At 69.9% G+C, this 56,491-nt stretch carries 61 protein-coding genes (1 of these 61 cut by a window edge); 51 read left to right on the plus strand and 10 right to left on the minus strand.

Annotated elements, in window-relative coordinates; translation table 11 throughout:
- From ACWEN6_RS31050 to truA, 40 genes are all read left to right on the plus strand, one after another.
- Window positions 1-740, plus strand: a 740-nt coding sequence (locus ACWEN6_RS31050; protein WP_452575208.1) for a DNA-directed RNA polymerase subunit beta, incomplete at its 5' end; no start/stop codon positions are given.
- A gap of 22 nt (window positions 741-762) precedes the next feature.
- Window positions 763-4,638, plus strand: coding sequence for a DNA-directed RNA polymerase subunit beta' (locus ACWEN6_RS31055; RefSeq protein ID WP_452575210.1), 3,876 nt, complete (start codon window positions 763-765; stop codon window positions 4,636-4,638).
- A 539-nt stretch (window positions 4,639-5,177) separates the two neighbouring features.
- A complete protein-coding gene (rpsL, locus tag ACWEN6_RS31060) occupies window positions 5,178-5,552 on the plus strand; it encodes a 30S ribosomal protein S12 (RefSeq protein WP_061253213.1) in 375 nt (124 codons plus the stop codon).
- A gap of 1 nt (window position 5,553) precedes the next feature.
- Window positions 5,554-6,024, plus strand: coding sequence for a 30S ribosomal protein S7 (rpsG, locus tag ACWEN6_RS31065; RefSeq protein WP_248964948.1), 471 nt, complete (start codon window positions 5,554-5,556; stop codon window positions 6,022-6,024).
- Window positions 6,025-6,114: 90 nt separating this feature from the next.
- Window positions 6,115-8,163, plus strand: a complete 2,049-nt coding sequence (gene fusA / locus ACWEN6_RS31070) for an elongation factor G (RefSeq protein WP_452575343.1) — start codon at window positions 6,115-6,117, stop codon at window positions 8,161-8,163.
- A 177-nt stretch (window positions 8,164-8,340) separates the two neighbouring features.
- On the plus strand, window positions 8,341-9,534 hold the full coding sequence (gene tuf / locus ACWEN6_RS31075) for an elongation factor Tu (protein WP_354837590.1): 1,194 nt from the start codon (window positions 8,341-8,343) through the stop codon (window positions 9,532-9,534).
- 268 nt (window positions 9,535-9,802) lie between these two features.
- Window positions 9,803-10,111: a 30S ribosomal protein S10 gene (gene rpsJ / locus ACWEN6_RS31080; RefSeq protein ID WP_012887830.1), complete on the plus strand. Its 309-nt coding sequence runs from the start codon at window positions 9,803-9,805 to the stop codon at window positions 10,109-10,111.
- A 14-nt stretch (window positions 10,112-10,125) separates the two neighbouring features.
- A complete protein-coding gene (gene rplC / locus ACWEN6_RS31085) occupies window positions 10,126-10,779 on the plus strand; it encodes a 50S ribosomal protein L3 (protein ID WP_354837587.1) in 654 nt (217 codons plus the stop codon).
- A complete protein-coding gene (gene rplD, locus ACWEN6_RS31090; RefSeq protein ID WP_452575212.1) occupies window positions 10,776-11,426 on the plus strand; it encodes a 50S ribosomal protein L4 in 651 nt (216 codons plus the stop codon). The genes rplC and rplD overlap by 4 nt, the downstream gene beginning before the upstream one ends.
- The gene (gene rplW / locus ACWEN6_RS31095; RefSeq protein ID WP_248964952.1) at window positions 11,426-11,728 is read left to right on the plus strand and encodes a 50S ribosomal protein L23; all 303 of its coding nucleotides are present in this window, start codon (window positions 11,426-11,428) and stop codon (window positions 11,726-11,728) included. The genes rplD and rplW overlap by 1 nt, the downstream gene beginning before the upstream one ends.
- 50 nt (window positions 11,729-11,778) lie before the next feature.
- Entirely contained in the window at window positions 11,779-12,615 is an 837-nt protein-coding gene (gene rplB / locus ACWEN6_RS31100) for a 50S ribosomal protein L2 (RefSeq protein WP_214414915.1), read from the plus strand.
- Between the two features lie 11 nt (window positions 12,616-12,626).
- Window positions 12,627-12,905 carry a 30S ribosomal protein S19 gene (gene rpsS / locus ACWEN6_RS31105; RefSeq protein ID WP_262849229.1) on the plus strand — a complete coding sequence of 93 codons (279 nt, stop codon included), beginning with the start codon at window positions 12,627-12,629 and terminating at the stop codon, window positions 12,903-12,905.
- A 26-nt stretch (window positions 12,906-12,931) separates the two neighbouring features.
- Window positions 12,932-13,300, plus strand: a complete 369-nt coding sequence (rplV, locus tag ACWEN6_RS31110) for a 50S ribosomal protein L22 (protein WP_189162760.1) — start codon at window positions 12,932-12,934, stop codon at window positions 13,298-13,300.
- A complete protein-coding gene (rpsC, locus tag ACWEN6_RS31115; protein WP_452575214.1) occupies window positions 13,300-14,154 on the plus strand; it encodes a 30S ribosomal protein S3 in 855 nt (284 codons plus the stop codon). The genes rplV and rpsC overlap by 1 nt, the downstream gene beginning before the upstream one ends.
- Before the next feature lie 2 nt (window positions 14,155-14,156).
- Window positions 14,157-14,576 (plus strand): 50S ribosomal protein L16, encoded by a 420-nt coding sequence (gene rplP / locus ACWEN6_RS31120; RefSeq protein ID WP_184608221.1) that lies wholly within the window; start codon window positions 14,157-14,159, stop codon window positions 14,574-14,576.
- Window positions 14,576-14,812: a 50S ribosomal protein L29 gene (gene rpmC / locus ACWEN6_RS31125; RefSeq protein ID WP_354837577.1), complete on the plus strand. Its 237-nt coding sequence runs from the start codon at window positions 14,576-14,578 to the stop codon at window positions 14,810-14,812. The genes rplP and rpmC overlap by 1 nt, the downstream gene beginning before the upstream one ends.
- Complete coding sequence (gene rpsQ, locus ACWEN6_RS31130) at window positions 14,805-15,089, plus strand: 30S ribosomal protein S17 (protein ID WP_354837575.1); 285 nt, start codon at window positions 14,805-14,807, stop codon at window positions 15,087-15,089. Before rpmC ends, rpsQ begins: the two co-directional genes overlap by 8 nt.
- Before the next feature lie 149 nt (window positions 15,090-15,238).
- Window positions 15,239-15,607, plus strand: coding sequence for a 50S ribosomal protein L14 (gene rplN / locus ACWEN6_RS31135; RefSeq protein WP_189162756.1), 369 nt, complete (start codon window positions 15,239-15,241; stop codon window positions 15,605-15,607).
- Window positions 15,608-15,616: 9 nt separating this feature from the next.
- Complete coding sequence (gene rplX / locus ACWEN6_RS31140; protein WP_354837627.1) at window positions 15,617-15,916, plus strand: 50S ribosomal protein L24; 300 nt, start codon at window positions 15,617-15,619, stop codon at window positions 15,914-15,916.
- A complete protein-coding gene (gene rplE, locus ACWEN6_RS31145; protein ID WP_354837572.1) occupies window positions 15,916-16,491 on the plus strand; it encodes a 50S ribosomal protein L5 in 576 nt (191 codons plus the stop codon). The genes rplX and rplE overlap by 1 nt, the downstream gene beginning before the upstream one ends.
- Window positions 16,491-16,676: a type Z 30S ribosomal protein S14 gene (locus ACWEN6_RS31150; protein ID WP_114032742.1), complete on the plus strand. Its 186-nt coding sequence runs from the start codon at window positions 16,491-16,493 to the stop codon at window positions 16,674-16,676. The genes rplE and ACWEN6_RS31150 overlap by 1 nt, the downstream gene beginning before the upstream one ends.
- A gap of 170 nt (window positions 16,677-16,846) precedes the next feature.
- Window positions 16,847-17,245, plus strand: a complete 399-nt coding sequence (rpsH, locus tag ACWEN6_RS31155) for a 30S ribosomal protein S8 (protein ID WP_354837570.1) — start codon at window positions 16,847-16,849, stop codon at window positions 17,243-17,245.
- Window positions 17,246-17,262: 17 nt separating this feature from the next.
- Window positions 17,263-17,805, plus strand: a complete 543-nt coding sequence (gene rplF / locus ACWEN6_RS31160) for a 50S ribosomal protein L6 (protein ID WP_354837569.1) — start codon at window positions 17,263-17,265, stop codon at window positions 17,803-17,805.
- 2 nt (window positions 17,806-17,807) lie between these two features.
- Window positions 17,808-18,188: a 50S ribosomal protein L18 gene (gene rplR / locus ACWEN6_RS31165; RefSeq protein ID WP_354837567.1), complete on the plus strand. Its 381-nt coding sequence runs from the start codon at window positions 17,808-17,810 to the stop codon at window positions 18,186-18,188.
- Window positions 18,189-18,258: 70 nt separating this feature from the next.
- Window positions 18,259-18,891 (plus strand): 30S ribosomal protein S5, encoded by a 633-nt coding sequence (gene rpsE / locus ACWEN6_RS31170; protein WP_347632437.1) that lies wholly within the window; start codon window positions 18,259-18,261, stop codon window positions 18,889-18,891.
- 3 nt (window positions 18,892-18,894) lie between these two features.
- Window positions 18,895-19,077 (plus strand): 50S ribosomal protein L30, encoded by a 183-nt coding sequence (gene rpmD, locus ACWEN6_RS31175; RefSeq protein ID WP_030451484.1) that lies wholly within the window; start codon window positions 18,895-18,897, stop codon window positions 19,075-19,077.
- A 2-nt stretch (window positions 19,078-19,079) separates the two neighbouring features.
- On the plus strand, window positions 19,080-19,553 hold the full coding sequence (gene rplO / locus ACWEN6_RS31180) for a 50S ribosomal protein L15 (protein WP_354837564.1): 474 nt from the start codon (window positions 19,080-19,082) through the stop codon (window positions 19,551-19,553).
- 166 nt (window positions 19,554-19,719) lie between these two features.
- Window positions 19,720-21,027, plus strand: a complete 1,308-nt coding sequence (gene secY, locus ACWEN6_RS31185; RefSeq protein WP_354837562.1) for a preprotein translocase subunit SecY — start codon at window positions 19,720-19,722, stop codon at window positions 21,025-21,027.
- Window positions 21,027-21,680, plus strand: coding sequence for an adenylate kinase (locus ACWEN6_RS31190; RefSeq protein ID WP_354837560.1), 654 nt, complete (start codon window positions 21,027-21,029; stop codon window positions 21,678-21,680). Before secY ends, ACWEN6_RS31190 begins: the two co-directional genes overlap by 1 nt.
- A gap of 138 nt (window positions 21,681-21,818) precedes the next feature.
- Window positions 21,819-22,658, plus strand: coding sequence for a type I methionyl aminopeptidase (map, locus tag ACWEN6_RS31195; protein ID WP_380825943.1), 840 nt, complete (start codon window positions 21,819-21,821; stop codon window positions 22,656-22,658).
- Window positions 22,659-22,722: 64 nt separating this feature from the next.
- Window positions 22,723-23,181 (plus strand): DUF1707 SHOCT-like domain-containing protein, encoded by a 459-nt coding sequence (locus ACWEN6_RS31200; RefSeq protein WP_452575216.1) that lies wholly within the window; start codon window positions 22,723-22,725, stop codon window positions 23,179-23,181.
- A 184-nt stretch (window positions 23,182-23,365) separates the two neighbouring features.
- Entirely contained in the window at window positions 23,366-23,824 is a 459-nt protein-coding gene (locus ACWEN6_RS31205; RefSeq protein ID WP_452575218.1) for a hypothetical protein, read from the plus strand.
- 617 nt (window positions 23,825-24,441) lie between these two features.
- The gene (infA, locus tag ACWEN6_RS31210) at window positions 24,442-24,663 is read left to right on the plus strand and encodes a translation initiation factor IF-1 (RefSeq protein ID WP_012887858.1); all 222 of its coding nucleotides are present in this window, start codon (window positions 24,442-24,444) and stop codon (window positions 24,661-24,663) included.
- Window positions 24,664-24,775: 112 nt separating this feature from the next.
- Window positions 24,776-24,889: a 50S ribosomal protein L36 gene (gene rpmJ, locus ACWEN6_RS31215; protein WP_003956441.1), complete on the plus strand. Its 114-nt coding sequence runs from the start codon at window positions 24,776-24,778 to the stop codon at window positions 24,887-24,889.
- A gap of 201 nt (window positions 24,890-25,090) precedes the next feature.
- Window positions 25,091-25,471, plus strand: coding sequence for a 30S ribosomal protein S13 (rpsM, locus tag ACWEN6_RS31220; protein WP_354837548.1), 381 nt, complete (start codon window positions 25,091-25,093; stop codon window positions 25,469-25,471).
- A 93-nt stretch (window positions 25,472-25,564) separates the two neighbouring features.
- The gene (gene rpsK, locus ACWEN6_RS31225) at window positions 25,565-25,969 is read left to right on the plus strand and encodes a 30S ribosomal protein S11 (RefSeq protein ID WP_012887860.1); all 405 of its coding nucleotides are present in this window, start codon (window positions 25,565-25,567) and stop codon (window positions 25,967-25,969) included.
- A gap of 20 nt (window positions 25,970-25,989) precedes the next feature.
- Window positions 25,990-26,616 carry a 30S ribosomal protein S4 gene (rpsD, locus tag ACWEN6_RS31230; protein WP_354837545.1) on the plus strand — a complete coding sequence of 209 codons (627 nt, stop codon included), beginning with the start codon at window positions 25,990-25,992 and terminating at the stop codon, window positions 26,614-26,616.
- A 120-nt stretch (window positions 26,617-26,736) separates the two neighbouring features.
- A complete protein-coding gene (locus ACWEN6_RS31235; protein ID WP_354837543.1) occupies window positions 26,737-27,753 on the plus strand; it encodes a DNA-directed RNA polymerase subunit alpha in 1,017 nt (338 codons plus the stop codon).
- 156 nt (window positions 27,754-27,909) lie between these two features.
- The gene (rplQ, locus tag ACWEN6_RS31240; RefSeq protein ID WP_354924604.1) at window positions 27,910-28,455 is read left to right on the plus strand and encodes a 50S ribosomal protein L17; all 546 of its coding nucleotides are present in this window, start codon (window positions 27,910-27,912) and stop codon (window positions 28,453-28,455) included.
- Window positions 28,456-28,767: 312 nt separating this feature from the next.
- A complete protein-coding gene (gene truA / locus ACWEN6_RS31245) occupies window positions 28,768-29,628 on the plus strand; it encodes a tRNA pseudouridine(38-40) synthase TruA (protein ID WP_452575220.1) in 861 nt (286 codons plus the stop codon).
- A gap of 370 nt (window positions 29,629-29,998) precedes the next feature.
- Here the strand turns inward: truA and ACWEN6_RS31250 are convergent, their stop codons facing one another.
- The 3 genes from ACWEN6_RS31250 to ACWEN6_RS31260 form a co-directional block, all read right to left on the minus strand.
- Entirely contained in the window at window positions 29,999-30,931 is a 933-nt protein-coding gene (locus tag ACWEN6_RS31250; RefSeq protein WP_452575222.1) for a hypothetical protein, read from the minus strand.
- Window positions 30,932-34,677: 3,746 nt separating this feature from the next.
- Window positions 34,678-36,495, minus strand: coding sequence for a hypothetical protein (locus tag ACWEN6_RS31255; RefSeq protein WP_452575224.1), 1,818 nt, complete (start codon window positions 36,493-36,495; stop codon window positions 34,678-34,680).
- Window positions 36,496-36,530: 35 nt separating this feature from the next.
- Window positions 36,531-37,274: a CAP domain-containing protein gene (locus ACWEN6_RS31260; protein ID WP_452575226.1), complete on the minus strand. Its 744-nt coding sequence runs from the start codon at window positions 37,272-37,274 to the stop codon at window positions 36,531-36,533.
- A gap of 378 nt (window positions 37,275-37,652) precedes the next feature.
- On the opposite strand from ACWEN6_RS31260, the gene rplM reads away from it, so the two are divergent.
- From rplM to glmM, 3 genes are read left to right on the plus strand one after another with little or no spacing between them, the layout of a single operon-like run.
- Window positions 37,653-38,096 carry a 50S ribosomal protein L13 gene (rplM, locus tag ACWEN6_RS31265; RefSeq protein ID WP_452575228.1) on the plus strand — a complete coding sequence of 148 codons (444 nt, stop codon included), beginning with the start codon at window positions 37,653-37,655 and terminating at the stop codon, window positions 38,094-38,096.
- Between the two features lie 53 nt (window positions 38,097-38,149).
- A complete protein-coding gene (gene rpsI, locus ACWEN6_RS31270; protein WP_354837527.1) occupies window positions 38,150-38,674 on the plus strand; it encodes a 30S ribosomal protein S9 in 525 nt (174 codons plus the stop codon).
- Complete coding sequence (gene glmM / locus ACWEN6_RS31275) at window positions 38,671-40,032, plus strand: phosphoglucosamine mutase (protein WP_452575230.1); 1,362 nt, start codon at window positions 38,671-38,673, stop codon at window positions 40,030-40,032. The genes rpsI and glmM overlap by 4 nt, the downstream gene beginning before the upstream one ends.
- A gap of 189 nt (window positions 40,033-40,221) precedes the next feature.
- Here the strand turns inward: glmM and ACWEN6_RS31280 are convergent, their stop codons facing one another.
- Entirely contained in the window at window positions 40,222-40,770 is a 549-nt protein-coding gene (locus tag ACWEN6_RS31280; RefSeq protein ID WP_354837523.1) for a hypothetical protein, read from the minus strand.
- 131 nt (window positions 40,771-40,901) lie between these two features.
- On the opposite strand from ACWEN6_RS31280, the gene ACWEN6_RS31285 reads away from it, so the two are divergent.
- Together ACWEN6_RS31285 and ACWEN6_RS31290 are read left to right on the plus strand one after the other, a co-directional pair.
- Window positions 40,902-41,276 carry a hypothetical protein gene (locus ACWEN6_RS31285; RefSeq protein WP_452575232.1) on the plus strand — a complete coding sequence of 125 codons (375 nt, stop codon included), beginning with the start codon at window positions 40,902-40,904 and terminating at the stop codon, window positions 41,274-41,276.
- A gap of 425 nt (window positions 41,277-41,701) precedes the next feature.
- Window positions 41,702-45,169: an NACHT domain-containing protein gene (locus tag ACWEN6_RS31290; protein WP_452575234.1), complete on the plus strand. Its 3,468-nt coding sequence runs from the start codon at window positions 41,702-41,704 to the stop codon at window positions 45,167-45,169.
- A gap of 10 nt (window positions 45,170-45,179) precedes the next feature.
- Here the strand turns inward: ACWEN6_RS31290 and ACWEN6_RS31295 are convergent, their stop codons facing one another.
- The 6 genes from ACWEN6_RS31295 to coaA all read right to left on the minus strand — a co-directional run bounded on the left by ACWEN6_RS31295 (window position 45,180) and on the right by coaA (window position 50,765).
- The gene (locus ACWEN6_RS31295) at window positions 45,180-45,896 is read right to left on the minus strand and encodes an ABC transporter permease subunit (RefSeq protein WP_354837517.1); all 717 of its coding nucleotides are present in this window, start codon (window positions 45,894-45,896) and stop codon (window positions 45,180-45,182) included.
- A 118-nt stretch (window positions 45,897-46,014) separates the two neighbouring features.
- Window positions 46,015-46,932, minus strand: coding sequence for an ABC transporter ATP-binding protein (locus tag ACWEN6_RS31300; protein ID WP_354837515.1), 918 nt, complete (start codon window positions 46,930-46,932; stop codon window positions 46,015-46,017).
- Window positions 46,929-47,828, minus strand: coding sequence for an ABC transporter permease (locus ACWEN6_RS31305; RefSeq protein WP_452575236.1), 900 nt, complete (start codon window positions 47,826-47,828; stop codon window positions 46,929-46,931). The genes ACWEN6_RS31300 and ACWEN6_RS31305 overlap by 4 nt, the downstream gene beginning before the upstream one ends.
- On the minus strand, window positions 47,821-48,729 hold the full coding sequence (locus ACWEN6_RS31310; protein WP_380825919.1) for an ABC transporter ATP-binding protein: 909 nt from the start codon (window positions 48,727-48,729) through the stop codon (window positions 47,821-47,823). The genes ACWEN6_RS31305 and ACWEN6_RS31310 overlap by 8 nt, the downstream gene beginning before the upstream one ends.
- 152 nt (window positions 48,730-48,881) lie before the next feature.
- Window positions 48,882-49,853, minus strand: a complete 972-nt coding sequence (locus ACWEN6_RS31315) for a DUF389 domain-containing protein (RefSeq protein WP_452575238.1) — start codon at window positions 49,851-49,853, stop codon at window positions 48,882-48,884.
- A gap of 9 nt (window positions 49,854-49,862) precedes the next feature.
- Window positions 49,863-50,765, minus strand: coding sequence for a type I pantothenate kinase (gene coaA, locus ACWEN6_RS31320; protein WP_452575345.1), 903 nt, complete (start codon window positions 50,763-50,765; stop codon window positions 49,863-49,865).
- An 88-nt stretch (window positions 50,766-50,853) separates the two neighbouring features.
- Here coaA and ACWEN6_RS31325 point away from each other — a divergent pair, with 88 nt between their 5' ends.
- From ACWEN6_RS31325 to ACWEN6_RS31350, 6 genes are all read left to right on the plus strand, one after another.
- Window positions 50,854-51,204, plus strand: coding sequence for a holo-ACP synthase (locus ACWEN6_RS31325; protein WP_452575240.1), 351 nt, complete (start codon window positions 50,854-50,856; stop codon window positions 51,202-51,204).
- Window positions 51,205-51,328: 124 nt separating this feature from the next.
- Window positions 51,329-52,831, plus strand: a complete 1,503-nt coding sequence (locus ACWEN6_RS31330) for an NAD(P)H-hydrate dehydratase (RefSeq protein WP_452575242.1) — start codon at window positions 51,329-51,331, stop codon at window positions 52,829-52,831.
- A 182-nt stretch (window positions 52,832-53,013) separates the two neighbouring features.
- A complete protein-coding gene (alr, locus tag ACWEN6_RS31335; RefSeq protein WP_452575244.1) occupies window positions 53,014-54,144 on the plus strand; it encodes an alanine racemase in 1,131 nt (376 codons plus the stop codon).
- Window positions 54,145-54,157: 13 nt separating this feature from the next.
- Window positions 54,158-55,330 carry an alpha/beta fold hydrolase gene (locus ACWEN6_RS31340; RefSeq protein ID WP_452575246.1) on the plus strand — a complete coding sequence of 391 codons (1,173 nt, stop codon included), beginning with the start codon at window positions 54,158-54,160 and terminating at the stop codon, window positions 55,328-55,330.
- A gap of 76 nt (window positions 55,331-55,406) precedes the next feature.
- On the plus strand, window positions 55,407-55,862 hold the full coding sequence (tsaE, locus tag ACWEN6_RS31345) for a tRNA (adenosine(37)-N6)-threonylcarbamoyltransferase complex ATPase subunit type 1 TsaE (RefSeq protein WP_452575248.1): 456 nt from the start codon (window positions 55,407-55,409) through the stop codon (window positions 55,860-55,862).
- A 184-nt stretch (window positions 55,863-56,046) separates the two neighbouring features.
- Window positions 56,047-56,491, plus strand: the 5' portion of a protein-coding gene (locus ACWEN6_RS31350; RefSeq protein WP_354837497.1) for a hypothetical protein. The gene runs 203 nt beyond the window's last position; the window shows 445 of its 648 coding nt (coding positions 1-445); it begins with the start codon at window positions 56,047-56,049; the stop codon falls past the right edge of the window.

Genomic DNA, 56,491 nt, shown 5'->3' on the forward strand with positions numbered 1-56,491 from the left:
AGGTCCTGGAGACCCACCTCGGGTGGATCGCCGCCCGCGGCTGGGACATCACGGGGGTGCAGGAGGCCTGGGCCGAGCGGCTGCGCGACAAGGGCTTCGGGCAGGTCGAGCCACGCACCAACATGGCCACCCCGGTCTTCGACGGCGCCCACGAGGAAGAGATCGTCGGCCTGCTCGGCAACACCGTCCCCAACCGTGACGGGGAGCGGATGGTGGCGAAGAGCGGCAAGGCCCAGTTGTTCGACGGCAGATCGGGCGAGCCGTTCCCGTACCACATCTCGGTCGGCTACATCTACATCCTGAAGCTGCTCCACCTGGTCGACGACAAGATCCACGCTCGCTCGACCGGTCCGTACTCCATGATCACCCAGCAGCCGCTGGGCGGTAAGGCCCAGTTCGGCGGCCAGCGCTTCGGCGAGATGGAGGTCTGGGCCCTTGAGGCCTACGGAGCCGCGTACGCGCTGCAGGAGCTGCTGACCATCAAGTCCGACGACGTTCTCGGCCGCGTGAAGGTCTACGAGGCCATCGTCAAGGGCGAGAACATCCCCGAGCCGGGCATCCCTGAGTCCTTCAAGGTCCTCATCAAGGAGATGCAGTCGCTGTGCCTCAACGTCGAGGTGCTCTCCAGCGACGGCATGTCCATCGAGATGCGCGACACCGACGAGGACGTCTTCCGCGCGGCGGAGGAGCTCGGCATCGACCTGTCCCGGCGCGAGCCGAGCAGTGTCGAAGAGGTCTGATTTTCAAGCGAGGGGATAACAAGTGCTCGACGTCAACTTCTTCGACGAGCTCCGCATCGGCCTCGCCACGGCCGACGATATCCGGCAGTGGTCCCACGGCGAGGTCAAGAAGCCCGAGACCATCAACTACCGCACCCTGAAGCCCGAGAAGGACGGACTCTTCTGCGAGAAGATCTTCGGTCCGACCCGCGACTGGGAGTGCTACTGCGGCAAGTACAAGCGCGTCCGCTTCAAGGGCATCATCTGCGAGCGCTGTGGCGTCGAGGTCACGCGCGCCAAGGTGCGCCGCGAGCGGATGGGCCACATCGAGCTGGCCGCGCCGGTCACCCACATCTGGTACTTCAAGGGCGTCCCGTCCCGCCTGGGATACCTGCTCGACCTCGCCCCGAAGGACCTGGAGAAGGTCATCTACTTCGCGGCGTACATGATCACGTATGTCGACACCGACATGCGTGCTCGTGACCTGCCCTCGCTGGAGGCCAAGATCTCCGTCGAGCGGCAGCACATCGAGCAGCGCCGCGACGCCGACATCGAGGCCCGCCAGAAGAAGCTCGAGTCCGACCTGGCCGAGCTGGAGGCCGCCGGCGCCAAGGGCGACCAGCGCCGCAAGGTCCGTGAGGGCGCCGACCGCGAGATGCGTCAGCTCCGCGACCGCACCCAGCGCGAGCTGGACCGCCTCGAGGAGGTCTGGAGCCGCTTCAAGAACCTCAAGGTCCAGGACCTCGAGGGCGACGAGCTGCTGTACCGCGAGATGCGCGACCGCTTCGGCCGCTACTTCCGCGGCGGCATGGGCGCCCAGGCGATCCAGGAGCGGCTGAACAACTTCGACCTGGCCGCCGAGGCCGAGTCGCTGCGCGAGACCATCCGCAGCGGCAAGGGTCAGAAGAAGGCCCGCGCGCTCAAGCGGCTCAAGGTCGTCTCGGCGTTCCTCACCACCCGCAACTCGCCCAACGGCATGGTGCTCGACTGCATCCCGGTGATCCCGCCGGACCTGCGGCCGATGGTGCAGCTCGACGGTGGCCGCTTCGCGACCTCCGACCTCAACGACCTGTACCGCCGGGTGATCAACCGCAACAACCGCCTCAAGCGGCTTCTCGACCTCGGCGCGCCCGAGATCATCGTGAACAACGAGAAGCGGATGCTCCAGGAGGCCGTCGACGCGCTGTTCGACAACGGCCGCCGCGGCCGTCCGGTCACCGGGCCGGGCAACCGCCCGCTGAAGTCGCTGTCGGACATGCTCAAGGGCAAGCAGGGCCGTTTCCGGCAGAACCTGCTCGGCAAGCGCGTCGACTACTCCGGCCGTTCGGTCATCGTCGTCGGCCCGCAGCTCAAGCTGCACCAGTGCGGCCTGCCCAAGCAGATGGCCCTGGAGCTGTTCAAGCCGTTCGTGATGAAGCGCCTGGTCGACCTCAACCACGCGCAGAACATCAAGTCGGCCAAGCGCATGGTCGAGCGGGCCAGGCCGGTCGTGTGGGACGTGCTCGAAGAGGTCATCACCGAGCATCCGGTGCTGCTCAACCGCGCGCCGACCCTGCACCGCCTGGGCATCCAGGCCTTCGAGCCGCAGCTGGTCGAGGGCAAGGCCATCCAGATCCACCCGCTAGTCTGCACCGCCTTCAACGCCGACTTCGACGGCGACCAGATGGCGGTCCACCTGCCCCTGTCGGCGGAGGCCCAGGCCGAGGCGCGCATCCTGATGCTCTCGACCAACAACATCCTCAAGCCGGCCGACGGCAAGCCGGTGACCATGCCCACCCAGGACATGATCATCGGTCTGTACTGGCTGACCACGCAGCGCGAAGGCGCCGAGGGCGAGGGCCGCGTGTTCGGCTCGGTCTCCGAGGCGCTCATGGCCTTCGACCGCCGTGAGCTGGACATCCAGGCCCAGATCCAGGTCCGGGTCAAGGACGTCCCGCCGCCGCGGGGCTGGTCGGCCCCCGAGGGCTGGGAGGCCGGCGAGGCCTACCGCCTGGAGACCACGCTGGGCCGGGCGCTGTTCAACCAGACGCTGCCCGACAACTACCCGTTCGTGAACTCTCAGATCGGCAAGAAGCAGCTCTCGGCGATCGTCAACGAGCTGGCGGAGAAGTACCCGAAGGTCGAGGTCGCGGCCGCTCTGGACGCGCTCAAGGACGCGGGCTTCCACTGGGCCACGCGGTCCGGCGTCACGATCTCCATCGACGACGTCGTCGCGCCGCCGAACAAGGCCGAGATCATGGAGTCCTACGAGCGCCGGGCCGACAAGGTCCAGCGCGAGTACGAGCGCGGTCTGATCACCGACGAGGAGCGCCGTCAGGAGCTCATCGAGATCTGGACGCACGCCACGGCGGACGTCGAGACCGACATGGTGAACGCCTTCCCGGCGACCAACTCCGTCTGGATGATGGTCAACTCCGGCGCCCGAGGCAACAAGATGCAGGTGCGTCAGATCGCCGGCATCCGCGGCCTGGTGTCCAACACCAAGGGTGAGACGATCCCGCGGCCGATCAAGTCCTCTTTCCGCGAGGGCCTGTCGGTGCTGGAGTACTTCATCTCCACCCACGGACAGCGCAAGGGTCTGGCCGACACCGCGCTGCGCACCGCCGACTCGGGTTACCTGACCCGTCGTCTGGTGGACGTCGCGCAGGACGTCATCGTCCGCGAGATCGACTGCGGCACCGACCGCGGCGTCCCGCTGCACGTCGGCGAGCGCGACTCGAGCGGCAACCTGGTCAAGGCCGAGAACGCCGAGAGCAACGTGCACGGCCGCATCCTGGCCGAGGACGTCGAGGTGGACGGCAAGGTCGTCGCGACGGCCGGCGCCGACATCAACGACGCCATCGTCACGGCGGTGGTCGACGCCGGCATCGAGACGGTCCGCACGCGCAGCGCGCTGGTGTGCGAGGCCAAGATCGGTGTCTGCGCCACCTGCTACGGCCGCTCCTTGGCCACCGGCAAGCTCGTGGACGTCGGCGAGGCGGTCGGCATCATCGCCGCCCAGTCGATCGGCGAGCCCGGCACCCAGCTGACGATGCGTACCTTCCACACCGGTGGTGTGGCGGGCGCGGACATCACCCACGGTCTGCCCCGTGTCCAGGAGCTGTTCGAGGCGCGCGTCCCCAAGGGCGTCGCCCCGATCAGCGAGGCGGACGGCCGGGCGCGCATCGACGAGACCGACAAGACCCGCAAGATCGTGATCACGCCGGACGACGGTTCCGACGAGATCGCCTACCCGGTGTCCATGCGGTCGCGTCTGCTGGTCAGCGACGGTCAGCGCGTGACGGTGGGCCAGCAGCTCATCGCCGGCGCGGTCAACCCCAACGAGGTGCTGCGCATCCTCGGCCCCCGGGCCGTGCAGCTGCACCTGGTGGCCGAGGTCCAGCAGGTGTACCGCTCGCAGGGTGTGTCGATCCACGACAAGCACATCGAGATCATCGTGCGGCAGATGCTCAAGCGCGTGAACGTGCTGGAGTCCGGTGACACCGACCTGCTGCCCGGCGAGCTCGTCGAGCGGCCGCGCTTCGAGATGGTCAACCGCGAGGTCGTCGCCGAGGGCGGCACCCCCGCCTCCGGCCGTCCGGTCCTCATGGGCATCACCAAGGCGTCGCTGGCCACCGAGTCCTGGCTGTCGGCGGCGTCCTTCCAGGAGACCACGCGGGTGCTCACGGACGCGGCGATCCACGCCAAGTCCGACAGCCTGCTGGGTCTGAAGGAGAACGTCATCATCGGTAAGCTCATCCCGGCCGGTACGGGCATGTCCCAGTACCGCAACATCCGGGTCGAGCCGACCGAGGAGGCCAAGGCGGCGATGTACACCGTCGGCGGCTACGACGGCTCGGCGACCGACTACACCTTCGGCACCGGCAGCGGCGAGGCCGTGCCGCTGGAGGAGTACGACTTCGGTCAGTACAACCGCTGACGGCGGGGCCGGCGGCGCCGGTCCCACCTCGCGGCAGGGCGAACGCAGGGGCGCCCGCTCCCGGCAACGGGGGCGGGCGCCCCTCGCCGTCTCCCAGGGCCGTCGCGCGGCGTCCTGAGGGCCGCCGTGCGGCAACACGGGAAATCGTCGAGACGGGTCCGTGGTTGGCGTAAACTTGTCTGGTGCCCGATAGCGGCCGGGGGGAAACCGGCTGCGGGCCACGACACGAACCGAGCGCGCACAAGCGGCTCGGCGCAGCCGTTTTGACGTGTTGCGATGGGCTGGGTAGTCTTGCCCTTCGTGCCCGTGGCTTCATGGGCTCACATGCGTGCGCTCGCCAGGCCCTTCAGGGGCCGGCCGGTCGCCGTGTGATCTCCTCCACCGGGTGCCGGCCTTTCGCCGGGCGCAGTGCGGCAAAGATCGCGACACGCCCGAGCGCGTGGGTCGGAGCCGAGGGAAAAATAGCAGGTCATGACACCGGCAGAGCCTGCGAAACGCACGACTTTTCGAATCACCGGCCAAGCACGAACGGAGACGCGGTGCCCACGATTCAGCAGCTGGTCCGCAAGGGCCGCCAGGACAAGGTCAGTAAGACCAAGACACCGGCGCTCAAGGGGAGCCCCCAGCGGCGCGGCGTCTGCACGCGCGTGTATACGACGACCCCGAAGAAGCCGAACTCCGCCCTCCGCAAGGTGGCGCGTGTCCGGCTCACCAACGGCATCGAGGTGACGGCTTACATCCCTGGTGTGGGCCACAACCTCCAGGAGCACTCCATCGTGCTCGTGCGTGGCGGTCGTGTGAAGGACCTGCCGGGTGTTCGCTACAAGATCATCCGTGGTTCGCTGGACACCCAGGGCGTCCGCAACCGCAAGCAGGCCCGCAGCCGCTACGGCGCGAAGAAGGAGAAGAGCTGACATGCCGCGCAAGGGTCCCGCTGGGCGCCGACAGCTTGTCGCAGACCCGGTGTTCAACTCGCCGCTGGTCACCGCGCTCATCAACAAGGTGCTTCTGAACGGCAAGCGCTCGCTCGCCCAGACCATCGTCTACGACGCCCTCGAGGGCTGCAGGGACAAGTCGGGCAACGACCCGGTTGTCACCCTGAAGCGCGCTCTCGACAACGTCAAGCCCACTCTTGAGGTCCGCAGCCGCCGTGTCGGTGGCGCGACCTACCAGGTGCCGGTCGAGGTGCGCGCGGCGCGCAGCACCACCCTGGCACTGCGCTGGCTGGTGCAGTACTCCCGCGCCCGCCGCGAGAAGACCATGACCGAGCGGCTGATGAACGAGCTGCTCGACGCGAGCAACGGTCTGGGCGCCAGCGTGAAGCGGCGCGAGGACACGCACAAGATGGCCGAGTCCAACAAGGCCTTCGCCCACTACCGCTGGTAATCCCAGCGGCGACGACGAGACGACGAGGACGCGAGAGAAGTGGCGACATCGACCGCTCTTGACCTGGCCAAGGTCCGCAACATCGGGATCATGGCCCATATCGACGCGGGCAAGACCACCACGACCGAGCGCATCCTGTTCTACACCGGTATCAACTACAAGATCGGTGAAGTCCACGAGGGCGCTGCCACGATGGACTGGATGGAGCAGGAGCAAGAGCGCGGCATCACGATCACCTCTGCCGCGACCACCTGCGAGTGGCTTGATCACACGATCAACATCATCGATACGCCCGGCCACGTCGACTTCACCGTCGAAGTGGAGCGCTCGCTGCGCGTCCTCGACGGCGCTGTGGCGGTTTTCGACGCCGTGGCCGGCGTCGAGCCGCAGTCCGAGACGGTGTGGCGGCAGGCGGACCGCTACGGCGTCCCGCGCATCTGCTTTGTTAACAAGATGGACCGCGTCGGCGCCGAGTTCCACCGCTGCGTCGACATGATCGTGTCGCGCCTTGGCGCGACGCCGCTCGTCATCCAGCTTCCCTGGGGCGTCGAGGCCGACTTCAAGGGCGTCATCGACCTGGTGAAGATGAAGGGCCTGATCTGGAGCGCCGAGGCGGCCAAGGGCGAGATGTACGACACCGTCGACATCCCGGCCGACCACGCCGAGGTGGCGCGCGAGTGGCGCGACCGGCTCATCGAGACGGCCGCCGAGCACGACGACCAGCTCATGGAGCTCTACCTGGAGGGCGTCGAGCCCACCGAGGAGCAGCTCGTCGCCGGCATCCGCCGCGCGACGCTGGCCAGCGCGCTCAACCCGGTCCTGTGCGGCACCGCGTTCAAGAACAAGGGCGTGCAGCCCCTGCTCGACGCGATCGTCGCCTACCTCCCCGCCCCGACCGACATCCCCGCCTTCAAGGGGCACGCGGTCGGCAAGGAGGAGGAGGTCATCGAGCGTCACGCGGACCCGACCGAGCCGTTCTCGGCGCTGGCGTTCAAGATCATGAGCGACCAGCACCTCGGCAAGCTCACCTTCATCCGCATCTACTCCGGCACGCTCGAGACCGGCACCTCCGTGGTGAACTCGGTCAAGGGCAAGAAGGAGCGCATCGGCAAGATCTACCAGATGCACGCCAACAAGCGCGAAGAGCGCCCGACGGCGCACGCTGGTCAGATCGTGGCGGTCATGGGTCTGAAGGACACCACCACCGGTGACACCCTCTCCGACCCGGCCAACCAGGTCGTCCTGGAGTCGATGACGTTCCCGGCGCCGGTCATCAACGTCGCGATCGAGCCCAAGACCAAGGGCGACCAAGAGAAGCTCAGCACCGCGATCCAGCGCCTGGCCGAGGAGGACCCCTCCTTCCAGGTCCGCCGGGACGAGGAGACCGGGCAGACGGTCATCTGGGGTATGGGCGAGCTCCACCTGGAGATCCTCGTCGACCGGATGCGCCGCGAGTTCAAGGTCGAGGCCAACGTCGGCCGCCCGCAGGTCGCCTACCGCGAGACCATCCGCCGCAAGGTGGAGAAGGTCGAGTACACGCACAAGAAGCAGACCGGTGGTTCCGGCCAGTTCGCGCGCGTGATCATCGACCTGGAGCCGCTGGGCGAGGGCAACGACGGCTACGAGTTCTCCAACAAGGTCAGCGGTGGCCGCATCCCCCGGGAGTACATCCCGTCGGTGGACGCGGGCGCCCAGGAGGCCGCGGAGTTCGGCGTGCTGGCCGGCTACCCGATGGTGGGTGTGAAGGTCACCCTCCAGGACGGTGCCTACCACGAGGTCGACTCCTCCGAAATGGCCTTCAAGATCGCCGGTTCGATGGCCTTCAAGGAGGCCGCGCGCCGCGCGGACGCCGTGATCCTGGAGCCGATGATGGCCGTCGAGGTCACCACGCCCGAGGACTACATGGGCGATGTCATCGGCGACCTGAACGGTCGGCGCGGGCAGATCCAGGCCATGGAAGACCGTTCCGGGGCGAAGGTCATCAACGCCCTGGTGCCGCTGTCAGAGATGTTCGGCTACGTGGGCGACCTTCGCAGCAAGACCCAGGGCCGGGCTGTCTACAGCATGCAGTTCAACTCCTACTCGGAGGTGCCCCCGGGCATCGCCAAGGAGATCGTCGCGAAGGCTCGGGGCGAATAAGCGCCGGACCCGGACGGCCGGGGACGTCGAGCGATCGTCGTCCCCGCCGGCGGGGGACCGGGACGACGAGTCCCAGACCCAGGCCGGCTCGGGCGGCGACCACCGCCGCCCGGGGATCGGGCTCCGAGCCCGAGTGAGACTAGCAAGTCACGTCAGAATCTCTAAGGAGACAGAGCAGTGGCCAAGGCCAAGTTCGAGCGGACCAAGCCGCACGTGAACATCGGCACCATTGGGCACATCGACCACGGCAAGACCACTCTGACCGCGGCGATCACCAAGGTGCTCCACGACCGTTTCCCTCACCTCAATGAGGCGACCCCGTTCGACAAGATCGACAAGGCGCCCGAGGAGAAGGCCCGCGGCATCACCATCTCCATCGCGCACGTCGAGTACCAGACCGAGAAGCGCCACTACGCTCACGTGGACTGCCCCGGTCACGCCGACTACGTGAAGAACATGATCACCGGTGCGGCGCAGATGGACGGCGCGATCCTCGTGGTCGCCGCCACCGACGGCCCGATGCCGCAGACCAAGGAGCACGTGCTCCTGGCCCGCCAGGTCGGCGTCCCCTACATCGTCGTCGCCCTGAACAAGGCCGACATGGTGGACGACGAGGAGATCCTGGAGCTCGTCGAGCTCGAGGTCCGCGAGCTGCTCTCCGCCCAGGAGTTCCCGGGCGACGACCTGCCGGTCGTGCGCGTCTCGGCGCTGAAGGCGCTCGAGGGCGACGAGAAGTGGGGCGACTCGATCATCGAGCTCATGAACGCCGTGGACGACAACGTCCCCGAGCCCGTTCGTGACACCGACAAGCCCTTCCTCATGCCGATCGAGGACGTCTTCTCGATCACCGGCCGCGGCACCGTCGTGACCGGTCGTATCGAGCGCGGCATCGTCAAGGTCAACGAGACCGTCGACATCATCGGCATCAAGGAGAAGAGCACCACCACCACCGTCACCGGTGTGGAGATGTTCCGCAAGCTCCTGGACGAGGGCCGGGCCGGTGACAACGTCGGTCTGCTCCTGCGTGGCATCAAGCGCGAGGACGTCGAGCGCGGCCAGTGCATCATCAAGCCGGGCACGACCACCCCGCACACCGAGTTCGAGGCGCAGGTCTACATCCTGTCCAAGGACGAGGGCGGCCGCCACACGCCGTTCTTCAACAACTACCGCCCGCAGTTCTACTTCCGTACCACGGACGTGACGGGCGTCGTGACCCTGCCCGAGGGCACCGAGATGGTCATGCCCGGTGACAACACCGAGATGTCCGTCCAGCTCATCCAGCCCATCGCGATGGAGGACGGTCTCAAGTTCGCCATCCGCGAGGGTGGCCGCACCGTCGGTGCGGGTCGAGTCACGAAGATCATCAAGTAGCACGACCGCGGGTCGGCGGTCGGACTCCGAGAACGGGTCCGGCCGCCGCACCACGAAGGGGTCGCCTCGGCGGCCCCGGAGCCCACGGTGAGCTCCGAGCCCAGCCGGGCCCGTGATCTCGCAGTCGTCTCGGCCGCCGCGACCGAGATGACTGCAAGATCACGGAAAAGGTGGCGGGCCATGGGGCGCAAGTCACGTGGGACACCCATAGCGGCAAAAGGCCGCACGAAACTTTTGCAGGACGACAGCGAAGGACACCGAGGCCACTATGGCGGGACAGAAGATCCGCATCCGGCTTAAGGCCTATGACCACGAGGTCATCGACAGCTCGGCCAAGAAGATCGTCGAGACGGTGACGCGGACTGGCGCGAAGGTCGCGGGCCCGGTGCCGTTGCCGACCGAGAAGAACGTGTACTGCGTCATCCGCTCGCCGCACAAGTACAAGGACAGCCGTGAGCACTTCGAAATGCGCACGCACAAGCGGCTGATTGACATCATCGATCCGACGCCGAAGACCGTCGACTCGCTCATGCGTCTCGACCTTCCGGCCGGCGTCGACATCTCGATCAAGCTCTGAGGGAACGCACTGACATGGCTAAGCAGATCAAGGGCGTCCTGGGCAAGAAGCTCGGCATGACCCAGGTCTTCGACGAGGGCAACCGGATCGTCCCGGTCACCGTCATCGAGGCCGGTCCGTGCGTGGTGACCCGCGTCCGCACTGAGGACAAGGACGGCTACTCCGCTGTTCAGCTCGGCTACGGGCAGGTGGACCCGCGCAAGGTGAACAAGCCGCTTGGTGACTATCTGCGCAAGCACGACATCACCCCGCGCCGCTACTTCGTCGAGCTCCGGACCTCCGACGCCTCCGAGTACACGCTCGGCCAGGAAGTTCTGGCCGACACCTTCGAGGCCGGCCAGCACATCGATGTGACCGGCAAGAGCAAGGGCAAGGGCTTCGCGGGTGTCATGAAGCGTCACGGCTTCAAGGGCCTCAGCGCCTCGCACGGCACCCAGCGCAAGCACCGCTCGCCCGGCTCCATCGGCGGCTGCGCCACTCCGGGCCGCGTTTTCAAGGGACTGCGCATGGCGGGCCGGATGGGCAACGTCCGCACCACCGTCCAGAACCTCAAGGTTCACGCCGTGGACGCCGAGAAGAACCTCATCCTGGTCAAGGGTGCGGTCCCCGGCGCCAACGGCAGCCTGGTCCTCATTCGCACCGCTGCCAAGAAGGGGGCTGCCAAGTGAGCACCACCGTTGACGTCCTCGACGCGGCCGGGGCGAAGACCGGGAGCGTCGACCTGCCGGAGGACATCTTCGGCGCCAAGGTCAACATCCCGCTGATCCACCAGGTCGTCGTCGCCCAGCTGGCCGCGCGCCGGCAGGGCACCCACAAGACGAAGACCCGCGGTGAGGTCAGCGGTGGCGGCAAGAAGCCGTACCGCCAGAAGGGCACCGGCCGGGCCCGCCAGGGCTCGACCCGCGCGCCGCAGTTCACCGGCGGTGGCACCGTCCACGGCCCGCAGCCGCGTGACTACACCCAGAAGACGCCCAAGAAGATGAAGGCCGCCGCCCTGCGCGGAGCCCTCAGCGACCGGGCCAACGGCGGACGCGTGCACATCGTGGACAGCCTGGTCACCGGGGACACCCCGAAGACCCAGGCCGCCCTCGAGGCGCTCCGCAACATCTCCAAGGCTCGCAGCGTCCTGGTCGTGGTCGACGCGGACGACGAGCTCACCTGGCTGAGCCTGCGCAACGCCCCGGAGGTCCACCTCCTGGACGCCGGCCAGCTCAACACGTACGACGTGCTCTGCTACGACGACGTGGTCTTCACGCGTGAGGCGTACGACCAGGTCGTGGCTCGGCTGGGCGGCAGCGGGAAGGAAGACGCCTGATGCAGAAGATCGCCGACCCGCGCGACATCATCATCAAGCCGATCGTCTCTGAGAAGAGCTACGGCCTGATCGATGAGCACAACAAGTACACGTTCTTGGTGCGCAAGACGGCCAACAAGACGCAGGTGAAGATCGCTGTCGAGCAGATCTTCGGCGTCAAGGTCACCAGCGTGAACACGATCAACCGCCAGGGCAAGCGTAAGCGGACGAAGTTCGGTTACGGCCAGCGCCCGAGCACCAAGCGGGCGATCGTGAGCCTGGTGGAAGGCGATCGGATCGACATCTTCGGTCAGATCAGCTGATCTCCGCCGCCGCATTGCCAAGCAACATCGACAAGGGATGAACGAAAAAGATGGGCATCCGTAAATACAAGCCGACGACTCCGGGTCGCCGCGGCGCGAGCGTCTCGGACTTCGCCGAGATCACGCGCAGCACGCCGGAGAAGTCGCTGCTTGCTCCCCTGCACAGCAAGGGTGGTCGTAACGTCCACGGCCGGGTGACCGCGCGTCACCAGGGCGGCGGGCACAAGCGTGCGTACCGGATCATCGACTTCCGGCGCCACGACAAGGACGGCATTCCGGCCAAGGTCGCTCACATCGAGTACGACCCCAACCGGACGTCGCGCATCGCGCTCCTGCACTACGCGGACGGCGAGAAGCGCTACATCCTCGCTCCCACGGGCATCAAGCAGGGCGACCGCATCGAGAACGGCCCTGCGGCCGACATCAAGCCGGGCAACTGCCTGCCGCTGCGCAACATTCCGACCGGTACCTTCATCCACGCCGTGGAGCTGAAGCCGGGCGGCGGCGCGAAGCTGGGCCGGTCCGCCGGCGCGCAGATCCAGCTGCTGGCCAAGGAAGGGCAGTACGCCACGCTGCGTATGCCCTCCGGTGAAATGCGCCAGGTGGACGTGCGCTGCCGCGCTTCGGTCGGCCAGGTCGGCAACGCCGAGCAGGCCAACATCAACATCGGCAAGGCCGGTCGTAACCGCTGGAAGGGCAAGCGCCCGACCGTCCGCGGTGTCGCGATGAACCCGGTCGACCACCCGCACGGTGGTGGTGAGGGCAAGACCTCTGGTGGTCGCCACCCGGTGAACCCCAAGGGCAAGCCCGAGGGCCGTACCCGTCAGGCCAACAAGGCCAGCGACCGACTGATCATCCGTCGGCGGAGCAAGAGGAAGAAGCGGTAGGAGCAGCCTAAATGCCACGTAGCCTTAAGAAGGGCCCGTTCGTCGACGGCCACCTGATGAAGAAGGTGGACACGCAGAACGAAAAGGGCACCAAGAACGTCATCAAGACGTGGTCGCGGCGCTCCATGATCGTGCCGGACATGCTGGGCCACACGATCGCCGTCCACGACGGGCGCAAGCACGTCCCGGTGTTCGTCACCGAGTCGATGATCGGTCACAAGCTGGGCGAGTTCGCGCCGACGCGGACCTTCCGCAGCCACGTCAAGGAAGACCGGCGGAGCCGGCGGTAAGCGCCTTAGGAAACGAGGAGTAAGCGATGGAAGCCAGGGCTCAGGCGCGGTTCGTCCGCGTCACGCCCCAGAAGGCCCGCCGCGTGGTGGACCTCATTCGCGGGCTGCCCGCTTCGGAGGCGCAGGCCGTGCTGCAGTTCGCCCCCCAGGCGGCGAGCGAGCCGATCTTCAAAGTGCTCACGAGCGCGATGGCGAACGCCGAGCACAACTTCAAGCTCGACCGCGAGACGCTGGTCGTGAGCCGGGCGTGGGTCGACGAGGGCCCGACGCTGAAGAGGTTCCGTCCCCGTGCCCAGGGCCGTGCCTATCGGATCAACAAGCGGACGAGCCACATCACTGTGATCGTCGAAGCCCGGCCTGAAGGCCAGGGCAGGCCGAAGGGAAGGACCCGCTAGTGGGCCAGAAGGTTAACCCGCACGGGTTCCGGCTCGGCATCACGACCGACTTCAAGAGCCGGTGGTACGCCGACAAGCTGTACAAGTCCTACGTCGCCGAGGATGTCTCGATCCGCCGCATGCTGCAGAAGGGCATGGAGCGGGCCGGCATCTCCAAGGTCGAGATCGAGCGCACCACCGATCGCGTCCAGGTCGACATCCACACCGCCAGGCCGGGCATCGTCATCGGCCGCCGCGGCGCCGAGGCGGACCGCATCCGTGGCGACCTCGAGAAGCTGACCAAGAAGCAGGTCCAGCTGAACATCCTCGAGGTCAAGAACCCCGAGGTGGACGCCCAGCTCGTCGCCCAGGGCGTGGCCGAGCAGCTGTCGAGCCGGGTCTCCTTCCGGCGCGCGATGCGCAAGGCCATGCAGTCGGCGATGAAGAGCGGCGCCAAGGGCATCCGTGTCCAGTGCGCCGGACGTCTCGGCGGCGCCGAGATGTCGCGCTCGGAGTTCTACCGCGAGGGCCGTGTGCCCCTGCACACCCTTCGCGCGGACATCGACTACGGCTTCTACGAGGCCCGCACCACCTTCGGCCGCATCGGCGTGAAGGTGTGGATTTACAAGGGCGAGGCCCCGACCAGCCGCGCCGAGCGCGAGGCGGCCGCGGCCGGCGCGCGCGCGGGCGGCCAGCGTCGCGACCGCACCGACAGGCCGCAGCGCGGCCGGGGCGCGGGCGGCGGCGGCGGAGGTCGTGGCCGTGACGGCGGCGCCCCCCGTGGCGGCGGCCGTGGCCCGAGGACCGAAAGCACCGCGCCCGCTGGGGCGCCCGAGACCGGCCCGGCGGAGCAGCCGGGTGCTGAAGGGAGCTGACCATGCTGATCCCGCGCAGGGTCAAGCACCGCAAGCAGCACCGGCCTGACCGCAGCGGAGCCGCCAAGGGCGGCACCAGGGTCGTGTTCGGCGAGTTCGGCATCCAGGCGCTTGAGCACCACTACGTGACCAACCGCCAGATCGAAGCCGCTCGTATCGCCATGACCCGGCACATCCGCCGTGGCGGCAAGGTGTGGATCAACATCTACCCGGACCGTCCGCTGACGAAGAAGCCCGCCGAGACCCGCATGGGTTCCGGTAAGGGTTCGCCGGAGTGGTGGATCGCCAACGTCAAGCCCGGCCGCGTCATGTTCGAGCTCTCGGGCGTCTCCGAGCCGGTGGCCCGCGAGGCCCTCCGGCGCGCGATGCACAAGCTCCCGATGAAGTGCCGGTTTGTTAAGCGTGAAGTGGGTGAGGCGTGATGGCTAAGGGCCTGACCGCCGGTGAGCTGCGGACTTCTGACCAGGACGAACTGGTCACGAAGCTGAAGGAAGCCAAGGAGGAGCTGTTCAACCTCCGCTTCCAGGCGGCGACCGGTCAGTTGGAGAGCCACGGGCGGCTTCGCGCCGTCCGCCGCGAGATCGCCCGTATCTACACCGTGATGCGCGAGCGCGAGCTCGGCATCGTCACGGTCGAGAAGGAGCCGAGCGATGGCTGAGACAACTGAGAGCACCGACAAGCAGGCGCGGAACTACCGCAAGACCCGTGAGGGTCTGGTGGTCAGCGACAAGATGGACAAGACCGTCGTCGTCGCCGTCGAGGACCGCGTGAAGCACCCGCTGTACGGCAAGGTCATCCGCCGTACGACCAAGTACAAGGCCCACGACGAGGCCAACTCCTGCGGCGTCGGCGACCGCGTCCTCCTGATGGAGACCCGGCCGCTGTCCGCCACCAAGCGGTGGCGGGTCGTGGAGATCCTCGAGCGGGCCAAGTAAGTCGCCTTGCGGGAGACCCCTCTGGAAGGGGGTCTCCCGCGCGGGCGTCCCCCCTCGGCGCCGGCCGTGCCGGCGCCAGGGCGCATCAGACCGAAATCTAGTTCCGCCAGGCTCATGATTGAGAACCGGCGTGACACACGGGAGTTGACGTGATCCAGCAGGAGTCGCGGCTCAAGGTCGCCGACAACACGGGTGCCAAGGAGATCTTGTGCATCCGCGTGCTCGGCGGCTCGGGTCGGCGCTACGCGGGTATCGGCGACATCATCGTCGCGACGGTGAAGGACGCCCTTCCCGCCGCCGGCGTCAAAAAGGGTGATGTGGTCAAGGCTGTCGTGGTGCGCACCACTAAGGAGCGCCGCCGCCCCGACGGCTCCTACATCCGCTTCGACGAGAACGCCGCGGTCATCATCAAGGACAGTGGCGACCCTCGGGGCACGCGTATCTTCGGTCCGGTGGGTCGCGAGCTGCGCGAGAAGAAGTTCATGCGCATCATCTCGCTCGCGCCGGAGGTGTTGTAAATGCCGAAGCTGCATGTGAAGAAGGGTGACCTCGTCCAGGTCATCGCCGGTAAGGACAAGGGTGCCAAGGGTCGTGTGATCCAGGCGATCCCGCGGGAGGACCGCGTGATCGTCGAGGGCGTCAACATGATCAAGAAGCATTCCAAGGTCACCCACCAGGGACCGCGCGGCGCCAAGGAAGGCGGCGTGCAGACCATGGAGGCCCCCATCCACGTGAGCAACGTCAAGAAGCTCAAGGATGAGGCGAAGAAGGACGACAAGCCCGCCAAGAAGGCCGAGAAGGCCGACGAATCGGGTGAGGACAACTGATGACCGCCACCACAACTGAGACCGAGCGCGCGGTGCCGCGCCTCAAGGAGCGCTACCGCGCGGAGATCGCCGACAAGCTGCGTGAGCAGTTCGGCATCGAGAACGCCATGCAGATCCCCAGGCTCACCAAGATCAAGGTGAACATGGGCGTCGGCGAGGCGGCTCGTGACTCCAAGCTCATCGAGGGCGCGGTGCGCGATCTCACCGCCATCACCGGCCAGAAGCCGGCCGTCGCCCACGCCCGCAAGTCCATCGCCCAGTTCAAGCTGCGCGAGGGCATGCCGATCGGCGCGCACGTGACGCTCCGCGGCGACCGCATGTGGGAGTTCCTCGACCGGCTGCTCTCCCTCGCGCTCCCGCGCATCAGGGACTTCCGCGGCCTGTCGCCCAAGCAGTTCGACGGCAACGGGAACTACACCTTCGGTCTCACCGAGCAGGTCATGTTCCACGAGGTGGACCCCGACCGGGTCGACCGTCAGCGTGGCATGGACATCACGGTCGTGACCACCGCCACGAACGACGACCAGGGCCGGGCGCTGCTCAAGCTTCTCGGCTTCCCCTTCAAGGAGGCCTGATGGCCAAGAAGTCTCTGATCGCGAAGGCCGAGCGCAAGCCGAAGTTCGGCGTGCGGGCGTACACTCGATGCTCGCGCTGTGGCCGGCCCCGCGCCGTCTACCGCAAGTTCGGCCTCTGCCGCGTGTGCTTCCGCGAGATGGCGCACCGGGGCGAGCTGCCCGGCATCACCAAGTCCAGCTGGTAGTTCGCGTGCGGGCTCCTCTTCGAGGGGCTCCCGAGGGACATCCCTCCGGGAGGGGCCCGCACGGCGCCAGCCGTACATATAAGTCATATCAACCGGGCGCTGCTTCAAGCGCCCACGACCACACCGTAGGTCCCGTCACAGGGAAACCGCGGTGAGGAGGGCCACCGGCCATGACGATGACCGACCCGATCGCAGACATGTTGACACGTCTGCGTAACGCGAACTCGGCATACCACGACACCGTGGCCATGCCGTACTCGAAGATCAAGGCGCACATCGCCGAGATCCTCCAGCAGGAGGGTTACATCCAGGCCTGGGCCGTCGAAGACGCCAAGGTCGGGAAGAACCTCGTGGTGGAGCTCAAGTTCGGGCCCACGCGTGAACGGTCAATCGCGGGCCTGCGCCGGGTTTCCAAGCCTGGTCTGCGGGTCTATGCAAAGAAGGACAACCTGCCCCGGGTCCTGGGCGGTCTGGGCGTCGCGATCATCTCGACGTCCGGCGGACTCATGACCGACAAGCAGGCCGGCAAGCGTGGTGTGGGCGGGGAAGTCCTCGCCTACGTTTGGTAGAGGGGAGGAATCACAGCATGTCGCGAATTGGACGGCTGCCCATCCCTGTACCGAATGGTGTTGACATCACCATCGACGGCCGGGATGTCACGGTCAAGGGCCCCAAGGGCACGCTTTCGCACACGGTCGCTGAGCCGATCGTGGTCGAGAAGGGCGAGGACGGCGCGATCGCCGTCACCCGCCCCAACGACGAGCAGAAGGTCCGTGCGCTGCACGGGCTCTCCCGCACGCTGATCGCCAACATGGTGGACGGCGTGACCAAGGGATACAGCAAGACGCTGGAGATCGTCGGCGTGGGTTACCGCGTCCAGGCCAAGAGCCCGGCGCAGCTGGAGTTCTCTCTGGGCTTCAGCCACCCGGTGATCGTCGACGCCCCTGAGGGTGTCTCCTTCCGCGTCGACCGGCCGACCCTGTTCCACGTGGACGGCATCGACAAGCAGAAGGTCGGCGAGGTCGCCGCGAACATCCGCAAGCTGCGCAAGCCCGACCCCTACAAGGGCAAGGGTGTGCGGTACCAGGGCGAAGTCATCCGCCGCAAGGTCGGAAAGGCTGGTAAGTAGTCATGGCCTTCACCAAGGTTGCCAAGCACACGGCCGCGCGCGCGCTGTCGCGCTCGCGTCGTCACCGCCGCGTCCGCAAGAAGGTCGTGGGCTCTCCGGCCCGTCCCCGTCTGGTCGTCAACCGCTCCGCACGGCACCTGTTCGTGCAGATCGTCGACGACATCGCCGGCCACACGCTGGTGAGCGCGTCCACGCTGGACACCTCCCTGCGCACGGCCGAGGGCACCAAGACCGACAAGGCGAAGAAGGTCGGCGAGCTCCTCGCTCAGCGGGCCAAGGCCGCCGGGATCTCCACCGTGGTCTTCGACCGCGGTGGCAACCGCTACGCGGGCCGCATCGCGGCTCTCGCGGACAGCGCCCGTGAAGGCGGGCTGGAGTTCTGATGGGGCGAGGATCGCAACTGATGTCTCCGGCCGGCATCGCAATCAAGAGCAACGAGGAGAGGAACCACTGATGGCTGCAGCTCCGCGTCGCGGTGCCGGCGGCGGTGGTGAGCGGCGGGACCGTCGCGACGATCGCCGCGGCGGCGCTGCCGAGAAGGGCGTCTCGTACATCGAGCGCGTCGTGAAGATCAATCGAGTGGCCAAGGTCGTCAAGGGTGGTCGGCGCTTCAGCTTCACCGCCCTGGTTGTCGTCGGTGACGGCAACGGCCTGGTCGGTGTCGGATACGGCAAGGCCAAGGAGGTGCCCGCGGCGATCGCCAAGGGCGTCGAGGAGGCCAAGAAGCACTTCTTCAAGGTGCCGCGCATCCAGGGCACCATCCCGCACACCTCGCAGGGTGAGGACGCCGCCGGCGTCGTGCTGCTGCGTCCGGCCTCGCCCGGTACCGGTGTCATCGCGGGTGGCCCCGTGCGCGCCGTCCTTGAGTGCGCCGGCATCCACGACGTGCTGTCCAAGTCGCTCGGCTCGGACAACCCGATCAACATCGTCCACGCCACCGTGGCGGCGCTGAAGGGCCTCAGCAGGCCCGAGGAGATCGCCGCCCGCCGTGGGCTCCCGATCGAGCACGTCGCCCCCGTGCGCATGCTCAAGGCTCGCGCCGAGGGCATCGCCGAGGCCGCCGCGGCGGCGAAGGCGGTGAGCTAGCCGATGGCTCGTCTCAAGATCACCCAGACCCGGTCGAAGATCGGTGGCAAGCAGAACCAGCGTGACTCGCTGCGCTCGCTGGGCCTGAAGCGAATCGGCGATGTCGTCGTCAAGGAGGACCGCCCGGAGATCCGGGGCATGGTCGCCGTGGTGACGCACCTCGTCGAGGTGGAAGAGGTCGACTAGTCATGGCTAACGCTGAGAACACCAGCGGCGGCACGCCGCTGCGCCTGCACGACCTGCGTCCGGCCAAGGGCGCCAACAAGGCCAAGATCCGCAAGGGTCGCGGCGAGGCGTCCAAGGGCAAGACCTCCGGTCGTGGCACCAAGGGCACCAAGTCCCGCACGAACGTCCCTCTCGGCTTCGAGGGCGGCCAGGTTCCGCTTCAGCGGCGGCTGCCGAAGCGCAAGGGCTTCTCCAACGCCATGTTCAAGACGACCTACCAGGTCGTCAACCTGGACAGGCTCGGCGAGCTGTTCCCCGACGGCGGCGACGTCTCGGTGGACACGCTGGTCGAGCGGGGCGCGGTCCGCAAGAACCAGCCGGTCAAGGTGCTGGGAACCGGTGACATCTCGGTGGCGTTGAACGTGCAGGCGCACGCTTTCTCCGCCTCCGCGAAGGAGAAGATCGCTGCGGCCGGTGGGTCCGTCACCGAGCTGTAGTCAAGGCAGTACGAGGCGCGGGGGCTCCGTGGGAGCCGCCGCGCCCGTAGTGCGTTAGAGTGCGCTGGACAAAGGCTGTCCAGGGCTCGTTGATCAGAGACGTGCCGATGCATCACTTCCAGACCTTCGCTGACCGACACCGCCTTACAGGCGCGCAGGAGGGACCGTGCTGACCGCGATTACCCGGGCGTTCCGTACGCCCGACCTGCGCAACAAGCTGCTCTTCACACTGGCCATCATCGTGTTGTTCCGGCTGGGCTCGGTGCTGCCGACCCCGGGCGTCAACACGACGAACGTGCAGCAGTGTCTGAAAGAGGCGCAGGCGGGCGACTCCGCCAACATCTATGGCATGGTGCAGCTGTTCAGTGGCGGCGCGCTGCTGAAACTTTCAGTGTTCGCGCTCGGCATCATGCCGTACATCACCTCGAGCATCATCCTTCAGCTCCTCACGGTGGTGATCCCCCGCCTGGAGGCCCTCAAGAAGGAGGGCCAGTCCGGCACCGCGAAGATCACCCAGTACACGCGTTACCTGACCATCGGTCTGGCCGTCCTGCAGTCGACCGCGTTCGTCGCGCTCGCCCGCACCGGGCAGCTGTTCCCGAACTGCCGTCAGCCGCTCCTGGTGAACAACGACGCCTTCACCATCGTCACGATGGTGGTCGTCATGACGGCCGGCACCTCGGTCATCATGTGGCTCGGCGAGCTGGTCACCGACCGCGGCGTCGGCAACGGCATGTCGATCCTGATCTTCACCCAGGTCATCGCGGTCTTCCCCTCGGAGCTGCTGAACATCTTCCGGCAGAACGCCTTCACCTTCGTCGTGGTGATGGTGGTCGGAGTGTTCATGATCGCCGCGGTGGTGTTCGTCGAGCAGGCCCAGCGCCGCATCCCGGTCCAGTACGCCAAGCGCATGGTCGGGCGTCGCATGTACGGCGGGACCTCGACCTACATCCCGCTGAAGGTGAACCAGGCCGGCATCATCCCGGTCATCTTCGCCTCTTCGCTGCTCTATCTGCCGCAGCTGGTGGTCTCGCTGTTCGGCAACAAGGAGAACCCCGGCGCGATCGTGCAGTGGCTCGCACAGAACTTCGTCCGAGGCGACCACCCGGTCTACATGGTCACGTTCTTCGTGCTGATCATCTTCTTCACCTACTTCTACGTGTCCATCACCTTCAACCCGGTTGAGGTGGCCGACAACATGAAGAAGTACGGTGGATTCATCCCGGGCATCCGCCCGGGCCGGCCGACCGCCGAGTATCTCAACTACGTGCTCATGCGGCTGACCGCTCCGGGTTCGCTCTATCTGGGGTTGATCTCCATGGTCCCGATCATCGCTCTCGCGGTGGCTGGGGCGAGCCAGAACTTCCCGTTCGGAGGCACGAGCATTCTGATCATGGTTGGTGTTGGGCTGGACACCGTTAAGCAGATCGAGAGCCAGCTTCAGCAGCGGAACTACGAGGGCTTCCTCAAGTAGTGCGCGTCGTCCTGGTCGGGCCCCCCGGAGCGGGCAAGGGGACACAGGCCCAGTTCATCGCATCGAACCTGTCCATCCCGAAGATCTCGACAGGTGACATCTTCCGTGCCAACGTGTCGGGCGGCACGGAACTCGGCAAGCTTGCCAAGGAGTACATGGACCGCGGCGACCTCGTACCCGACGAGGTGACCGTCGCCATGGTCCGCGACCGCCTCGGGGAGCCGGACGCGCAGGAGGGTTTCCTGCTGGACGGCTTCCCGCGAAACGTGCCGCAGGCGCAGATTCTGAACAAGATGCTGGCCGAGTTCGGCACCCACCTCGACGTCGTGCTCGAACTCGTGGTCGACGACGAGGAGGTCGTGCGCCGGCTCGCCGGCCGGCGCACCTGCCGCTCCTGCGGCAAGGTGTGGCACGTGGTCTTCGACCCCCCTTCCCAGGAAGGGGTGTGCGACGCCTGCGGCGGCGATCTGTTCCAGCGTGATGACGACCGGGAAGAGACCATCCGCCACCGGCTGGAGGTGTACCAGCAGCAGACGGCTCCGCTGATCTCCTTCTACGCCGACGAGGGCATCCTGCACGGTGTGGACGCGACCGGTCCGGTCGAAGAGATCACCCAGCGGGCGATGGCCGAACTGCGCCGCTTCGCCGACTGAGAGCCGCCGAGCGCGGCGATATAGGCACCGACGCCACCTTTGGGCCCGTCCCAAGGGTGGCGTCCGGCTTGTCGGGGGACAATCGGGGGAATTGGGATGCCGGGCGGTCCGTTGATTCACCCCAGGGGGTGCCAGTAAGTGTTCAAGAAGAACAAGCACGGAATTCAGATCAAGACACCTGAGCAGCTGGAGAAGATGCGGGCCGCCGGTCTGGTGGTCGGGCGCACGCTCCAGCTCCTGCGCGAATCCGTGCGACCCGGGATGACGCCGCTCGACCTGGACGCCATCGCCGAGAAGGCCATCCGCGACGAGGGCGCGATCCCCTCGTTCAAGGGCTACCAGGGATACCCGGCGACCATCTGCGCCTCGGTGAACGACGAGGTCGTCCACGGCATCCCGAGCGACCGCCGTCCCCTGCGCGACGGCGACGTCATCTCCATCGACTGCGGCGCCATCCTGGACGGCTGGCACGGCGACTCGGCGATCACCGTGGCCATCGGCGAGGTGGACCCGAAGCTCGCCGAGCTGATGCGGGTGACCGAGGAGGCCATGTGGCGCGGCATCGCCGCGCTGACCGTGGGGCGGCACCTGTCCGACGTCGGGTTCGAGGTCGAGCGTTACGTGCGCTCTCAGGGGCGCTACGGCATCCCGCAGGAGTACGGCGGCCACGGCATCGGCACCGAGATGCACATGGAGCCGTGGGTGGCCAACCACGGGCGGCCCGGCCGGGGCCCGCGCTTCGAGACCGGCATGTGCTTCGCCGTCGAGCCGATGGTCAATCTCGGCACCGACCGCACCCGCGTCCTGGCCGACGACTGGACGGTCGTCACCATCGACGGAAAACCGTCCGCGCATTTCGAGCACAGCGTCGCGGTGACCGATAATGGTCCTTGGGTGCTCACCGCCCTTGACGGGGGGAAGGCACGCCTTGGCGAGCTTCTGGGAGAGAAGGCCGGCACCGACGGCAAGACGGAGTGAGGCACTCCTTTGACCCGCTCGTGGAACGGCTCGTTGGCTGACGTCTGCGCGGGAGTTGATGGTGATGGCGGCGACACCGGACATGAGGGCGTCCGACGGCGACAGAGACAGGGTCGCGGCCGCGCTACGTGAGCACTGCGCCCAGGGCCGGCTCACCATGGAGGAGTTCAACGAGCGCCTGGAGCTCGTCTACGCCGGGCGCACCTACGGCGACCTGCGGAAGCTCACCGCCGACCTGCCGGACATCGACCTGAACAACCTGCCCGCGGCGCAGGCGCCGGAGCGGCGCCGGCCCGCGGGGATGCATCCCGGGGTGAAGGCGGCCTGGACCTCGTGGGCCAGCGTGTTCGGCATCTGCGTGCTCGTTTACGCCATGACCGACCTCGGCGGATATTTCTGGCCGATGTGGGTCGGCGGTCCCTGGGCGGTGATTCTGCTGATCAGCACCCTGTCCGGCTCGGACCCCAACGAGATCGGCAAGAGCAAGAAGGACAGGAAGCGCAGGAGGGGCATCGAGGGCTGAGGCTCCCGTCTCGGCCCGCTCTGTGTAGTAATACACGCTCGGCGTTCTGTGCGTATTCGTACGCAGAAGGGAACGGCGAGCCTCCATAACGTGAGCGTCGTCCGGAACGAGCGGCACACAGAAAGCTCGGCCGGCACGGGGAATCCGTCCTCATCCCGAGGACGCTCGCTCACAGGAGGAAACCGTGCGCAAGATCCGCAACCTGCTCGTCGGCACCGCCCTCGCCGGTGCTCTGGCGGCGGGCGTCGCCGCCGCCCCCGCCGCCTCGGCGTCGACGGCGAGCGCCACCGCCGCCACCTCGGCCTCCCAGGCCCTGTCCCGCCACAGCTTCGGCCCGTACTTCTCCGACTTCGGCGGGCGCGAGGACCGGGGCGACCGCTCCTACGTCCGGGGCTTCTGGGGCCGGTCGGACGGCCGCTACTACCTCGACTTCGACCTGTTCGACCGCGACCGCGACCGCCAGTACAGCTGGCTGGACGTCTACTACCACAACGGCAGCGGCTGGCACTTCTACAACCGCTACCGCACCTTCGGCCACAGCGCCAGCAAGATCTTCTTCAACCGCGGCGTCGACGGCTTCCGCTTCCGCGTGGGCGAGGGTTCCACCCGTGACTACGACTGGAGCGGCTGGCACCGGTTCTGATCCGGTCTCCTCGAAGCGGTGATCAGACCTCCCGGGCTCAGTGAGGGGGACCGGAGGCGGGGGAAACAGAGCGGGCGCTCCTGGGGGAGCGCCCGCTCTCGTCGTGTCCGGCGACATCGGGCCGGGTCCGTCCGTGGGGACGCTGGACCGCCGCGAGGCGTCGAAGCGTCCTGGGACCACGGCATCGGCCGGCCGGGGCGCACCCGGAGGTATCGGATGTCCTGTCCGGCGGTATCGGACTGTTCACGGGCATTGGACGCAGGCTTTACCGCTGATGGCAGTTTCCCGGGTTGTCGCCGGGTAGGTGATCTTTTGCGGGCACATCCCCTGCGCGCACGAGCACGCGCCCACCCAGGCCCGGTATCGGCGGTACCGTGCGGCCGGGTGGGCGCGTCCATCCCCTTTCCCGCTCCGCTGAGGTACGCTGGTGGTCGGTTGTGTCCGGACAAACGTCAGGCGTTTCGCATTTCCACGCCGGTTGTCGTACACTCCTTTGTCGGCTCACTATGACCAGACGCGTCGGCGGTCAGCTATCGCCGCTCTCTCACGCGCGTTCTAGGTCGCGGCTGCTTAGTGATCCGATACCTCAGACGACCGATCAGTGAAACGCGAGGGACATGGCCAAGAAGGACGGCGCCATCGAGATCGAGGGCACTGTGGTTGAGTCGCTCCCGAACGCGATGTTCCGGGTGCAACTCGACAACGGCCATAAGGTCCTGGCCCACATCAGCGGACGGATGCGGATGCACTACATCCGGATTCTCCCCGACGACAGGGTCGTCGTGGAACTGAGCCCCTACGACCTCAGTCGTGGGCGGATCGTCTACCGATACAAGTAAGCCCCCCGTCCCGGCGGCGAGGAAGAACCGCGTCCACCGTGCGCTTCGCACGGCGCGCGCGGATCGACCCGGCCGGACCGGCGGGCGGGCCGTCTGAGGAACGACAGGGACTATGAAGGTCAAGCCGAGCGTCAAGAAGATCTGCGACAAGTGCAAGGTGATCCGCCGGCACGGTCGCGTCATGGTGATCTGCGACAACCTGCGCCACAAGCAGCGCCAGGGCTGATCGCGGTCCGGACGGGAGGGCGGCCCCAGCGGGGCGGCCGGCCCGGCCGGAACAACGTAATCGCGCACCACACCCGCGCAGGCGGCCGCAAGGCCGAACCGCGCGGGCGACCCCCGGTCGGAGGCCGGGGCCCTCACCCCGGGCATGGGGAGGGGTAGTGGGGCGCAGGACCTCCGCCACATCGAAGGAGAATGCCCGACCATGGCTCGCCTGGTTGGCGTCGACCTCCCCCGCGACAAGCGGCTGGAGATCGCTCTCACCTACATCTACGGAATCGGCCGCAGCCGCGCCCTGGAGATCCTGAACGCCACCGGCGTGAACGGTGACCTGCGGGTGCACCAGCTCAGCGACACCGAGCTCGTTCCGCTGCGTGACTACATCGAGGCCACCTTCAAGATCGAAGGTGACCTCCGCCGCGAGGTTCAGGCCGACATCCGTCGCAAGATCGAAATCGGCTGTTACCAGGGCATCCGTCACCGCCGCGGCCTTCCGGTCCACGGGCAGCGCACGCAGACCAACGCGCGCACCCGCAAGGGCAAGAAGAAGACCGTGGCCGGCAAGAAGAAGCCCGGCAAGAAGTAGTCCGCGACGGGGCGCCGAGCCGGGTCAGTCACTGGCCCGATGCCGCGCCCCCGTCCACGCAGCAGGACCGACCACCTCAGGAGATAGCGCTACATGCCTCCGAAGAGCCGCCAGGGTGCACCGAAGAAGGTGCGCCGCAAGGAAAAGAAGAACGTCGCTCACGGGCACGCCCACATCAAGAGCACGTTCAACAACACGATCGTTTCGATCACCGACCCGAGCGGGAACGTGATCTCCTGGGCCAGCGCCGGCCACGTCGGCTTCAAGGGCTCTCGCAAGTCCACGCCGTTCGCGGCGCAGATGGCCGCCGAGAACGCCGCCCGCCGGGCCATGGAGCACGGCATGCGCAAGGTCGACGTCTTCGTGAAGGGCCCCGGTTCCGGTCGCGAGACCGCCATCCGGTCCCTCCAGGCCACCGGCCTTGAGGTGGGGTCCATCCAGGACGTGACCCCGGTTCCGCACAACGGCTGCCGTCCGCCCAAGCGCCGCCGCGTCTGAGGCCCAGGAGAAATAGAGAAATGGCTCGTTACACCGGAGCGGACTGCAAGCTCTGCCGCCGTGAGAAGACAAAGCTCTTCCTCAAGGGCAGCAAGTGTGAGTCCCCCAAGTGCCCCATCGAGATCCGTCCTTACCCGCCGGGTGAGCACGGCCGCGGCCGTCCCAAGGAGTCGGAGTACCAGCTCCAGCTCCGCGAGAAGCAGAAGACCCGCCGCATCTACGGCATCCTCGAGAAGCAGTTCCGCAACTACTACGAGGAAGCCAACCGCAAGTCGGGCAAGACGGGTGAGAACCTCCTCCAGATCCTGGAGAGCCGTCTCGACAACGTCGTCTTCCGCGCCGGCCTCGCCGTGTCCCGTGACGCCGCCCGCCAGCAGGTGCGCCACGGCCACATCCTGGTGAACGGCAAGAAGGTCGACATCCCGTCGTACCGCGTGCGCGAGCACGACATCATCGAGGTCCGCGAGAAGGCTCGCAACCTCATGCCGTACGAGGTGGCCCGCGCCACCGTCGGCGACAGGACCGTCCCGGCCTGGCTCGGCGTCGTTCCGGACAAGCTGCGCATCCTTGTGCACCAGCTCCCGGTCCGTCAGCAGATCGACACCCAGGTCCAGGAGCAGTTGATCGTCGAGCTCTACTCCAAGTAAGGCTCGAGTTAGTCTGCCGCAGAGCTGTACGGCATCCTGGTGGAGGCCGTACAGCTTCGGCAGTGAAGAACCCAATCGCGGTGGTCAAATAGCGGGCCCCGCGGAACCAGGGGAGAACCCATGCTGATCGCACAGCGCCCATCCCTTCTCGAGGAGTCCATCGAGGAGACCAGGTCGCGGTTCGTCATCGAGCCGCTGGAGCCGGGTTTCGGCTACACCATCGGCAACTCGCTGCGCCGCACGCTGCTGTCCTCCATCCCGGGGGCGGCGGTCACCAGCATCCGCATCGAGGGCGTCCTGCACGAGTTCTCGACCGTGCCCGGGGTCAAGGAAGACGTCACCGACATCATCCTGAACCTCAAGGCGCTGGTCGTGTCCTCCGAGCACGACGAGCCCGTCGTCATGTACCTGCGCAAGCAGGGCCCCGGTGAGGTCACGGCCGCCGACATCGCGCCGCCCGCCGGTGTCGAGGTGCACAACCCCGACCTGCACATCGCCACGCTGAACGGCAAGGCGAAGCTCGAGATGGAGCTGACCGTCGAGCGCGGTCGCGGCTACGTCTCGGCCGCCCAGAACAAGCAGCCCGGCCAGGAGATCGGCCGCGTGCCGGTCGACTCGATCTACTCGCCGGTCCTGAAGGTGACCTACAAGGTCGAGGCCACCCGAGTCGAGCAGCGCACCGACTTCGACCGTCTGATCCTGGACGTCGAGACCAAGCCGTCGATGAAGCCCCGCGACGCGGTGGCCTCCGCCGGCAAGACCCTGGTCGAGCTGTTCGGCCTGGCCCGCGAGCTCAACGTCGAGGCCGAGGGCATCGACATCGGCCCGTCGCCGACGGACGCGGCGCTCGCCGCCGACCTGGCGCTGCCGATCGAGGAGCTGAACCTCACCGTTCGCTCCTACAACTGCCTCAAGCGCGAGGGCATCCACACCGTGGGTGAGCTCGTCGCGCGCAGCGAGCAGGACCTTCTCGACATAAGGAACTTCGGTGCCAAGTCGATCGAAGAGGTCAAGCAGAAGCTGCACGAGATGACGCTGTCCCTCAAGGACTCCCCGCCCGGGTTCGACCCGACGGCCGTCGCCGGCGGCGACTACGACGACGACGACGCCCGTTACGTCGAGACCGAGCAGTACTGACCTGACCGGCTCGCGCCGGCGGCCGGCGCCTTCGGCGCGGCGGCACGCGTCACCGCATCACCTCATCAACGGGAGCCCTGTCCGAACGACCAGGGCTCCCGGCCCGACCCCGGTACCTGACACGGCCGGAGCGGGTTATCCCAAAGGAGAACGACCATGCCCAAGCCTGCCAAGGGCGCGCGTCTCGGCGGCAGCCCGGCTCACGAGCGGCTGATCCTGGCGAACCTCGCCACCCAGCTGTTCCAGCACGGCCGCATCCGCACCACCGAGACCAAGGCCAAGCGCCTCCGGCCGCTGGCCGAGCGTCTGATCACCAAGGCCAAGAAGGGCGACATCCACAACCGTCGCCAGGTTCTGACCGTGGTCAAGGACAAGGGCGTCATCCACCACCTGTTCACCGAGATCGCGCCGACCTTCGCCGAGCGTCCCGGTGGCTACACCCGCATCACCAAGCTCGGCCCGCGTAAGGGCGACAACGCCCCGATGGCGCTGATCGAGCTGGTGTCGGAGCCGCTGAACGCGGTCACCACGACCCGCACCGCGCCGGCCGCCGCCGCGCCTGCCGAGGAGATCGTCGAGCTCCCCGAGAACGACGCTCCCGCCGACGCGACCCCGGCCGACGAGGCCCCCGCCGACGCGGCTCCGGCCGACGAGAGCGCGGAGGCCGGCGAGAAGACCGAGTCCAAGAAGGACGAGGCCTGATCGCCTAGCGGCCATCCGGGGGCGCCGCCGTCCCCGGGCACGGCCGGAGCCATCCGGCCGCCGATCGCGAAGACGGGCCCAGCACACCACCTCGGTGCGCTGGGCCCGTCCGCGTTCACCCCGCACCTCCAGCCCGTCCTCGACCGATACCTTCGCTCCACCGAACGCCCCAACGGCGATCCCGGCACGCAGGGGGACGCAGTGCTCACACCACCGCCCGCAGAATCCGCAGCCACCGCCTCGCCCCGTCCCGGGAACTCCTCGACGGCCCCCCAGGACGCTCCGCCCCCTGCGGCGGAGGCGCCGTCCGCGATGCTGCGGTTGCGGCTGGATCTCGGGTACGACGGCACGGCGTTCTCCGGCTGGGCCCGCCAGCCCGGACAGCGGACCGTGCAGGGCGAGCTGGAGACGGCGCTCGGTCGCATCCTGCGCCTGGAACCGCCCCCCTCCCTCACGGTCGCCGGCCGTACCGACGCGGGGGTGCACGCGCGGGGCCAGGTAGCCCATGTCGACCTTCCCCCCGAGGCGCTCCGCGCCGTCGAGGGACGCCGCAAGGACGCCGCCCCGATGAGCGGCGCTCAGCGCCTCTCCGCGCTCACCCGGCGGCTGGCCGGGGTTCTACCGCCCGATGTACGGGTCCATGCCGTCAGACAGGCCCCTGAGGGCTTCGACGCCCGGTTCTCGGCGCTGTCGCGGCGCTACGCGTACCGTGTCTGCGACGCCCCCGGTGGCGGTGACCCACTGCGCCGTAACGAGGTCCTGTGGTACCCGCGCCCCCTCGACGTCGGCCGCATGAACGACGCGGCCGTCCATCTCCTCGGGGAGCATGACTTCGCCGCCTTCTGCAAGAGGAGGGACGGCGCCACCACCATTCGCGAGCTCCAGCGCCTCTCGTGGACGCGCGACGCCGAGGGCCTGCTCGTCGCCACCGTCGTCGCCGACGCCTTCTGCCACTCGATGGTGCGTGCTCTGGTCGGATGCCTGCTCGCCGTCGGCGAAGGCCACAGGGCCGTGGAATGGCCTGCCGACGTGCTCCTGAAGGCCGTTCGCGACTCGGGGGTGAACGTCGCCCCCGCCCGCGGCCTGTGCCTGGAGGAGGTCCGCTATCCCGCCGACCCCGAGCTCGCCCCCCGAGCCCGCCAGACCCGCCACCTCCGCACCCTCACCCCCTGACCCTGCGGGCTCCCCACCTCCGCGCTCACCCCTGAGCCCGCGAGCCCCCATCTCCGCATCTTCACCCCTGAGTCCGCGAGATCCCCATCTCCGCGCCCTCCCCCCTGACCCCGCGAGCTCCCCACCTCTGAGCTGTGCGACGGGGTGTCCTGGTGTCCCCGCTCCACCGGCGACCTCGACGACCACCGCATGGTCGAGTGTGGTCGCCTGGCCGCGCCCGCCGGCGCTTTCGATGCGGACGGGCCGGCGTGGACAGGCCCCGGCCGGCCTGTCGTGGCGGATTCGATCGAGGAGCCGGGCTCAGTCGGTCGGTGCGTCGGACCCGGGCGGGAGGTGGTCACCCGGGTCATCTCCGTCGGTCGGTGACATGTCAGTCGGTGACGCGCTTCTCGATCACTTGGGCGGTGTGGTCGCGGAAGGCGCCGCTGACCGGGCCGAGATCCTTCTCCTGGCCGGTGGGGGTGTGACCGTCGCTGTAGGTGGCGAAGCTGAAGACGATGTAGTGTCCCCAGACCAGCCCCGCCGCGTAACCGCCGGAGATGTCGGCCTTGTCGGTGCCGGTTCCCGCGCCGCCGGCCAGTCCCCGGAACCAGACGGTCTTCGCCAGGTTCTTCTTCTTGTCCGCCGCGACGGCCGCCTGCTTGGTCGGGAACACGGCGATGCCGGTCGTCACCGCGTAGCGGCGCTTGTTGTCCACGTACGTCGCCCGCAGGACACGGCTGCACTTCTGGCGCTTCAGCGCCGTGGCGAAGCCGCCCACGGCCACCTTGTCGCACCGCGGCGTGATGTCCACCTTGGTGCGCGTGTAGGTGCGTCCGCCGACGATCACCCGCCGCTGGGCGAACGCCTCCTTGAGGGTGAGCTTTTTCGGGTCGGTCTTCACCGAGTCCAGGATGGTGGTGGCCGCCGTGCTCGGCTCCGGGGAGGCGGTCGTGGTCGGCTCCTCCTCGGGCAGGCGCACGTCCACCGAAGGCAACGGGTCGGGCATGGTCACCGGCTTGCCGCCCCCGTTGAAGGTCTGGTACCCGAAGTACGCGGCCGTGCCGATCGCCGCGATCGCCACGGCGACTCCGGCGGCCAGTACCACCCGCTTCCCTGAGCGGGGAGCCGGCTCGGCCGCGCCCGTACCGGCGGGCGCCTCGGGCGGCGTGGCGCCGGGTGGTACGAACGGCGGCCGTTCGACCGCGACCTCCGACGCCGTCGGACGGTCGCCGGCCGCGAACCCTCCGGTGACCCCGACGCCGGCGCCCGGCCCGGATGTCACCGTGGAGGCGAGGCCGCCGGCCGCCACAGCGCCCGCCACTGCTCCCGGTGCCACTGTTGCCGCCGGTCCAGACGGTGCTCCCGCCGGTCCAGACGGTGCTCCCGCCGGTGCTGCCGATCCTGCCGGTCTTGGCGGTGCTTCCGGCGCCTTCGATTCGGAGGGTTTTTCCGGTGCAGTCGGTGCCGCCGGTCCCGGCGACGCCGCGTCCGGTTGTGTCGTCGTGGGTCCCGACAAGGGAGATCTCGAGGAGGCCGGTGTCCCGCCGCCTGCCGGTGTGGTGCCGGTGCTGGGTGGCGAACCTGCGGCACCTCCGGTGGCGGGCGGCGCGCTCGCGATGCCATTCGCGGCCATCTGCGTGCCCGTGAGGCCGGTGAGGGCGGACGGCGTGCCGGCCGTGCCGCCGGTGCCAGGTGGTGCGCCGGCGATGCCGCTGATGGGGGACTGCGTGCCGGTGGCAGGTGGCGGGCCCGCGAGGCCGCCGATCGCGGACGGGGCGCCGGCGTCGGCCGTGGACAGGGGGCCGGCGGGCGTGGACGGGATGCCGGCGGGCGTGGACGGGGCGCCACCGGTGGTGGGCTGGTCGTCGCCCGCCGCGGTGCCGCCTCGGCTTCGGGAAAGGCCGGTCGCGGGCGCGGTGCTCTCGCCGGTCCTGGCGCCCTCGGCGGGCGATGGGGTGCCGCCGGCAGGGAGAGGGAGCGGCGAAAGGGTACGGGGAGCGGGCGGAAGCGGTGTGCCCGGCGCGGGCGCGGGCGGAAGACCTCGTGGTCCTGGACCGGAAGCGGGCGCGCCTGGAGCGGAGCCCTGTGCGCCCGTGGGCTGGTACGGCCTGCTTGAGGTCAGGCCCCGCGTGCCGGGGGCCGGGTCGGTGGCGCCCGGAGCCGGCTGCTGGGCCGACCCCTCGGCGGCATCGCGTGAGAGCGGGTTGCGGGAACGCAGTGTCAGCGCGTCGCTGGTCAGCGGAGCCGGTGGCAGAGGCGTGCCGGGCAGACGGGCCGGTGCGGTGGGGCCCTCAGGCTTGTGAGCCCCCTGCGACGGCGTGTGCGTCCCCTGCGAGGGGCCGTCCAGCGGGGGGAGCGACATCGGCGCGGGCGGCAGCGGAGTGCCCGGCCGATGCGGGGGAGGAAGGGCCGCGCGCGGCGGAGGACCGGCCTGCGAACGCGGAATGGCCGGCAGGCCCTTCGCCTCCCTCCGCTTCGCCACATCGGAGGTGCCCGACGACATGCCGGAGTCGTCGCTGAACCTGCCCGTCCCCTCCGACGTACCAGACATCGTGGACGCACCGGTTCCCGGAGACGTGGAGGCACCGGTTCCCGGAGACGTGGAGGGATCGGACGGTGGTGGCGTGGCGGGCGCGGCGGGACGCGGCGCCGGGATGGACGGCGCCGGAACTGGGGACGGTGACGGGGCCGGGGGCGGTGACGGCGCCGGGATGGACGGCGTCGGCCTCGGACCGGGCGCCGGAGCGGGTGGCGGTGTCGGTCCAGGTGCGGGAGACGGCTGTGACGGCGGCACGGACCCGGGTGAGGTCTCGGCCTGTTCGGTACCTGGTGGGGTCTCGGACCGCTCCGCGCTTGGCGACGTCTCGGGTCGACCGGTGCTCGACGACATACCGGACGACCCGCTGACGTAGGAGGAGGCGCCACCGGTGTGCCTGCCGCCCTTGGCATCGGCGATGTGTCCCACGTCCGGCACCGTGGAGCGCTCGCCGTCCGCCGATCCGGCCGAGTGCTTACCGTCCTTGGCATCTGTAGTGCGCGGCGTGCCGTCCTGGATGCCGGCGGGGTTCGTCGCGCCGAGCCGATCATCGTCCAGCATGTCCGGCGGCGGCCAAACCGGGATGTCGGGGTATTGCGGTGTCTGAGGACGCCACGCGCCGTCGCTCGAGCGGTACCCGCCGTCCTTCCGGCCGCCTTCAGAGGGCCGAGCGGCGTTCTGCCCGGTGAGAGGCGCATCCTGCGGCGAGGTGGCCGGCCCGTCCTGCGGCTTGGGGGACGCCGATGACGCGTCCTGCGGCGTGGGACGCCCCGACAGAGGGTCGTGTGGCATGGGTGGCACCGATGAGACGTTCTGGGGCGCGGGGCCGTTGGACGGCAGGTCTTGTGGTGCGGGTGGCGCGTCGTGTGGTGCGGACCGGCCGAACAGGATGTCCTGTGGGGTGGGCGGCGCGTCCTGTGGCACCGGACGGCTGGACAGTGGTGCCGGGGGCGTCCAGGAGGCATTCTGCGGCGCCGGTGGCGTCCAAGGGCCGTCCTGCGGTGCCGGAGGTGTCCACGGGGCATCTTGCGGTGCCGGCGGTGTCCAGGGGCCGTGCTGAGCTGAGGGCGGTGTCCAGGGGCCGCTCTGCGACGCCGGCGGCGTCCCCTGTGATCCCGGCGGCCTTCCCTGCGACCCGGGTGGTGCCCACGGGGTGCCCTGTGGGGCCGGCGGCGCCCATGGGCGGTCCTGCGGGGTGGGCGACGCCCACGGCGCCTGCTGCGGCGCCGAACCGGCCTGCGGTCCGGGGAGGGGAGGAGCCGGCGCGTCCTGGGGAGTCGCCGCCCAGTGTGGAGCGGGCCCGGGGGCGTCCAGCGGCGACGATGACCAGTTCTGCCCAGGAGACGTTGACGAGTTCTGCCCAGGAGACGTTGACGGGTTCTGCGCAGGAGACGATGACCAGTTCTGCGCAGGAGAGGGCGCGTCCTGAGCAGCCGGAGCCGACGGGACAGGGGGGACGGCCCAGGAACTCGGCGGGCTGAGCGCCGGCATCGAGACCTGCGGCTCGGCGGGCGCGGTCTCCTGAGGAAGGAGCACCGGTGCGGCCCACATCTGGTGCACACCTGAGGCGGCGGACGGCTGGTCACCTGACGGGGGGCGCGTCCCGCCGGCACCACCGTATGGCCCGTTCTCAGGGGTGCCGATGGGACTGTTGCCGGTGGCGCCCTGGGACCCGTCCTGTGGCGAGCCGTATGGCCGGCCGGTCGTCGCGTCGTAGGGCGCGGGGGACTGCCATGCCTCCGGGCCGGTCCGAGGGGCGCTGCCCGGCGAAGCACCGCTCGCCATGCCGCCGGGAGGACTCATCGCATCACCGGGCGGACTCGCCGCGCCACCCGGGGGCGTGCAGGCCAGGCCGCCATGGGAGGCGGCGAGCCCTTGATGCGGGCTCGCGGGAAAGCCGGTCTGGGAAGGTGCGGGTTGAGCGGCGGGAGTGGGGCTGCCGGAGGAGCCGACGGAGCGGTAGTTGTGCTGGGGAGGCTGGTCGGGATCGAACCACTCGTAGTCCAGGGGGAACCGGTCGGCCGGCCGGGCGTCGCCGGGGCGGTGGGACACGGTGTCGCCGGCGTGGGCGGTCGGGGTGTCGCCAGAGCGGTGGGACACGGTGTCGCCGGAGTGGCGGGACATGGTGTCGCCTGGGTGGGTGGTCGGGGTGTCGCCCGGGTGGCGGGACACGGTGTCGCCGGGGCGGGCGGGCGGAGTGTCACCGGGGGTGGGAGTGGGTGTCCCCTGGGAGGAGGACGGGCCCCGCGCCTCTCTGAGGGCGGAGGATCTCACGTCCTGGGTCGAGTCGGGGTCCGTCACGCTCTGGTCGGTCCCTGGCACGTGCGGGCGTACCTGCCCGAAGCTCGGGGGTGGCATCGAAGGAGCCCCCGAGCTCTCGGTCCCGCGTTCGTGCTCGGATCCGGAATCCTGGCCACGCATACGCGGAAGCGTATCCACAGTCAGAGATCGGCATACCGCTATGGGCGTTTCCTGGTCTAGCTCGACAGGTGATTTGTCCGCTTAAGTGCCCATAAAGGGTGGTTCGGCGGTCAGTTGCTCCGGGCTCCGGTGAGCGCTCGGGTGTCCAGCGCCGAGAAGACGGTCGTCTCGGTGATGTCCATCGCCGCCCGGTTGAGCCGCTTCAGCTCATCCTTGGACGGCTTGTGCCCGTCCTTGTACTGGAACCACAGCAACACCAGGTAGTGCCCCTGGGGCCACGCGGTGGCGTACGACTCGCCGCCGCTGCCGAGCAGCTTGGTGGAGGAGTCCTTGCCCTGGAGCGGGCTGACGTAGTCCTCCAGCTCGCCGCCGGTGCCGGTCTTGGCGGCCTTCTTCGCCCCGGCGGCGGTGTTCAGGTTGGCCACGCCGACCGTGCCGATGAGCTTGCCGTGCGCGTCGCGGAAGCTGGCCCGCAGGAACTGCGTGCACTTGCCCGCCGTCAGAACCTTCTGCATCTCGGTGCCGTGCACGGCGTCCTTGCACTTCTTGTCCAGCCGCCGCACCGTCATGAGGTACGAGCGCCCGTGGGTGGTGACCTTCTTGCGCCCGAACACCTCACCGAGGGTGAGCGGCTGGGGATCGCTCTTGCGCGAGGCCGCGAAGCCGTACTTGCCGCCTCCGACGCGGCCCACCACGGGCGCCTGCGCCGTCGCACCGCTCGGCGAGGGAGCGGCCGTGCCGGTGGGCCGGTCGCTGCCGCTCATGATGGCGATGCCCACGACGATCACGGCGACCAGCGCCAGGACGCCTCCGATCATGAAGAGCGGAGCGCGCGACGTGCGGGGCACCAGGTCCGGCTCGCTCCTCCTGGCCTCCTTGGGAGGCGGCGGCACCGCCCCCGCCGACCCGGCCTCGGACGGCTCCGCCTGCGCCCGCGTCCTGTCGAAGGACCCGGTCTGTGCACGGCGGTTCTCGAAGGATCCGGTCTGCGCGCGGGGGCTCTCGAAGGCCCCTGTCTGTGCGCGGGTGTTCTCGAACGAGGACGTGGACTGGGACGGGGTGGCGGAGAAGGGGCCCGTCTGGGACGGGGCTCGGGTGAACGGGTCGTTCTGCGCCGGCGCGGGCGGCTCGAACGGCCGCCGGCCGAGGTCTTCGAAGGGACGCGGTCGCGCCTGCCGTCCGGAGAGCGGCCCGCTCTCGCGCGGCTCGAACGAACCCCCGCGAGGCTCGAAGGAGCCTGCGCGCGTCTCGGACGAACCGCCGCGGGACTCGAAGGAGCCTGCACGCGTCTCGGGGGAACCGCCGCGGGGCTCGCCGGACGACCTGCCTCCCTGCGTGCCGCCGTACGCCGCGCCGCTCTGCGTCCCGCCGAAGGAGCCGCCGGGGCCTTCCGCGCCGTACGCCCGCGTCCGGCCGTAGGCGCCGTCCCCGCCCGCGTCGCCACGGGTTTCGCCGTACGCCGGCCCCGCGCCCGTGTTCCCGAACGCCGACCCCTCGCCGGTGCTTCCGAAGGCCGAGCCCGCTCTCGTGTTGCCGAACGCCGGGCCTTCGCCTGTGTCGCCGAACGCCGAGCCCGCTGCCGTGTGCCCGTACGTGGCGCCGTCGCCCTCCCGTGGGGTCTCGAAGGGGCGGACGTGGCCCGGCTGCTCGGGGAAGGCGGGGGTGCGGGGCGTGCCGTACGTACGGCCGATGCCGAAAGTGGGATCGCCGGACGCGCCGGAGGGGTCGCCATATGGGTGTGGACGACGCTCGTCGGCGCGGGCCCAGGAGGGCGGGTCAGGGTCGGGTTCCGGCGTGGCGGTCCATGACGCCGGCCCGCCCGCCTCCTCCTGCGGCTCGGTCTCCGGCCGGAGGTCGCCGGGCTGCCGAGGTGTCTCGTACGGCTGGTAAGGCTGGCGGCGTGGCTGTCGATCCCCGGGGTAACCCATGCGCCGAGACTAGCCGGGCACGACGACACGACAAGTCAGGAATAGCCGAAGTCCTGTGTCCACCATGTGTCTCCCGAACCGTACGCGACGCCTACTCCGACGGTGGTGATCCGGCAGTTCAGGATGTTGCGGCGGTGCCCGGTGTTGGCCATCCAGCCCTGTACGGCCTCCTCGGCCGATTCGTAGCCGCGGGCGATGTTCTCGGCCGCGCTGTTGCCGTATCCCGCGCGGGCCATGCGGTCCCACGGGCTGAGCCCGCCGGGCGAGGTGTGGCCGAAGTAGTTCTTCGCGGCCATGTCGAGGCTGTGGGCGCGCGCGGACCGGGTGAGCCGCGGGTCGACGCGCAACGGAGCGCATCCCCGCGCGGTGCGCTCCTGGTTGGTGAGGCGGACGGCCGCGGCCTCGAGCCGGGCGGCCGGAGGTGCTCCGTCGGGGGGCGCCTGCGCCGTGTCGTCCCTGCCGCTCGCGGTGCCGACGCTCGTGCCGGGCGGCATCTCAGACCCCGAGCCGTCGATGGTGTGGCGCCGCCTGGTGGCCGTGGGCGTGGGCTGCGAACGCACGCCGGCGGTGGGGGAGACGAGCGGGCGCGTGACGTGGCCGAGGGGCGCGCGGTCGACCGAGGACGTCGCGGTGGGCCGGGGAGCCGCGAGGAGCCGGGTGCGGGTCGGCGCGGGAGGGCCGGTCTGGAGGTAGATCTCGTCGGGCCGTTCGGCGCCGTTCAGTCGCACCACCACGAAACAGGCGACCAGGGCCAGTGTCAGGCATGCCAACAGACCCACGTGGGTCCGCCGACGGGGGAACCGCTGGGTGTGCCGAAGGTGAGGGCGCTGACACATACCGCTGCCAATATAGAGAGGTCAGCTCATGTTAAAGAAGAGACGCGAGGGACTGGTTTTCGTTGAGGCATTGGTCCGATCACGGAGTAGACTCGCCGGGCGGACCCGTTGTGACGGTCCAGGTTCCGGCGTCGCCGTTTTGACCCGAGCCCGTCACCGGCGGTAGTCTGCATATTTGTTGTGTGCGAACTGGTCCCTCGTGACCGGTGCGCGGCGCGGTCCGGCGTCATCTCCCTGCTCGTGGAGACGGAAGGTCTGGGCTGTCGTGCGCCCGCCCACGACCTCCGCCAGACACGCCAACCCGACAGAAGGCTTACCACCGTGCGCACGTTCACCCCTAAGGCCACCGACGTACAGCGTCAGTGGTACGTCATCGACGCCACCGACGTCGTGCTGGGTCGGCTGGCCACCCAGGTCGCGACGCTGCTCCGCGGTAAGCACAAGCCGATCTTCGCGCCGCACGTCGACACCGGTGACTTCGTCATCGTCATCAACGCCGACAAGGTGGCCCTGACCGGCAACAAGCTGGAGCAGAAGAAGGCGTACCGTCACTCGGGCTACCCGGGCGGTCTGCGCTCGGTCTCCTACAGCGAGCTGCTCGAGAAGCGTCCCGACCGGGCCGTGGAGAAGGCCGTGAAGGGCATGCTCCCCAAGAACTCTCTCGGCCGGAAGATGGCCAAGAAGCTCAAGGTCTACGCCGGTTCCGAGCACCCGCACCTGGCGCAGCGGCCGGTGCAGTTCGAGATCACCCAGGTCGCCCAGTAGTCGCACACCGTTGGCCGACGGCTGACGCCGAGATCGAAAGTTAGAGGAGAACCGTGGCCGAGCCCACCGGTGTCGAGACGCCCCTCGAGGGCGAGCTGGACATTGCGGACAACTCCGAGGAGTTCCCGTCCGAGTACACCAGCGAGTCCGCTCCCAGCAGCGAGGTCGCCGCACGTAAGCCCATCACCACGGGCAACTCTTACGGCACCGGCCGCCGCAAGGAGGCGATCGCCCGGGTTCGCATCATGCCGGGCACCGGCAAGTGGACCATCGAGGGTCGCTCGCTGGAGAACTACTTCCCGAACAAGGTCCACCAGCAGATCGTCAACGAGCCCTTCGTGACGCTCGGCGCCGAGGACCAGTTCGACGTCTTCGTCCGCATCGACGGCGGCGGCGTGACCGGTCAGGCCGGCGCCGTCCGCATGGGCCTCGCCCGCGCGCTCACCGCGCTGGACACCGAGGTCAACCGTCCGCCGCTGAAGAAGGCCGGCTTCCTCACCCGCGACGCCCGTGAGACGGAGCGGAAGAAGGCCGGTCTGAAGAAGGCCCGTAAGGCTCCTCAGTACAGCAAGCGTTGACGGGTCGGCTGTTCGGCACCGACGGGGTTCGTGGGGTCGCGGGTCGCGACCTCACGGCCGAGCTCGCCATGGACCTCTCGGTCGCGGCGGCTCACGTCCTCGGCGATGCCGGCGCGTTCGAGTCGAGCGTCGGGCGGCGTGGCCGCCCGGTCGCCGTCGTGGGCCGGGACCCGCGCGCCTCGGGGGAGTTCCTCGAGGCCGCCGTGGTCGCCGGCCTCGCGTCGTCCGGTGTGGACGTGCTGCGCCTCGGCGTGCTGCCCACCCCGGCCGTCGCCTATCTGACCTCCGCCCTCGGGGCCGACCTCGGGGTCATGATCTCCGCGTCGCACAACCCGGCGCCCGACAACGGCATCAAGTTCTTCGCCCGTGGCGGGTACAAGCTGCCCGACGAGGTCGAGAACGACATCGAGCAGCGGCTCGGCGAGAAGTGGAGCCGTCCGGTGGGCGCGGCCGTCGGGCGGGTGCGCGAGGCGTACGGCGAGGCCGACCGGTACGTCTCCCACCTGCTGGAGACGCTGCCGGGACGCCTGGACGGCCTGCGGGTGATCATCGACTGCGCGCACGGCGCCGCGCACATGGTGGCGCCTGAGGCGCTGCTGCGCGCGGGGGCCGTCGTCGAGACGATCGGCGCCTCGCCCGACGGCCTCAACATCAACGAGGGCGTCGGCTCCACCCACCTCGACGCTTTGCGCGAGGCGGTCGTGGAGCGCGGGGCCGACGCGGGCATCGCCTACGACGGTGACGCCGACCGCTGCCTGGCCGTGACGGCGTCCGGCGAGGTCGTGGACGGCGACCAGATCATGGTGGTGCTGGCCATGGCCATGCACTCCGCCGGCACGCTCACCAAAGACACCGTCGTCGCCACCATCATGTCCAACCTCGGCTTCAAGCACGCCTTGACCAAGGCCGGGCTGACCATGGTGGAGACCGCCGTCGGTGACCGTTACGTCCTTGCGGCCATGAAGGCGGGCGGGTACAACCTGGGCGGCGAGCAGTCGGGTCACGTGGTCATGCTCGACCACGCCACCACCGGTGACGGCCTGCTCACCTCGCTGCACCTGCTGGCCGAGGTCAACCGGTCCGGCCGCTCGCTGTCGGAGCTGGCCTCGGTCATGACGCGGCTGCCGCAGGTGCTGGTGAACGTCCGGGACGTCTCCAAGGCCAAGGCGGCCGCCTCGCAGGAGCTGGCGGCGGCCGTGGCCGCCGCCGAGGAGTCGCTCGGCGACGGCGGCCGGGTGCTCATCCGGCCGAGCGGCACCGAGCCGATGGTCCGGGTGATGGTGGAGGCCGAGTCCCAGGACGAGGCCGAGTCCATCGCCCGCAAGCTGGCCGACGTCGTCCGCGCCACCTGCGCCTGACCGGCCGCGGCGCCCGCGCGGGCGCCGGCGGCCCCGGTACGGCCACGGCGCGGAGCGGACGGTCGTGGCCTTGACGCCGATGTCCCCCGTACGACCTCGTCGTGCGGGGGACGTTCGCGTCCAGAGGGCGGACACGGGCCCGAGACGCAGGCCGGTGCCCGTGGCGCGGGCGCGAATTCGCAGCGCGGGTCAGGCGTGGGCGCGCAGCGCCGCGATGACCCATTCGAAGGACGGCACGCCCGAGGGGTACGGCGGGCGGCCGTTGAGCACGGACATCAGCTCCCAGTAGCGCTCCACCCGGCGATCGGTGAAGGTCTCCAGCCGGTCGGCCAGCGCGGCCCGTTCGGCGGCGGGCGTCTCCGGCGCGACGATGCGGTCCAGGACCTGCCGGCCCTCCGGCGACTCCGGGGCGACGCCCGCCGCGACGGCCGCCCCGGCGTGCTCGATCACCGTCTGCGCGTCGTAGGGCTCCGCTTGCCCGCCGCTCTCCACGCCCGCGAGCACCATCTGGCGCACGCGCCGCTGGAACGCCTCGTCCGACAGCAGCCCGACCAGCTCGGACCACGCCTCGCCCAGCTCCTCGGCGGGGGCGTCCGGCAGTTCGTCGGGCAACCGGCGCATGGCCTGCCCGATGCCCGCTCCGGGAGCGTCGGGGGCGATGCCGGCGAAGGCCTGGTCGACGAAGCCGTCGACGATCCGCTGCCGTTCCGGTGCGGAGAGCTTGGCCAAATCGTGCATGATTTCTCGTCTCCTCAGTCATGTCCTCGAAGCATCGGTCAGGGCGATGCTTCGAGGGTCAAGACTTCACCTTCCAGTCGGTGGAGACTCAACCGCTTTTCCACATCTAGGGTGATCTAAGGTGGCTGCTCGTGGTCGTTAGGCGCAGGCACCAGGTGATGGCCGTCATCTCCCTTGCCGGAGGGGTGGCCCTGACATGGACGCTGGCGGCCACCGGCACCGACGGCGACTTCTTCCGCTCGCTGCTGTATCCGTGGACGTGCGCCGGGGTGCTGCTGGTCGCGGTCATCCTGGGCGCCGTAGTCCGCGTGGGGAGCGCCCTTGCCGTCCTGGTGCCCTTCTCGCTGCCCCAGCCACTGCTGGCCGTGTGGGACGGCATGACGCCCCGGCCCGACGGTGAGGGCGGCCTGTGGGTGCTCGGCTTCACCGTCTCGACGCTGCTGCTGGTCTTCTCGGTCGGTTGTGTCGCCATCGGAGTGTGCATCCGCCTGATGTTCCGCCGCTGAGTTCGCTTGGCCTCGCTTCGCTCGGCGGGCTCGGGGCGCCTTTGAGGCGGCGCTCTTCGTCGTCATCCGGGCTCGTTCCTCACCCTCCTTCCTCCTCAGAGCACCGCCGCGCCCCGAGCGGGTTCTTGGGCCGATCCGTTGGAATCGCTTGGCTGTGTTCGCTTGGCCTCGCTTCGCTCGGCGGGCTCGGGGCGCCTTTGAGGCGGCGCTCTTCGTCGTCATCCGGGCTCGTTCCTCACCCTCCTTCCTCCTCAGAGCACCGCCGCGCCCCGAGCGGGTTCTTGGGCCGATCCGTTGGAATCGCTTGGCTGTGTTCGCTTGGCCTCGCTTCGCTCGGCGGAGATCTCGGATCGGCGAAACGCCCCGCCCGCCGGGGGCGATTCCGGTTCAGTGGTGTCGGTGGGCCGGCGAGGAGGAGGGCATCGGTGCGGGGTCTGAAGGTCCTGGCGCGGGTGGTCGCCGGCGCGGCCGGCGTCGTCGCGGCGGGGGTGGCCACCAACCAGGTGCTCAACAACGGCGCGCTGAGCTGGAACTGGGCGTACGCCGCGTTCACCCTCGCCCTGATCGCCGAACTGTCCCGGGAGTTGCTGGTCTCCCCGCCGTCGCCCGTCCCGGGTGCCCGGCCGCCGCGCGGAGGCCTCGGCGTCTACCTGCGCCAGGTGCGCGCCAGCGTGAGCTACATGGAGACCCTTGGGGTGGCCACGCAGAGCGAGTTCATGCTGCGCACACGGCAGGTGTACGTCGATGTCAGCCTGATGCCCAAGCCGACGCACGACACCGCCCGCGAGCCGTACGTCGGCGCCGTTCCCGCGCGGCCACACGCGGTGGCCGGCGAGCGGCGGACGCTGGAGTCGTTCCTCGCGGCGGGGCACGGCGGCGGCCGGGTGCTCGCGGTCATCGGCGGCCCCGGTTCGGGCAAGACGACCCTCGTCCGCACCACCACGCTCAACCTGAGCACGCGTCGGTGGCGGTTCTGGAGGCGCGGCCCGCTGCCCGTCCTGCTCTATCTCCGCGACCACGCGGGAGCGCTGCTGGCGGCACAGCCCCCAGGGCTCGCCGAGGTGGCTACGTCGGCCGGCTGGCTGGCCGGGAGGATCCCCGCCGCGTGGCTGGAGCGGCGGCTCGACCGGGGCGGCTGCGTCGTGCTGCTGGACGGCCTGGACGAGGTCGCCGACGAGGACGACCGCATCCGCGCGGTGGCGTGGATCCGGCGGCAGATCGATCGGCATCCCCGCAACCGGTACGTCGTCACCTCCCGGCCGCACGGCTACCTGTCCAACCCGCTGCCGAGCGCCGAGGTGCTCCAGGTGCGGCGCTTCACCCACGAGCAGATCACCCGCTACCTGCACGGCTGGTACCACGCCATCGAGAGCCGCGCCGCGGGCGTCGCGGGCCCGGCCGTCAAGGAGATCGCCGCCGGCAAGGCCGACGAACTGCTCGCCCGCCTCCGCGCGGCTCCCGGCCTGTACGACCTGGCGGCCAACCCGCTGCTGCTCACCATGATCGCGAACGTGCACCGCTACCGGGGTCAGCTCCCGGCCGGCCGCGCCGCGCTGTACGCCGAGATGTGCGACGTCCTGCTGCACCGCCGCCAGGAGGCTCGCAACCAGACCGACGCTACCGGCCTGGGCGGTAAGCAGAAGGAGCACGTCGTCCGGCACCTGGCGCTGGCCATGATGTGCGACAGGGTCCGCGACATGGCCGCCGTGGACGCGTGCGAGGCGATCAGTGCAGCGCTGTGCCAGGTGGCGGAGACGGTGCCCCCCGAGGTGTTCCTGGAGGAGGCCCGCAAGAGCGGCCTGCTCGTGGAGCGCGAGCACGGCAGGTACGCCTTCGCCCATCTGACCCTGCAGGAGTACCTGGCCGCCGCCCGCGTCGGCCAGCAGGACGCGGGCCCGCTCCCCGGCCACGTGGACGACCCGTGGTGGCGGGAGACCATCCTGCTGTGGTCGGCGAACGCCGACGCGAGCCCGGTCATCGAGGCGTGCCTGACCGCAGGCACCGTTCGTGCCCTGGCGCTGGCCTTCGACTGCGCCGAGCAGGCCCTGCAGGTGGATCGGGGCGTCCGGGGGCGGCTGGAGTCCCTGCTGGACGGCGGCGACGCCGACCAGGACCAGGACCGCCGCAGGTTGCTCGCGGGGGTGAAGGCGGCGCGGAGCCTGCGCGAGGTCATCTGGCTCGACGAGAACACCGCCGTCTGCGCCCGCCCGGTCTCCCGCGACCTGTACGACATGTTCCTGCGCGACACCGGCGTACGCGGCGACACCTGGTACGGCGCAGGCGGCACGGCGCCGTCCGGGGCGGCCGGAGACGGGCCGGCGGTGGGAGTCCTCGCCGGTCACGCCCACCTGTTCGTCGGCTGGCTCAACGCCCTGCTCGGCGGCGACGTCACCTACCGGTTGCCGACCCGCGAGGAGATGAGCGACCCGGCCCTGAGCCTGGTGTCCGGCGTGTCCGGCCACACCGTCTGGGCGCGCGCCCCAGGCGACGCCGAGGCTCTCGGTGATCCCGGGCCATCAGAGGTCACCGCCACCGCCGACGACATCGTCCTGCATCAGCCGGCCGGCGTCCCGTCCCCGTACGCGCCCGACGTCTCGCGCCTCGTCGACTACCCGGCACGCGATGTCGCCCTCTGCGGCGACCACCTGGCCCTGGCAGCGGGCGTGGAGCCGTCCCCGGAGGTGTGGTCGCACACGCGCGTCTTCGCCGCCGCGCTGAGCTACGTCGACGGGCCATCGCCGGGTGCCGACAGGGATACCTTCGCCCGCGTCCTGGTCCTGGCGTTGCACCTGGAACTCGAACGCCTTGCTGACATCGTCGTGACCCATGCGCCGCACAACCGTCGGGCCGTGGTGCTCTCCCGTGTTGTGCGACTGGGAGAGGCCCTCGCCCTGGATGTCGCATCCCACGCCGGCCTTACCCAGGTCCTCCAACCTGACGAATCGGCGCACGCCGACCTGCAGGGCAGGACGGCGCGGAACTCCCGGGACGTCTCATCGGTGTTGTCGGTGATCGAGCAGATCGACCGCGCCTTGGGCGCCCTTGGAGACGTCAAATCCGATATGGAGGATCTCGCGGAATCCCTGCACGTATCACGCTGGAGCGTGCACGTGACGAGTCTGGAGTCAGCGCTTCAGTTCGCCGCCGAGGTGGATCGTGTGCGCCGTCGACTCGACCTCATGTCCGGCGATCCGGTGGGGGAGCTGAACCGCGTCGGAGCCCTGGACAGGCTGTCCGGTCTCCCCGGCGACCCGGTTCACCCTACGGATGTTCTCCTCGACTACTACGACGGCGCGGACACCTCCGGCCGTGATCACCACCTCAGGCGCGCGCTCGGCCTGGCCCTGGTGATGCATGACGAGCGGTTCGAGGGCACGATGATCGCGCTGCACGCTCTGCTCGGTCTGTGGCGGCGGCCGTGCGAGGTGAATCCCAGCACGGAGAAGGACCAGGCCGTCGGTACCCCTTCTCTCGATCGGGTGCTCGCCGACTTCACCAGCGACCTGTCCTTCACGCTGCGCTACCGCGGGAACCCGATCGTCGCCCTGAATGAGGCCATAGCCGGACTGACATTCCCAGTCCGCATCGACCTCGACGACGACGCGGAGTCCGCACGCGAGCGGGCCCTGCGTCTGGCCGAGGAGGCCGAGCAACTGATCGCCCCGGCCCTGCGCGACGGCGCCTCCTACAACGTGATCGACTTCGCCCACGCGCGCGTGCGCCTGATCGCCGCCGTGGCGGCGCTGCGGCCACTGTCCGGCGACTCGACCGTCGGGTGGATCTCCGACGTGACCGAACGGCTCACCGAGGCCATGGCCGGGCTCGCGGGCCTTCAGGAACGGTTCGAGGGCCGCCTGCCGGCGAACGAGCTCATCGTCCTGGTGCGGAGCTGAAACCGGCGGGTCACTCGTCGCCGGTGAGGGAGAGGGAGCGCAGGCGGTTTCCGGCCCACAGGACGGCGCCGATGGTGACGATCAGGACGGCGGGGACGGCGAAGCCCATGGTGACGGTGGGCTTGAAGAAGTCGGTGGAGGTGAGCTGCCCGGCGAAGGTCTGCGCCCACTGCTGGATGGAGAAGTTGCGCGCCCCCGGCACCAGGCCGCCGACCAGGCTCTCCCAGACCACGGCGTAGATGATGCCGACCGTCACCGCGTGCCGGGTGATGACGCCGAGCAGCAGGAACACCGCCGAGTAGGCGATGCCGCCGATCAGCGCGCCGAGCGCGAACCCGGCGGCGATGCCGGCCTCGTCGCGCAGCAGGAGGTACCCGGCCACGAACGTCGGGACGGCGGCGAACAGCGCGAGCAGCGAGGCGGCGACCGCGAACTTCGTCACGGCGATCACCGGGCGCGAGATCGGCTTGGACAGCAGGTGGATGATCGTCCCGTCGTCGATCTCGGGCGAGATGGTGCCCGTGCCGGCGATCAGGCCGAGCAGCGGCAGCATCGTGCCGATGGCGTAGACCTGCATGAGGGTGACCGTGGCCCGCTCGTCGGTGCTGCCCACCAGGCGCAGCACCACGGCCAGGCCGATGAGGACGAGCGGGAGCAGGATCAGCAGCAGCACCCGGCGGCGCCCGAGCACGGCGCGGTAGGTGATGCCGGCGACGACGGAGTTCATCGGACGCTCCGGAAGGTCAGGTGTGCGGGGGTCGGGCGGCCGGGTCGGCGCGGGCCGGTCACCGAGCGGCCCAGGAGGTGGGGACCGGTGACCGGGTGCTCTGCGGAGTGGGGACCGGTCATCGGGTGCTCCGGGAGATCAGGTAGGAGAAGACGCTCTCCAGGTCCTCGTCGGCGGGCGAGAGTTGCCAGACGCTGACGCCGGCGTCGCGCGCGACGCGGGGGAGCAGCCAGGTGAACCTGCGGAAGTCCACGGCCTGCACCTCGAGGCCGGCCTCGCTCAGCGAGACCGCGCCGGAGGAGGCGTCGGCGATCAGCGCTGCGGCCAGTTTCCGGTCGTCGCTGGAGCGCACGCGGAACAGGTGGGGCCGGTCGGTCATGCGCCGCCGGATCTCGCGGAAGTCGCCCGAGGCGGCGTGCCGGCCGGCCACCAGCACCTCGATCTGCTGGGCGACCCGCTCGACCTCCTCCAGGATGTGCGAGCTGAACAAGATCGTGCGCCCGGCGGATCCGAGCTCTCTGACCAGGTCCATCAGGTGCAGCCGCTGGCGCGGGTCCATGCCGTTGAACGGCTCGTCCAGCAGCAGGACCTGCGGGTCGTGGACCAGGGCGGCGGCGACCTTGACCCGCTGGCGCATGCCCTTGGAGTAGGTCTCGACGCGGCGGTCCTTGGCGTCCTCCATCTCGACCATGGCCAGCGCCTTGGCCGCGGCGTCCTCGGGGGACGGCAGGCGGTGCAGGCGGGCGCTGGACAGCACGAACTGCCAGCCGGTGAGGAAGCCGTAGACGGCCTCGCGCTCGGGGACCAGGCCGATCGAACGGTAGATCTGGTGGTTGCGCCAGATCGGCCGCCCGTCGAGGGTCGCGGTGCCGGTGGAAGGAGCGAGGAACCCGGCCATCATGTGCAGCAACGTGGACTTTCCGGCGCCGTTCGGGCCGAGCAGCCCGGTCACGCCGGGCCCGACGGTCATGGTGACGTCGTTGACGGCCACGACGTTGCCGTACCAGCGGGAGACCTGTGCCAGTTCGATGTTCACGATGAGGCCGCCTTGCGGTAGCGGAGGACGAGCGCGGTCACCGACACGGCGAAGATCGCGAGCACGACCGCGGCGGCGAACGGGCCGCCCGCCCCGGCCGGGTAGCCGTCGCCGTTGTTGGGCGCGGTGCCGAACAGCCACACCTGCACGGCGTCCACCAGGAAGAACGGATTGATCAGCCAGGCCCACTGGGCGGCGCTGTCGCGGCTGACCGACATCAGCACGCCGACCAGCACCCCGGAGATGGCCGAGGAGAGCAGATAGACCGCGATGACCGAGGCCACGCCGAGCCCGCGCCGCGGGGTGAACGACGCGAGCGCCACGCCGACCGAGGCCAGCAGCACCGCGTAGACGACCGAGGTGCCCAGCGCGGCGAAGTAGTCATGGGTGTGCGGCGGCCCGGGCAGGTCGATGAGCAGCTCGCCGATGTAGAGGGTGGTCAGCGGCACCGCGACCAGCAGGAACAGCGCCGCGGCCATGGCCGTGAGCTTGGCCGCCACGTAGTCGCCGGTCTTGACCGGCCGCGACAGGTACAGCGGCAGCACGCGGAAGCGCAGGTCGGGGGCCACCAGGTAGGGCGCCTGGGCGGCGAGGAAGACCGCCAGCACCGCCTGCATCGTCACGGCGTAGGACGGGTACGTCAGTCCTTCGCGCTTGATCAGCGCCATGATCGCGATCGAGACGGCGGCCGGCAGCATCATGACCGCGCCCAGCCCGAACGGCATGATCTTGGCGCGGGCGGTGCGGCCGAGGCCGAAGACGCCGCGAAGGCTGTGCACCGCGAGGGCGGCGAAGGCGTGGCCCCGCCCGTGCCTCGGGCCCTCGTAGTGCCGGTAGCCGATGTCGTGGATCACGCCGGTGGGGGCGCTGACCGGCGCGGGGATGGTCTCAGACATGGGAGGCCTCCTCCCTGAAGACGTCCTCGATGCGGTGGCGGCCCTGCTCAAGGCGGACCAGGCTGAGATCCAGGTCGCACACGGCGTCCCGGACGACGTCGAAGGTGTCGGGGGAGCCGGCCTCGACGCTCAGCATGCGGCCGAGCGGGGTGACCTGCCGCCCGATCTCGCCGAGGCGCGCGGCCAGGCGGTCGGCGCCCTCCTCGACCTCGACGAGGATCGAGTGGGTGGCCTGGGTGAACTCCCCGATGGCCGAGGAGCGCAGCAGGCGCCCTCCGTCGATGACGATGACGTGGTCGCACACCCGTTCGAGCTCGCCGAGCAGGTGGGAGGTGACCACGACGCTGATGCCGAACTCGGTGCCGATGCGCCGGATCAGCGCCAGCATGTCGTCGCGGCCCTGCGGGTCCAGGCCGTTGGTCGGCTCGTCCAGGAAGACCAGCTTGGGGTCGTGCACGAGGGCCTGGGCCAGCTTGACCCGTTGCCGCATGCCGGTGGAGTAGCCGCCGATGGGCCGGTAGCGCTCCTCGTACAGGCCGACGTGGCGCAGGGTGTCGGCGGCGCGTTCACGCGCGGCGGTGCGCGGCAGGCCGGACATCTGCGCCATGTGCACCGTGAACTCGGTGGCGGACACGTCGGGCGGCAGGCAGTCGTGCTCGGGCATGTAGCCCACGACGTGCCGGATGTCGAGGGCCTGGGTGCCGGGATCGAAGCCGAGGACGGTGGCGCGGCCCTCGGTCGGTGGAAGCAGGCCGAGCAGGATCTTGATGAGCGTGGACTTCCCCGCTCCGTTGGCGCCGACCAGGCCGGTGACACCCGACCCCGCGGTGACGGTGAGGCGGTCGAGCGCCGTCACCCGGGGAAAGCGTTTGGTGAGTCCCTCGGTCGCGAGGATGGTCATGACCTGGACACTATCCAAGCCCGCGCGGCCCGGCCTCCCTCACACGGAGGAACCCCGCCTCATCCGGGGGACGGGCTCGGCGACGGTTCCCCCTAAGGGCTTCCTCAGGGCTCCGCGGACGCTGAGCGACGCGAACGCGCCCGGGGAAGGGTTCAGGAGCGCCGCGACCCCGCCCGCGCGTGCTGGACGGGGGCGCGCGTGATGCGCACGCCGTACTTCGACCAGAAGAAACGCTGGACGAGCAGGGTGAGCGTGCCCGCGATCACCATGCCCGCGATGTTGACCGCGAGCTGGACGACCGAGCCGCCGACGTCCCCCCAGCGGCCGAGCGCGAGGGCCACGGCGGCGTACCCGGCGGCCGGCACCGTGGTGACCGAGATGAACACGCCCACCAGCGCCGAGGACTTGCCGGCCGTGACCGACAGCACCCCGGCCCCTCCGGCGAGCAGCGCGACGATGAACGACCACTTGTCCGGCTTGACGATGAACTCCACCTCGGCGTGCCCGTCCAGGCTGTGCGGGGTGATCCAGCCGACGGCGGAGTACAGCAGCGCGCACACGCAGGTGACGGCGATGGCCACGGCGAACCCGGTGACGAGCGCCCGGGCGGCGCTGCCGATGAGCCGCCGGTCGCGGCGCAGCAGTCCGAACGAGATGCCGGCCACCGCGCCGAACTCGGGCCCGAGGACCATCGCGCCGACGATCAGGATGAGGGACGGCAGGAGCACGCCGATCGCCGCGAGCTGTGTGGCGATGGTGAGGAAGGCGAGGAACGCCCAGGTGACGCGGCAGTCGCCCGCCACCTGGCGGGAGAACTCCTCCCACACGACGGCGTCGTCGGGGGCGCCCGGCGCCTCGGCCTCGGCGGCGTCGGCGACCTGCGACAGCGACAGATCGACCCGCTCGACGGCGATCGAGCCGTCCTCGGGCAGGCGCAGCTCCTTCAGCCGTTCGATGATCTCGTTGGTGGCCTCCCGCGCGGCGTCGAAGAGCAGCACGTCTCCCTTGGGACGATGGCCGGCGCCGGGCATCACGACGATGTTGGTGACGCCGGTGGCGCCGTCCAGCAGGCTCAGCACGTCGGCCGTGCGGTCGGACGGGGAGATCACCCGTAAGTGCAACACGGGCGAAGCCTATGTGCGGCGGAGCTGGATGCGGCGCACCGAGTGGTCGGCCCCCTTGTGCAGGACCAGGCCCGCGCGCCCGCGCGTGGGGGCGATGTTCTCGATCAGGTTGCGCTCGTTGACGTCGCGCCAGACGTCCTTGGCGAAGCGGGTGGCGTCCTGCTCCGACAGGTCGGCCAGGTAGGCGAAGTAGGACTTGGGGTCGGCGAAGGCCGTGCGGCGCAGTTGGTGGAACCGGTCGACGTACCAGGACCGGATGTCCTCGACCCTGGCGTCCACGTAGATCGAGAAGTCGAAGAAGTCGTTGACGGCGAGCGCGGTCGGCGGGGCGGGCTGCAGCACGTTGAGGCCCTCGACGATCAGGATGTCCGGCCGGCGCACGGCCTGCGCGGCGCCCGGGACGATGTCGTACTCCAGGTGGCTGTAGACCGGGGCGTGGACCTCGGGCACCCCCGCCTTGACGTCGGCGACGAAACGCACCAGCGCCCGGCGGTCGTAGCTCTCGGGGAAGCCCTTGCGGTGCGGGATGCCGCGCTCTTCCAGCACCGCGTTCGGGTACAGGAAGGAGTCGGTGGTGATCAGGTCCACCCGGGGGTGCTCGGGCCAGCGGGCGAGCAGGGTGTGCAGCAGCCGCGCCGTGGTGGACTTGCCGACGGCGACGCTGCCCGCGATGCCGAGGATGTACGGCGGCGGCTCGCGGTCGTCGCCCAGGAAGGTGTTGACGGCCGCGCTGCGCTGCCGCGCCCCGGTGAAGTGGAGGTTGAGCAGGCGGGTCAGCGGCAGGTAGATGTCGGTGACCTCGGCCAGGTCGATCGGGTCGTCGACGCCGCGCAGCTCTTCGAGCTCCCCGGCCGTGAGGGTGAGAGGCGTGTTCTCTCGCAGGTCCCGCCAGTGCTCGCGGCTCAGCTCCACGTACGGGTTGGGTGCCTCCATGGCGGCAAACTCTACTGACGGCCCGGCCTTCGATCTCGCCGGGGCCGCGTTGCGGCAGAATGGTGCGGTGATCGTGGGGATCGGCGTGGACATCGTGGACATCGCGCGCCTGGGCGCCGCCCTCGAGCGCACGCCGACCCTGCGCGACCGCGTCTTCACCGACGCCGAGAAGGGGCTTCCCGTCGCGTCGCTGGCCGCCCGCTTCGCCGCCAAGGAGGCCGTCGCCAAGGCGCTGGGCGCGCCGCCCGGCCTCGGCCACCGCGAGGCCGAGATCACCGTCGCCGAGCACGGCCGGCCGGTGCTCGGGGTGTCCGGCCGGGTCGCCGAGGTGGCCGCGCGGCTCGGCGTCCGGCGCTGGCATGTCTCCCTCAGCCACGACGGCGGCCTCGCCGTCGCCTACGTGATCGCCGAAGGCTGACCCCGCGCTGCTGTGCCGGACGATCGCGACGAGGGGACGGCGGTCGGGTGCGTGGCCCGGCGACCGGTGACCGCGCGGCGGGTGCCCTTCGCGATGGTGATCGGTGCGGGCTACATTCGGTGAGATGCTGACCGCGTACACCTCCGACCAGATCAGGGCGGCCGAACGGGCGCTCATGGCACTGCTCCCCGAGGGCACGCTCATGCGCCGTGCCGCCTCCGCCCTGGCCGTGGCCTGCGTGAACGTCCTGCCCCGCGTGTACGGCTCCTACGTCGTGCTGCTGGTCGGCAGCGGCGACAACGGCGGCGACGCGCTGTACGCCGGAGCCCTGCTGGCCCGCCGCGGCGCCCGGGTGCACGCCGTCCTGGCCGGGCGCAGGACGCACGAGGGCGGCCTCGCCGAACTGCGCCGCGCCGGCGGCAGGACCGTGGAGGCGAAGGACGGCGACCCCGAGGCCGACCGCGAGCTCGCCGGGCTGGTCGAGCGGGCGGACGTCGTCGTGGACGGCCTGGTCGGCATCGGCGGCACCGGCGCGCTGCGCGAGCCGTACGCGGCGCTGGCCCGCATGACGGCGCGGGCGCCGGGTGTCGTCGTCGCCGTGGACGTGCCGAGCGGCGTCGACGCGAGCACCGGGGAGGTCGCGGGCGAGGCGGTCGCCGCGCACCTCACGGTGACCTTCGGCGGGGTCAAGGCCGGCCTGCTGATCGACCCGGGGGCGAGCCGCGTGGGCACCCTGCACCCGGTGGACATCGGCCTCGGGCCGCACCTGCCGGACCCCGAGGTGGAGGCGCTCACGGGCGCGGACGTCGCCGCCCGGCTGCCCCGGCCGGGCGCCGAGTCCGACAAGTACCGCAGGGGCGTCGTCGGCGTCGTCGCGGGCAGCGACCGGTTCACCGGGGCCGCCGTGTTGTCGGTCGGCGGCGCCGTGCGGGCCGGCGCCGGGCTGGTGCGCTTCGCGAGCGCCGCCGAGCCGGTCGCCCAGGTGCGCGCCCGGTGGCCCGAGGCGGTGACGAAGGTCATCGCCCCTGAGGAGGGGGTGGGCGACGTCGGCCGGGTGCAGGCGTGGGTGCTCGGGCCGGGCATGGGCACCGGTGACGAGGCGCACGCGCTGGCGCGGTCGGTCCTGGCGAGCGACGTCCCGGTGCTGGTCGACGCCGACGGGCTGACCGTCGTCTCCCGCGACAGGACGCTGCTGCGCCGCGACGCGCCGACGCTGATCACGCCGCACACGGGCGAGCTCGGCCGCCTTCTGGGCGTCGCGCCCGCCGACATCGAGGCCCGGCGCCTGCACTACGCGGAGCATGCGGCGCGGGAGCTGAGAGTGACCGTTCTTCTCAAGGGGTCGACTACCCTGGTCGCCGAGGAGGGCAGGCCGGTCCGCGTGAACGTCACGGGCACCCCATGGCTGGCCACCGGCGGTACGGGCGACGTGCTCGCCGGCATCGCGGGAGCCTTCCTCGCCGGGGGGCTGAGCTGCTATGACGCCGCTTCGTGCGCGGCCTACCTGCACGGCCTGGCCGGGCGGCTCGCGGCCGGCGATCCGCGGGACGGTGAGGCGCCGATCGCGGCGCTCGACGTCGCGCTGGAGATCCCCGCCGCCGTCCGCGAGCTCACCGCGCGTGCCTGACCCCGGACTCCCTCCAGGGCGACCCGCACGGCGTCCGGCCGCCCTCTGAAGGGCGGCGTCCAAGGCCGTGACCCGACCTATCCCGATAAACCGCACCACTGTGGCGAGCGCCACCGGCTCCCGTGCCGCCGACCGGCACGGGCACGGCCCGTCACTGCCAAACTGAGAAGGTGAGCTTCCCCATGGACGGTTCTCTCGTGACGCCGGCTCAGGCCCGGGTGGACCTCTCCGCCATCGCGCACAACCTCGCCGTGGTCCGCCGGCACGCGCCGGCCGCCGAGATCATGGCGGTGGTGAAGGCCGACGCCTACGGCCACGGCCTGGTGCCCTGCGCGCGCGCCGCCCTGGACGCCGGCGCCTCGCGTCTCGGCACGGCCTACATCCAGGAGGCGCTGGACCTGCGCGCCGCGGGCGTGACCGCGCCCATCCTGACGTGGATCATCACCCCGGGCGAGCCCATCGACGACGCCGTGGCCGCCGCGGTGGACCTGTCGGCGGGCGCCGTCTGGGTGCTGGACGACATCGCGGCCTCGGCCCGCCGCGCCGGCCGCACGGCGCGCGTCCACCTCAAGATCGACACCGGCATGACCCGTGGAGGCGCCACCGCCGGCGACTGGCCGGCGCTGCTCGAGCGGGCGCTGGCCGCCCAGGCCGAGGGCCTGGTCGAGATCGTCGGCCTGTGGTCCCACCTGGCCTGCGCGGACATCCCCGGGCACCCCGCGATCGAGGGCCAGCTCGCCGCGTTCGAGGACGCCCTCGCGGTCGCCGAGAAGGCCGGGGTGGCCGGGCCGCGCGTCCTGCGCCACATCGCCAACTCGGCCGCCGCGCTGAACATCCCGCGGGCCCACTACGACATGGTGCGGCCCGGCCTCGCGATGTACGGGCTCAGCCCCATCCCCGAGATGGGCGACTTCGGGCTGCGCCCGGCGATGACGCTCACCGCCCGGCTGGCGATGGTCAAGCGGGTGCCGGCCGGGTCGGGGGTGTCCTACGGGCACCTCTACGTCACCGAGCGCGAGACCACCATGGCGCTGGTGCCCCTCGGCTACGCCGACGGCGTCAGGCGTGCGGCGACCAATCGCGGGCAGGTGTGGGCCGCGGGCCGGCGGCGCACGATCGCCGGCCGGGTGTGCATGGACCAGTTCATGATCGATCTGGGCGACGACGAGGTGAGCGAGGGCGATGAGGTGATCCTGTTCGGACCGGGGACGGCGGGCGAGCCGACCGCCCAAGACTGGGCCGATTCCCTCGGCACGATCACTCATGAGATCGTGACCAGCATCGGTTCACGCGTGCCGCGCGTTCACCGCTGATAGGAGGTCGTGAATGTCGACACGGCGCAGGGTCGGGATCGCCGGGGCGGTCGTCGGGACGGCGTCGGCGGGGCTCGCGGCCACGGCCCTGGCCAAACGGTACGTCGTGGGCCGCATCCGTCTGCGGCCCGACCTGGAGGCGAGCGAGCCGTTCGGCGAGCTGCGCGGGCGGCGTACGACCGTCAAGACCTCCGACGGCGTCGAGCTGTACGCCGAGGTCGACGGGCCCGAGGACGCCCCGCTCACCGTCGTGTTCTGCCACGGGTACACGCTGAACCTCGACTCCTGGCACTACCAGCGGCGCGACCTGCGCGACCGCTACCGCCTGGTCTTCTGGGACCAGCGGTGCCACGGGCGCTCGGCGCGCACTCCGGCCGACGACTGCACCATCGACCGCCTCGGGGACGATCTCGCCGAGATCCTCAGGCAGCTGGTGCCCGGTCCGTGTGTGCTGGTCGGCCACTCCATGGGCGGCATGACGGTCATGGCGCTGGCCGACAGCCGGCCCGAGCTGTTCGGCGACAAGGTGCGCGGCGTCGCGCTGATCTCCACCTCGGCCGGCAAGCTGGCCGAGATCACCCTGGGCCTGCCGGCGCTGGTGTCCAAGGTCGTCCACTGGGCGGCGCCGCCGGCGGTGTCGGTGCTCGGCCGCCGCGCCGCGCTCATCGACCGCGGCAGGCAGGCCGGCAACGACGTGTCGTTCCTCGCCCTGCGCTACCTGGCGTTCGGCGACCCGTCCAACGTCAGCCCCACGGTGGTCGACTTCGCCGAGTCGATGATCCGCTCCACGCCCACCGACGTCATCGCCGACTTCTACCCGGCGCTGATGTCGCACGACAAGCTGGCCGCGCTGGACATCGTGGGCAAGGTGCCGGTCGAGGTCGTCGTGGGCGACAAAGACTGGCTGACCCCGCCCGACCACAGCAAGGCGATCAACGCCGGCGTGCCCTCCTCGCGGCTCACCGAGGTCCCCGGCACCTCACACCTGGTGCTGCTGGAGAAGCCGGCGATCGTCAACGAGGTGATCGCCGAACTGCTCGAGAGGGTCGCCGCGGCCGGGCGGCCCGGCGAGGCCGCGGACGAGGCGGAGACGACCATGTCCGCCGTCGCCGCCGGCGGCTCGGGGAAGGCCGACGGGGCGGCGCCACAGCAGGACGAGGGCCCCGGCGAGGAGGAGGCCTCGTGAGCGGGCCTTGCGAGTACGGGGTACGGGGGGAGAGTCCGATGCACGGTTCGACCAGGCACGCGGTGGAGGGACCACGATGAGGCGCGCGGCGACGACCGAGGAGATGTGGGCGCTGGGCGAGGAGGTCGCCCGTCTGCTGCGCCCGGGGGATCTCGTGGTGCTGTCCGGCCCGCTGGGCGCCGGCAAGACCACGCTGGTGCAGGGCATCGCCGAAGGGCTGAAGGTCCGCGGCCCGATCACTTCGCCGACGTTCGTGATCTCCAGGGTCCACCCGTCACTGGCCGGGGGCCCGGCCCTGGTCCACGCGGACGCCTACCGGCTCGGGGGCGCGCTGGAGGTCGACGACCTCGACCTCGACGCCTCCCTGGAGGACTCCGTCACCGTGGTCGAGTGGGGGGAGGGCCTGGTGGAGGGCCTGGCCGACGACCGGCTCGAGATCACCATCGAGCGCGGCGACGCGGGCGACGAGCGGCTGGTGCGGCTGCGCGGCGTCGGGCCGCGATGGAAGGACATGCCCGGCTCCTTCGATTGACCGCCTTTCCGCGATCTAGACCGGTAATCTAGCCAGCCTTGACGCGCGCCCCTGTTGCTATGGATCATCGGAATGAAGATCGTTCCAATGGATTGCCCTTATTTTTCTGGGTATGCAGGTGGGGTAGCGCCTAAGCGTGGTCGTGTCGGGCGGGGTCGAATCGCAGGCGAAGTGGAGTGCGACGGTGCACAGGGTCGGGCAGGTCGCGGTTGCTGGAGCATTCCTACTCACGGGAGGCGTCGCCTGCACGGCGGAGGCGCAGAGCGGCGCCCCGACGCCCACCCCGAGCCCGTCGGTGAGCAGGCAGGACATCCGTGTCCAGCTCATCCCCGATCGGGTCCAGGGCGGGGCGACCCGGTCCATCAGGGTCCGGGCGTACTGCCCGCTGCCGCAGGGCGGCACCGCCTACCGCGCCACCGCGCGGTCCGACGCGTTCACCGGCCTGGTCACTCTGACCCAGCCGCCCCCGGCCAGCCCGGCCGCGACCTCCACCCCGGTGACCGCGGCCGCGCCGCCGCCGGAGGTGCACGGCTTCGCCCTCGTCGACGAGGACTCCAACCCCGGCCGCTACCAGGTCGAGGTCAAGTGCGAGGCCACCAACGACATCGGCAAGGCCACCCTCACCGTGG

The sequence above is a fragment of the Sphaerisporangium sp. NPDC004334 genome (assembly GCF_053602655.1).

Coding starts and splice junctions, on each gene's coding strand:
- alr (WP_452575244.1), top strand. CDS start 53,014: ATGGACGGTTCTCTCGTGACGCCGGCTCAGGCCCGGGTGGACCTCTCC.
- ACWEN6_RS31305 (WP_452575236.1), bottom strand. CDS start 47,828: ATGTCTGAGACCATCCCCGCGCCGGTCAGCGCCCCCACCGGCGTGATC.
- rplF (WP_354837569.1), top strand. CDS start 17,263: ATGTCGCGAATTGGACGGCTGCCCATCCCTGTACCGAATGGTGTTGAC.
- rpsD (WP_354837545.1), top strand. CDS start 25,990: ATGGCTCGTTACACCGGAGCGGACTGCAAGCTCTGCCGCCGTGAGAAG.
- truA (WP_452575220.1), top strand. CDS start 28,768: ATGCTGCGGTTGCGGCTGGATCTCGGGTACGACGGCACGGCGTTCTCC.
- infA (WP_012887858.1), top strand. CDS start 24,442: ATGGCCAAGAAGGACGGCGCCATCGAGATCGAGGGCACTGTGGTTGAG.
- ACWEN6_RS31340 (WP_452575246.1), top strand. CDS start 54,158: ATGTCGACACGGCGCAGGGTCGGGATCGCCGGGGCGGTCGTCGGGACG.
- rplC (WP_354837587.1), top strand. CDS start 10,126: ATGGCTAAGCAGATCAAGGGCGTCCTGGGCAAGAAGCTCGGCATGACC.
- ACWEN6_RS31255 (WP_452575224.1), bottom strand. CDS start 36,495: ATGGGTTACCCCGGGGATCGACAGCCACGCCGCCAGCCTTACCAGCCG.
- ACWEN6_RS31330 (WP_452575242.1), top strand. CDS start 51,329: ATGCTGACCGCGTACACCTCCGACCAGATCAGGGCGGCCGAACGGGCG.
- rplB (WP_214414915.1), top strand. CDS start 11,779: ATGGGCATCCGTAAATACAAGCCGACGACTCCGGGTCGCCGCGGCGCG.
- rpsM (WP_354837548.1), top strand. CDS start 25,091: ATGGCTCGCCTGGTTGGCGTCGACCTCCCCCGCGACAAGCGGCTGGAG.
- ACWEN6_RS31150 (WP_114032742.1), top strand. CDS start 16,491: ATGGCCAAGAAGTCTCTGATCGCGAAGGCCGAGCGCAAGCCGAAGTTC.
- rpsJ (WP_012887830.1), top strand. CDS start 9,803: ATGGCGGGACAGAAGATCCGCATCCGGCTTAAGGCCTATGACCACGAG.
- rplW (WP_248964952.1), top strand. CDS start 11,426: ATGCAGAAGATCGCCGACCCGCGCGACATCATCATCAAGCCGATCGTC.
- rpmD (WP_030451484.1), top strand. CDS start 18,895: ATGGCTCGTCTCAAGATCACCCAGACCCGGTCGAAGATCGGTGGCAAG.
- rpsH (WP_354837570.1), top strand. CDS start 16,847: ATGACGATGACCGACCCGATCGCAGACATGTTGACACGTCTGCGTAAC.
- fusA (WP_452575343.1), top strand. CDS start 6,115: ATGGCCCATATCGACGCGGGCAAGACCACCACGACCGAGCGCATCCTG.
- rpsE (WP_347632437.1), top strand. CDS start 18,259: ATGGCTGCAGCTCCGCGTCGCGGTGCCGGCGGCGGTGGTGAGCGGCGG.
- ACWEN6_RS31310 (WP_380825919.1), bottom strand. CDS start 48,729: ATGACCATCCTCGCGACCGAGGGACTCACCAAACGCTTTCCCCGGGTG.
- ACWEN6_RS31280 (WP_354837523.1), bottom strand. CDS start 40,770: ATGCACGATTTGGCCAAGCTCTCCGCACCGGAACGGCAGCGGATCGTC.
- ACWEN6_RS31200 (WP_452575216.1), top strand. CDS start 22,723: ATGGCGGCGACACCGGACATGAGGGCGTCCGACGGCGACAGAGACAGG.
- tsaE (WP_452575248.1), top strand. CDS start 55,407: ATGAGGCGCGCGGCGACGACCGAGGAGATGTGGGCGCTGGGCGAGGAG.
- ACWEN6_RS31295 (WP_354837517.1), bottom strand. CDS start 45,896: ATGAACTCCGTCGTCGCCGGCATCACCTACCGCGCCGTGCTCGGGCGC.
- rpsG (WP_248964948.1), top strand. CDS start 5,554: ATGCCGCGCAAGGGTCCCGCTGGGCGCCGACAGCTTGTCGCAGACCCG.
- rpmC (WP_354837577.1), top strand. CDS start 14,576: ATGGCTAAGGGCCTGACCGCCGGTGAGCTGCGGACTTCTGACCAGGAC.
- ACWEN6_RS31235 (WP_354837543.1), top strand. CDS start 26,737: ATGCTGATCGCACAGCGCCCATCCCTTCTCGAGGAGTCCATCGAGGAG.
- rplE (WP_354837572.1), top strand. CDS start 15,916: ATGACCGCCACCACAACTGAGACCGAGCGCGCGGTGCCGCGCCTCAAG.
- rplO (WP_354837564.1), top strand. CDS start 19,080: ATGGCTAACGCTGAGAACACCAGCGGCGGCACGCCGCTGCGCCTGCAC.
- rpsS (WP_262849229.1), top strand. CDS start 12,627: ATGCCACGTAGCCTTAAGAAGGGCCCGTTCGTCGACGGCCACCTGATG.
- rpsQ (WP_354837575.1), top strand. CDS start 14,805: ATGGCTGAGACAACTGAGAGCACCGACAAGCAGGCGCGGAACTACCGC.
- rplP (WP_184608221.1), top strand. CDS start 14,157: ATGCTGATCCCGCGCAGGGTCAAGCACCGCAAGCAGCACCGGCCTGAC.
- rplR (WP_354837567.1), top strand. CDS start 17,808: ATGGCCTTCACCAAGGTTGCCAAGCACACGGCCGCGCGCGCGCTGTCG.
- rplV (WP_189162760.1), top strand. CDS start 12,932: ATGGAAGCCAGGGCTCAGGCGCGGTTCGTCCGCGTCACGCCCCAGAAG.
- rpsK (WP_012887860.1), top strand. CDS start 25,565: ATGCCTCCGAAGAGCCGCCAGGGTGCACCGAAGAAGGTGCGCCGCAAG.
- rpmJ (WP_003956441.1), top strand. CDS start 24,776: ATGAAGGTCAAGCCGAGCGTCAAGAAGATCTGCGACAAGTGCAAGGTG.
- rplQ (WP_354924604.1), top strand. CDS start 27,910: ATGCCCAAGCCTGCCAAGGGCGCGCGTCTCGGCGGCAGCCCGGCTCAC.